This window comes from Burkholderia sp. Ac-20344 (genome assembly GCF_017104975.1).
GTDB lineage: Bacteria > Pseudomonadota > Gammaproteobacteria > Burkholderiales > Burkholderiaceae > Burkholderia.
In genome coordinates, this window is sequence record NZ_JAAGPP010000001.1 from 1 (window position 1) to 57671 (window position 57671).

A 57671-nucleotide genomic window follows, 5' to 3' on the forward strand; every position below is an offset into this window, starting at 1 on the left:
TGCGGCTGCGGCCGGCGGCGCGTCGGCTGCTGCGGTCCCGGCCGCGCTCACGTCGAACGGGCTCGCGTCGATGCTCGTCCGGCAGGGTTCCCGCTGGACCACCGAAATCGGCAGTGCGCTGAAGGAGTCGCTGCACTCGCTGCTCGACGTCGGCTCGGTCGGAAGCTGGTGGCATGACAGGCTGGTGCGCGCCGACGCGCGCGCGGATCTCGCGCACGCGCTCTGGATCATCATCGCCGTGCTCGTGCCCGCGCTCCTCGTCGAGTGGTTCGCGAAGCGGCTGTTGCGACGGGCGCTGGCCGCAGTGGCCGCACGGCGCGCCGACACCTCGCGCCGCACCGCGCCCGGCTCCGTCACGCCCGACGACGACAACGTGCCGCCGGACACCGCCGCCACGCACGGCGCCTCCGATGCTTCCGATGCTTCCGATGCCTCCGATGCTTCCGATGCTTCCGATGCCCCCGACGCCGCGCCCGCAGCGTCGCAAGGCCGCGGCCACGCGCTCCGCCACACCACGCTGCTGCACCGGATGCCGCGCGCGCTCGTCAGCCTCGCGTTGCGTGCCGTGCCGCTGCTCGTGTTCGTCGGCGTCGCGAGCCTGACGATGTCGGTGATCGGCGATACGGGCACCCCGATCGAATCCGCACTCGAAGCGCTGATCGACACCTACGTGATCTGCCGCCTCGTCACGATCGTCAGCCGGCTGCTCTTCCAGCCCGATGCGCGGCAATTGCGGTTGCTGCATATCAGCGACGCGTGGGCCGACTTCGCGCAACGCTCGATCGCGCGGATCGTGATCGTGGTCGGCGCGTGCACGGCTGCTGTCGAGATCGCCGCGAACTTCGGTCTCAGCGACGCCGGTCACGTCGCGCTGCTGAAAGCCGTCGCGCTCGTCGGGCACCTGATGGTCGCGGCACTGATCCTGCAGTGCCGTCAACCGGTCGCCGCACGGATCCGCGCGGCCGGCGACGGCCGTCCAGCCGTCGCGATGATCGCCAACGCGCTCGCGGACGCATGGGCGCCCGTGTCGGTATTCATCGTGATGGCGCTGTGGTTCGTGTGGGCGCTCGACGTCCACAACGGCTATCGCGTGCTGATCACGCTCGGCGGCCGCTCGATCGCCGTGATGATCGGCATGCGGATCGTGTCGATCGTCGTGTTCGGCGCGCTCGCGCGGGTGTTCCAGGGCCGCGACGAAGACCGCACGCTCGTCCATCTGCACGCGTACCGCTACTACCCGCTGCTGCGCCAGATCGTGTCGGGCGCAATCGGCATCGTGACCGCCGTGCTGCTGCTGCAGGTCTGGGGCGTGCCGATTTTCCGCGCGTTCGAAACCGGCACGATCGGCCACCGGCTCGCGTCGGCGCTGGTGACGATCGCGATCGCTGCCATCGTCGCGCTCATCGTGTGGGAAGCCGCGAACATCGCGATCGAGCGCCGGCTGCAGCGATGGACGCGTGAAGGCGATCTCGTGCGCGCGGCGCGGCTACGCACACTGCTGCCGATGCTGCGCTCGCTGCTGTTCGTGATGATCGCGCTCGTCGTCGTGCTGACGGGGCTCAGCCAGCTCGGCGTGAACGTCGGCCCGCTGCTTGCCGGCGCCAGCATCTTCGGTGTCGCGCTCGGCTTCGGCTCGCAGAAGCTCGTACAGGATTTCATCACCGGGATCTTCCTGCTGATGGAAAACGCAATGCAGGTCGGCGACTGGGTCACGCTCGCCGGCGTGTCGGGCACGGTCGAGTACCTGTCGATCCGCACCGTGCGGCTGCGTGGCGGCGACGGGTCGCTGTACACGATCCCGTTCAGCTCGGTGACGACCGTCAACAACACGAATCGCGGGCTCGGCAACGCGGCCGTCAAGATCGGCATTGCCTACGGCGAGGATATCGATCGCGCGATCGCGACGCTGAAGGAGATCGGCGCGGCGTTGCGCGACGATCCGAAGTACCGCGACGGCATCCTGTCGGACTTCAGCTACTGGGGTATCGATCAGGTCGACGGCGCGACGCTCGCGCTGGCCGGACAGATGCAATGCACGGATTCGACGCGTTGGAACGTGCAGCGTGAATTCAACCGGCGGATCGCGGAGACGTTCCGCGAACGCGGCATCCGGATCGCCAATCCGCAGCGCAGCGTCGTCGCGTACGCGGACGGATCGCAGCCTGTCGTCAATGGCGAAAACGGCAGCAACGGCAGCAACGGCGACAACGGCGCAAACGGCCATGCCGCCGAAGCGACGGCCCGGCCGCCGTCGCCTGCCGAACCGGCGCGCAAGCCGGGTTGACCGGCCGGAGCTGACGGCGCGCCGCGCTCAACGCGCGGCGGGCTTGTTCACGCGTCGAGTGCTTTTTGCGGCGGGCGTCGACGCCCGCGCCTTCGCCGTGCGCTTCGCCGCCGCCCCCTGCCCCCGCTTCGAGCCGGCTTCCGGACCGGCAGCCAATTCGTCGCGCTGCGCGTACCACTGCGCGAGCAGCACGCGCGTCTGTTCGGCGATCGTGTCGATCAGCAGTGCCGCGCGCTCGCCTTCGAATGCGTCCCATTCGAGCAACTGCAGCGCCGAACGCTGTGCGATGTGGAACACCGTGACCTGCCCGAACAGGCTCAGCGCACGCAATCGCGTGACGGGATCGTCGGCCGGCCGCCCCGAGATGCGGCCGATCAGCTCGGCGCTGACGTCGTTGAGCGGCTTGCGCATGCGCTTCATCAGGATTTCGCTCGCGCTCGCCGGCTCCTGGCCGCCTTGCTCGCGCGCGAAGAACATCCGCTGGTTCATCGTCTTCGGCGCCGTGAACATCCGGTCCGACAGCGCGCGCAGCAGCCCGACGAACGCGTCGATCAGCACGTCGACGTCCGCGTCCGCATCGAGCATCGCCCACGCATGGCCGACCGCCGGTGCGAATACCTCCCAGCCGTGCTCCGCGATCGTCTCCACGCATGCGCGGTACACGCCCGCCTTGTTCTCGAAGTAGTACTGGAGCGCCGGTGCGTTCACGCCGGCCATCGCGGCGATCTCGCGCGTCGATGCCCCCGCGAACCCGCGCTCGCCGAACAGTTCGATCGCCGCCTCGATGATCCGCTGGCGCGTTTCGTCGCCGCGGGCGTAGCCGCCCGCCGACGTGCGGCGCAGCTTCTTCGCTTCGTTCATGCCTTCCTCGTCATTCGATCGATCGACATTCTACTTGACACAATTTTATCAACTGGAATAATTCTTCCACCTGGAATAAATTGGATGTCAGCATGTCGACGCTGCAAGACCCGCCACAGAAAGTAAATCGTCAGGAAACCGCAACAACACCGCGCAACGGAAGCGTCGGACCGAAGCAACGCATCCTGCTCGTCGTCGCCGTGCTCGCGGCCATCGGCGGCGCCGTCTGGCTCGGCCGCTGGTGGACGATCGGCCGCTTCATCGAAAGCACCAACGACGCATACCTGCAGGCGGACAGCATGACCGCCGCGCCGAAGGTCGCCGGCTACGTGACCGACGTCTACGTGCGCGACAACCAGGCCGTAAAGGCCGGCGATCCGCTCGTGCGGCTCGACGTCCGCCAGTACCAGGTCGCGCTCGCGCAGTCGCTCGCGACCGTCGACGCGCGCCGCGCCGATATCGCACGCGCCGAGGCCGACATCAGCCAGCAGCATGCGAATCTCGAACAGGCCGACGCGCAGGCGAAGGTGTCGCGGATCAATGCGCAGCACACCCGCGACGAATACACGCGCTATGCGCCGCTCGCCGCGACCGGCGCGGAAACGCACGAACGCGTGGCCGACCTGAAGAGCACGCGCGATCAGGCAGCCGCGACGCTCGCCGCGAACACTGCGTCGATCGCTGCCGCGCGCACGCAGATCGCATCGTTCACCGCGCAGCTCCAGCAGGCGCGCGCGCAGCTCGAAGCCGCACAGGCCAGCGCCGCACAGGCGCAGCTCGACCTCGACAACACGATCGTGCGCAGCACCCTCGCCGGCCGCGTCGGCGATCGCACCGTGCGCGTCGGTCAATACGTGCAGCCCGGCACGCGCCTGCTGACCGTCGTGCCCGTCGACTCGATCTACCTCGTCGCGAACTTCAAGGAAACGCAGATCACCAACATGCGCATCGGCCAGCCCGTCGAACTGCACGTCGACGCGCTGCCGGACGGCGCGCTGTCCGGTGTCGTCGACAGCTTTGCGCCCGGCACCGGCGCACAGTTCGCGCTGCTGCCGCCCGAGAATGCGACCGGCAACTTCACGAAGATCGTCCAGCGCGTGCCGGTGCGCATCCGCCTCGCCGCGAACGCACGCGCGCAGCGCATGCTGGTGCCAGGGCTCTCGGTGACGGTCGACGTCGATACGCGTTCGGCCCGCGACGAGCAGCATCATGGCTGATACGCCCGCCACGATGCCCGCGCCGCCGCACGAAGGCCGCGCGAGCGTGACCGACTGGATCGCGGTCGCGGCCGGCGCGCTCGGCGCGCTGATGGCGACGCTCGACATCTCGATCACGAACTCCGCGCTGCCGCAGATCCAGGGCGAAATCGGCGCAACCGGCACCGAAGGCACGTGGATCTCGACCGGCTACCTGATGTCGGAGATCGTGATGATCCCGCTCGCCGCGTGGCTGACGCGCGTGTTCGGGCTGCGCAATTTCCTGCTGACGAACTCCGCACTGTTCATCGCGTTCTCGATGATGTGCGGCTGGTCGCATTCGCTGCCGATGATGATCGCCGGCCGGATCGGCCAGGGCTTCACCGGCGGCGCCCTGATCCCGACCGCGCAGACCATCATCCGCACGCGGCTGCCGCTGTCGCAGTTGCCGGTCGGGATGACGCTGTTCGGCCTGATCGTGCTGCTCGGGCCGCTGTTCGGCCCCGTGCTCGGCGGCTGGCTTGCGGAAAACGTAAGCTGGAGCTGGTGCTTTTTCCTGAACCTGCCGGTCTGCCTGCTGCTGATGGCGCTGCTGGTGTTCGGGCTGCCGTCGGATCGCCCGCAATGGAGTTCGTTCCTCAACGCCGACTGGCTCGGGATCTTCGGCCTCGCGATCGGGCTGAGCTCGCTCACCGTCTTGCTCGAGGAAGGTCAGCGCGAACGCTGGTTCGAGTCGCAGATGATCGTCACGCTGAGCGTCGTGTCGCTCGCCGGGATGATCCTGATCGCGTTGTCGCAGATCTTTGCGAAGCGGCCGATCATGCGGCTGTCGCTGATGCGCAACCCGCGCTACGCGAGCGTGATCGTGATCGTGTCCGCGGTCGGCGCCGGGCTGTACGGCGTGTCCTACCTGTTGCCGCAGTTCCTCGCGATCGTCGCCGGCTACAACGCGGAACAGGCGGGCGCGATCATGCTGCTGTCTGGGCTGCCCGCCTTTCTCGTGATGCCGATCCTGCCGCGCCTGCTCGGCAAGGTCGATTTCCGCATCCTCGTGATCTCGGGGCTGCTGTTGTTCTGCCTGAGCTGCATGCTCGACATCAGCCTGACCGCGCAGAGCGTCGGCCACGACTTCGTCTGGTCGCAACTGATTCGCGGCGTCGCGCAGATGCTCGCGATGATGCCGCTCAACCAGGCATCGATGGCGGCCGTCGCACGCGAAGACTCGGGCGATGCAGCCGGGCTCTACAACATGGCGCGCAATCTCGGCGGCTCGATCGGGCTCGCGATCATCGGCACCGTGATCGACCGGCGTACGACCTTCCATACGGCCGCGCTCCGCGAATCGGTGACGGCGAATTCGCTGATCGGGCAGGACCGGCTGTCGGCCTATGCGGCCAACTGGTTCGCGCACACCGGCGACCTCGCGTATTCGAACATGCGTGCGCTCGGACAGCTGGCGCAGCAGATCCAGATCCAGGCCGTCGTGATGACCTATTCCGAAACCTTCTATCTGCTGGGCCTGGCGCTGCTCGCCTGCGTGCCGCTCGCGCTGCTGCTGAGAACGCCGCGCGGGCCGCAGCCGATGTCGTCCGGCCACTGAGCCGTCTTACACGATGAAACCCTTCTCCCTGCCCCGTCGCCCTGCGCTCACGCTGTGCGCCGCCGCGTGCCTGCTCGCCGGCTGCACGGTCGGCCCCGACTACCGCGGCGCGCCCGCCGCACCGGATACGCCGACCTTCGTGCGCGCGCCGGCCTCCGGCGTCGACACCGCTGCGCCCGCGCCAAGCGCATGGTGGCACGCGCTCAACGATCGCCAGCTCGACGACCTGATCGCCGCCGCACTCGTGTACAGCCCCGATCTGCACGCTGCGCAGGCACGCTTGCGCGCATCGCGCGCGCAGCTCTCGCAGCAGCGCGCGGCCCAGTTGCCGAAATCGTCGGCCACCGTCGCCGCGATCCGCATGCGCGAGCCGGACGTCAGCGCACTCGGTTCGCTGCTGCCGTCGAACGGCTCGAACCCGTCGGGCGGGGCATCGCCGTCGCTGGGCGGCTCGGGGCCGCTGCAGCTCTATTCGGCAGGCTTCGACGCAACCTGGGAAATCGACCTGTTCGGCGGCACGCGCCGCGCGGTCGAAGCGGCATCCGCGCAGGCGGAGGCGGTCGACGCCGATCTCGCCGATACGCAGGTGTCGATCGCCGCCGAAGTCGCGAATGCGTACATCGACCTGCGCGACCAGCAGCAACGGCTTGCGCTGTCGCAGCGCACCGCCGAGCTGCAGCAACAGATGCTCGAACTCACGCAGCAGCGCCGCGCGCGCGGCATCTCGGCCGACGTGGATATCGAACGCCTGACCACGCAGGTCGAAACCACGCGCGCGTCGCTGATCCCGCTCGATGCGCAGGTGACGGAGTCGCTCGACCGGCTCGCGATCCTGACGGGCCGCCCGCCGGGTGCGCTCGACGCGGCGCTGTCGACACCGGACGCGCCGCTGCCGACGCTGCCCGGCAGCGTCGCGGTCGGCGATCCGGCCGCGCTGCTGAAGCAGCGCCCCGATATTCGCGCGGCCGAGCGCCGGCTTGCGTCGAGCAATGCGCAGATCGGCGAGCATGTCGCCGACTATTTTCCGAAGGTGACGCTGCTCGGCGATCTCGGCTTCAGCGCGTCGGATCCCGGCCATCTGCTCCGCAAGCAGAACTTCACGTGGGTCGGCGCGCCGTATCTGCAATGGAACATCCTCGACTTCGGGCGCACGCGCGGCGCGGTGCGTGCTGCCGAAGCATCGCGCGACGAAGCGGAAGCGAACTACCAGAAAGCGGTGCTCGCTGCGTTGCAGGATGCCAACACGGCCTTGCAGCGTTACGGGCACCAGCGCGAGCACGTCGTTGCACTCACCAAGGTGCAGACGTCGGCCGTGCATTCCCGATCGCTGATGGACGAGCGCTATCGCGCGGGCGTCGCATCGATGATCGACCTGCTCGATACGCAACGCGAAGCGCTGTCCGCGCAGCAGAACGTGATCGCCGGGCGGGCCGAACTGATCAAGGACTACGTGTCGCTGCAGAAGAGCCTAGGACTCGGATGGCAGACCGGTGCGGGTTGACGTCGCGTCGATCGGTGCCGCACGGCCGGATTCGTCGAGGCTGCTGCGGCACCGGTGCGCGAATTGCGGACGGCCAAAACCGCGCCAGGCATCGCACGTTCAAACGTCGGTGTTCGACGCTCGCGGATCGCCTCTCGATGCGTGACGCAACAGCTCATTGCGCGCACAACAATATTCACCACCCGTGCCGACAACATCCGGGCTCGCACCGCATCGATGCCGCCCCTATCGGAAACATATCCAATATCAATTGGCCAATCGTCTGACGATCTCTTCTAATTCAGTCGGCTTCCCCACCACCGATCGGATTCAAGGAGTTCCATCGTCATGTCCTCATCTTCCCGTCGCGTGCTGACACACGCAGTCGCCGCACTCTGCGTGGCACTTTCCGCATCCCCCCATGCCGCCGAACTCACTCGGGACACGGGCGCCCCCGTCGGCGACAACGAGAATTCGCAGACGGCCGGCCCTGCCGGCCCCGTGCTCCTGCAAGACTCCGCACTCATCGAGAAACTGCAGCGCTTCGATCGCGAGCGCATTCCGGAACGCGTCGTGCATGCACGCGGCACCGGCGCATTCGGCGAGTTCGTGCCGACCGCCGACATCTCGAACCTGACGAAAGCGAAGGTCTTCACGCCGGGCACCCGCACGCCGGTGTTCGTGCGCTTCTCAACCGTGATGGGCTATCGCGGCTCGCCCGAACAGGCGCGCGATCCGCGCGGCTTCGCGGTGAAGTTCTATACGCAACAGGGCAACTGGGACATGGTCGGCATCAACTGGCCCGTGTTCTTCATTCGCGACGGCATCAAGTTCCCCGACTTCGTTCACGCGAACAAGCCGAGTGCCGTGACCGGCGTGCAGGATCCGAACCTCGCCTTCGACTTCTTCGCGAACACGCCCGAAGCGACGAACATGCTGACGATGCTGTACACGAATGCGGGCATGCCCGATTCGTATCGTCACATGGACGGCTTCGCGGTGCATGCGTTCAAGTTCGTCAATGCGCACGGCGACGTGCACTACGTGAAGTTCCACTGGAAAAGCCAGCAAGGCGTGCACGGCCTGCGTCCGCAAGACATCAACGCGTCGATCGGGCGCGACTGGAACATGATGACGAACGACCTGTACGGCGCGCTGAAGCAAGGCGACTTCCCGAAATGGGATCTGTACGTGCAGGTGCTCACGCCGCAGGACCTGAACCGGTTCGACTTCGATGCGCTGGACGATACGAAGGTGTGGACCGGCGTCCCCGAGCGCAAGATCGGCACGATGACGCTGAACCGCGTGCCCGACAACTACTTCCAGTCGACCGAGGAATCGGCGTTCGCGCCGTCGCGACTCGTGCCGGGCATCGAGCCGTCCGAAGACCGGATGCTGCAGGATCGCCTATTCGCGTACGCCGACACGCAGATGTACCGGCTCGGCGCGAACTACATGGACCTGCCGATCAACCGGCCCGTCGTGCCGGTGGTCAACAACAACCAGGACGGCAAGATGAACGCCGGCGACCGCAAGGGCGAGGTGAACTACGAACCGTCGACGCTGCATGAACTCGCGCCGGATCCGCAGTACAAGTCCGTACGCATGACGCTCGGCGGGACGACGCAGCAGGAAGCGATCCACAAGAAGCTGCGCTTCCGCCAGGCGGGCGAGTACTACCGCAGCCTGTCGCAGCAGGACAGGGACGACCTGATCACCGCGCTGTCCGGCGATCTCGGCAAGGTGACGAACGCGCACAACCAGTATGCGATGCTGTCGTACTTCTACAAGGCCGATGCCGACTACGGCACGCGTCTCGCGCAAGCCGTTCACGCCGACGTCGGGCAAGTGCAATCGCTCGCGGCGAAGCTGAGCGAAAACTGATCCCGCGGCTCCGGTCGCTGTCGACGTGCGGGGTTGCGCCGCGCACGTCGACCCTACCCAACCATCAGGACATCCTCATGCAATCCGAACGCCTGACGCGCGCGATCCGCTCGACCGCAACCGCCCTGGCGCTGACCGCGCTCGCCGTGCTCGCCGGTTGCGCGCACCTGCCCGACCGGCCGGCCTATTCGCAGGCCGATCCTGCCGCGCTGCGCCGCTACGACGGCGACTGGTTCGACGCCGCCCGCGTCGGACGCGTCGACATCCTGCGTGCCTTGCATGACGCCGGCTATCCCGTCGACGCCACCGACAATCACGGCTTTACGGCCGTGATACTCGCGTCCTACGACGGCCAGCCAGCCGCGCTCGACTACCTGCTGTCGGCCGGCGCAAACGCATGCGCCGGCGACCGTCACGGCAACACGGCGCTGATGGGGGCGCTCTTCAGGAACGAACCCGACATCGCGCGGCGCCTGATCGACACGCAATGCCCGATCGACCAGACGAACGGCGCCGGGGAAACCGCGCTGGGATTCGCCACGCTGTTCAATCGATTCGAGCTGATTCCGCTCCTCGTCGCGCACGGTGCGAATCCGAATCATGTCGATCGGCGCGGCCAGTCGCTGCTGCAGCTCGCGCAGTCGCACGACAACGCGGAAGCTGTGGATGCGCTGCGGCATGCAGGTGCGGGACGGTAGAAAAGCAGGATTCCTTCTTATTTACGATACCACGGGAACAAGCAGGCAATCTCTTGCACGGCCCGCGAAACCTCGCGCGCGGATTCAGAAAAACTCGTCGAGCAGCCGATAGAAAGCGATCCGGCCCGGATCGGGCTGCTCGATTCCATACCGGGCGAAGAACGGCGCGACCCATTCGTCGCCGAGCGCCGCTTCGATATCGCGCGCCGCCAGCGCCAGATCCTGATAGCGATCGGCCACGCCAAGGCGCCCGCAATCGATGAAGCCCGAAAAACGACCGTCTTCGACCATGAAGTTGGGCGGGCACGCGTCGCCATGCGCGACGACCCTGTCCTCGATCAACGGCCGGCTCGCCTGAATCCTGGCGAACAGTTCGTCGAGCGGTAAACCCCTATTCGCGTCATCGAGGTTGTCCTCGTCGACGAGCCCCGCACGCATCCGGGCGCAAGCGCGATCGATGCGAGATGGAGCACCGTGATCGAACGGGCAGGTTGCCGGATCGAGCCGATGCAGCGCACGCAGCGCGTCGGCAATGATCACCACCTTCGCGGCCGGCCCGAGCCGCGCGACTTCGAGATTTTCGCCGCGAACGGCACTCAGCAGCATCCACTCGCGCCCCGCCGCCGATGCCACATCGAGCACCTGCGCACCCGGCAAGCCCGCCGTCGTCAGCCAGCGCAGTCGCGCCGCCTCGTCGCGCAGTTCGGCCAGCGGTCCGGCCGGCTCGGTCTTGACGAACCGGCGCGTTCCGTCGCGCGCATCGAGCCGGAACACTGCGGCACCCGACTGCCCTTCCGTCTGCCGCGTCCATCGGCAATCTGCCAGCACGGCCTTCCAGGTTGCAGGCACTTCGATGCAAAGCTTGTCGTTATCGATCACGTCAGGTTCGATCCTCGTTGAGCGTGCCGGCATGCGGAACGCCGGACACCTCGCGACTTCATGCCCCGCTTCCCGCTGCCCGCGGACTCGGCTTTCTCCGGCGCACCCCGGCGATTCGAGTCACGCCTCGAACACGATCGGCCCATTGCGCCGATTACACGTCGAACCAGAAACGATCGGCAAATCGAATTCGGCATTACTTTCTTTGTTGGCTCGAATATTACAAAACACTGCCAATATTTTCAAAAATATTGCGCCTATCCGCTTTAATTTAGTTTCATATAATCAAAAAAAGTTTGACACCTCGCTTTTGTTCTTGATACCGTCCGATGCAAGCAATCTGACGAATTGCTCACCGCGCAATCGCTTCCGCTCTACGTTTTTTCGCTTCCGCTGCACCGCAGTGCTCGCCGCCGGCTGTATCGTTCGCGCGCCGGCGCATGCAACATCCCGATACATCTCACTGGACGACTGCCATCCGGCAGCGGGCCGAAGGATCGAATCAAATGAGCAGGACAACGAAACTGTTGCTCTAGCAATCCCGCCCGCGCCATGTCCGGCGCGGTTGCGTCGCATCGCGGCGCAGCCTTCCCGTTACCGCGCTTTCCGTATTTCGCCCCCGGAGAAAAAACGCCTTTCCGGATCGGGCGAAAGGCCCTGTCGCGTCCGTGCCATCCGCACGCATGCGACAGAAATCGGCGGTGCATGACCCGCACCGCTGTCGACCGTTGTTGTTCGTGCCGTTCGATGTTCAACCGGAGGGGTAATTCAAATGAATCAGGTTGCAGACAAGAATCAAAAGCACATTCGCTTCGTCAAGCTCGTATTCGCCGCCGCCGCCGCATCGTTCGGCATGGCGACCGTCTACGCCGCGCCCGCAGCCGGCTGGACCGAAACGCGCACCAAGGGCTTCCTGCCCCTCGTGCAGCAGAGCGAAGCCGGTACGGCCGGCGCGCCTGCCGCGAGCACGGCCGCCGCTGCGGCGGCAGCCGTCGAGATGGCGCCGGGCGAATCGGTGGACATCGTGCTCGGATTGAACCTGCGCAATGAAACGCAACTCGACCAATACCTGCACGACCTGCATACGCCTGGTTCACCGCACTACCGGCAGTTCCTCACGCCGGCGCAGTTCGCGGCACAATATGCGCCGACCGACCAGCAGGTCGCCTCGGTCGTTGCGCATCTGCGCAAGGAAGGCTTCGTGAACATCGTGGTCGCGCCGAACCGCCTGCTGGTATCCGCGTCCGGCACCGCGGCAACCATCAAGTCCGCGTTCCGCACGACGCTCAAGCGCTTCACACGCAACGGTCGAAGCGTCTATGCGAATACCGACGCCGCGCAAGTACCGAACGCGATCGGCAGCGTCGTGGGCGCGGTGCTGGGCCTGCAGAACGTCGAGCTGATGCACACGGGCGCGGGCAGCCAGCCGCAAGGCAACACCAGCAACCTGACGATTCCGGCCGGCGCATCGGCAGTGCCGCACAACCCGACCGAATTTTCGTCGATCTACGGCGGCGACGGCACGCCGACCGCCTCGCAAACCACCGTCGGCATCATCTCCGAAGGCGACCTGTCGCAGACGGTGAGCGACCTCAATACGTTCGCCGCAAACAACGGCCTCGGCACGATCAGCAGCAGCATCGTGAAGACGGGCCCGTCCGGCAGCTCGTACACCGACACCGACGGCACCGTCGAATGGAACCTCGACAGCCAGTCGATCGTCGGCACGGCCGGCGGCAGCGTGAAGCAGGTCGTGTTCTACGTCGCGCCGTCGATGACGCTCACGGCCATCACCGCCGCGTACAACAAGGCCGTGACCGACAACGTCGCGAAGGTGATCAACGTGTCGCTCGGCGTGTGCGAATCGTCCTCGAACAGCACCGGCTCGCAGGCAACCGACGACACCATCTTCAAGCAGGCGATCGCGCAAGGGCAGACCTTCTCGGTATCCGCCGGCGACCATGGCGCGTACGAATGCGCGAGCGGCACGCCGTCGCGCTCGACCTACACGGTGAGCGAGCCGGCAACGTCGCCGTACGTGATCGCGGTGGGCGGCACGACGCTGTTCACCAATACGTCGACCAACGCGTACAACAGCGAGATCGTCTGGAACGATCCGAGCTGGCAGCCGGGCACCGTGTGGTCGACGGGCGGCGGGTACAGCAAGTACGAAACCGCGCCATCGTGGCAATCGTCGAGCCTCACCGGATCGACCAAGCGCGCCCTGCCTGACGTCGGCTTCGATGCCGACCTGCGCACCGGCGCGATTCTCGTCGTGAACGGCCAGACGTCCGACACGCTGTGGGGCTCGGGCTACCTGAACAACGAAGGCGGCACGAGCCTCGCCGCGCCGATCTTCACGGGCATCTGGGCGCGGCTGCAGTCCGCGAACAACAATGCACTCGGGTTCCCTGCGTCGAGCATCTACAAGTACTTCCCGAACAACGCGGCCCTGCTGCACGACGTCACGTCCGGCAACAACGGCAGCGGCACCTATGGCTACAAGGCAAAGGCCGGCTGGGACGCGACGACGGGCTTCGGCAGCGTGAACATCTCCAAGCTCAATACGTTCATCCAGAGCACGCCGGATTTCGCACGCTGATGGATCGATGACCGACCCGGTTCCGCGTGCGCACCGTCGCGCACACGTGGAACCGGATGCGATCGTTTGAACAACCCGCGAAGGCTACCAAGCCGTCGCGGGACAATCACCATGCAAACACGGCCGTGCCCGCGCCACTCACTCGGCCCAGTTCCGGACGTAGTCCGGCACCGGCACGTTGCCGTCCGCATGAACCGGCGCGCCGCGCGTCGTCTTCAGCGGCAGGATCCCCGTCCAGACAGCGAGCGCGAGATCTTCGTCCTTGTCGGACGGCATTGAATCGCTGACTTTCACGGCCGCTTCCGCAAGGGCAATCCGCAGCACGCTGGTCGCATTCAGTTCCTTCTCGTTGCCGGGCCGCGCGTCATGCTTTCGACCGGGTGCGATCTTGTCCATCAATGCATCCAGCGCCACCAGCTTGTCCGCACGCCCCTCCACCATCTCGAACCGCCCGTAGATCACTGCGGATCGATAATTCATCGAATGGTTGAAGGCCGACCTGGCCAACACGAGACCGTCCAGCAACGTAATCGCGACGGACGCCTGTACGCCCGCCGACAGCGCCTTGATCATCCGGCTGCCGTTGGACCCGTGGATATAGAGGTCATCGCCCCGTCTCCATTGGGCGGTCGGGATGCAGTGCGTGTCCTCGCCTGTACCGAACGCGATGTGACAGACGTAGGCGTCGTCCACGATGCGATGAAGCATCGCGCGATCGCGATTCGCCAGTTCCGGCAGGCGGCGAATGGTGGTGCGGGATGTGGGAGAGATGACGGCCTGGTCTTTCATGTTTCGTTTTCCTGTTCGCGCGCCCTGGCGCGCATCGTGCGGCCTGCGTTCCGGCAAGACGCAGGCATTCACGCGATATATATTTGCACTGCGAAGTTAATTCAATCGGATACGTGCGGCTTCCATGCCTGATCGACCGGTCGATCGGTCCATCGACAGTCGCTTGCCAAATCGATCAAAATACGCGCGTGCCGCTATCCGTGACGACACCGGAAAGACCCGCGCACCGGCCGGCACCGCGAGAACGTGAACGATACGATACGCGCCGAATCTTCAAAAGAACCAGCTCAACGGAAATTTCTGGAACCAGCCCATGGATCTCGCGCTGCTCATCTCATCGCTTTCCGGACAGGACGGCACGACACGCCACAGCCAGCAGGAAGCCCTCTACCGGAGCCTGCGCAACATGCTGCTGGACGGACACATCCCGCCCGGTACGCGGCTCGTGTCGACGCGCGTGCTGGCGGCGGAGCTGGGCATCGCGCGCAATTCGGCGGTCTATGCGTACGAGCGCCTTGCCGAGGAAGGCTTCGTGGCGGCCACGCGCAACGGTACCGTCACGCTATGGGACGGACGCAGCCGTTCGAGCACCGGGCTCGAAAGCAGACCGGCCCCGGTTCGATTGTCCGAGCGCGTGCATGGACTGGAGAACGCCGATCCGGAACCCGAGCGCATGCTGCCGTTCGTTCCCGGCCTCCCTTCGCTCGACGAATTCCCCATTGCCCAATGGCGCCGTTGCGTCGAGCGCGCATGGAAAGTCATCAAGCCCGCGCAGCTCGCATACGGCCCGGTCGAAGGGCTGCCCGAATTGCGGCGTGCCGTGGCCGCGTACATCCGGGTCTCGCGAGGCGTGCGCTGCGAAACAGGCCAGGTATTCATCACCGACGGCACGCAAAGCAGCCTCGAACTGTGCGCGCGCATGCTGGCGAATCCCGGTGAATCCGGCTGGCTCGAGAACCCCTGCTACAACGGCGCCCGAACCGCATTCCGGTCGACCGGCCTGGATATCGTGCCGATCGAGGTCGATCACGAAGGGATGGCGCCATCCGACGAACAGTGGCGCACCCGGCCGCCCCGGCTGATCTATACGACGCCGTCGCATCAATACCCGCTCGGCGCGCTGATGAGCCCCCGGCGGCGCGCGGCACTCGTCGAACGCGCACGTGCGTGCGGCGCGTGGATCATCGAAGACGACTACGACAGCGAATTCCGCCACGGCGGCCAGCCGTTGCCCGCGATCCAGGGCTTGCAGGCCGACGCGCCGGTCTGCTATCTCGGCACCTTCAGCAAGACGATGTTTCCCGCGCTGCGGCTCGGCTTCATGGTGGTTCCGCCGGTCCTCGTCGAACGCTTCACCAGAACGCTGCGCGAACTCGTCCATCGTGGCCACTCGGCCGATCAACTGGCGATGGCCGAATTCATCGACACCGGCCTCTTCGCACGGCACCTGCGCAAGATGAGGACGCTGTACGCCGAGCGGCGGCGCAGCCTCGAAGCAGCACTCGCCCGCCACCTCGGCACCGCGCTGAGCGTTCGGGACAGCCCGGGCGGCATGCATCTGTCGGCGGATCTCGCGATGCCGCTGCACGATATCGACGTCGCCCGCGCCGCGGCCGCGCATGGCCTGCTGCTTCAGCCGCTGAGCAGCTATCGGGTCGGCGCCGGCCGGCCGTACAACGGTTTCGTGCTCGGATACGCCGGGCTGAACGACGCGACGATCGAGGCCGCGACGATGCAGCTCGCGGCCGTCATCGAGCACCGCGGCCGCCTGCGCTGCTGAGCATCGCGCGCGGCGGTGTCGCTCACAGTTGCGATTCGATCGGAAACAGCCCGAGAAACCAGACTTCCATCCGCCGCGCGGCCGACACTTCCGGTTCGTGATCGAGCTCGGTGACCTTCCCGTCCGAATCGGTCTGAATCCACTTGAGCCGCCCCTTCCCTGGCGGATCGGTCCTGAGCTCGACCCGCCACGCGATCCGGTCGAGCCGCGCTTCCAGATCGTTGGCTACCTGCGACGCAATCGCCGGACTCTCGCAGTAAACGCCGATCTCGGTATTGAGGTTCAGCGAGCGCGGATCGAGATTCATCGACCCGATGAAAATGCTCTTGTGATCGAACACGTAAGTCTTCGCATGCAGCGACGCACGCGACGACCCGATGATGACCTGCTTCGAAATGCTCTTGTCGCCCGATGGCCGACGTTCGTACAGCCGCACGCCGGCGGCCACGAGATCGCTTCGGTAGTGCCGGTAGCCCGCATGCACGGCCGCCACGTCGGTGGACGCGAGCGAGTTGGTCAGCACCGTCACGCGCACGCCGCGCGCCGTGAGCGCGCGCAGCCGCTCGACGACCTCCTTGCCCGGCACGAAATACGGCGACACGATCAGCAGGTCATGTTCGGGCTGCAACGCGAGCGCCCGCAACTGCGGCATCAGGTGCCCGTCGCTGTCCTTCGGCGCGTGCGCGATCTTCGACGGATCGTCGTACAGCACCGTCGCGTGCCCCCAAGACAGTTCCGTGCCCTGCCCATGAACGATCCGGTTGAGCCGCTGCCTGGCCTCGAGCACGTACGGATTGTCCTCCATGGCCCTCAGGTAGTCGCGCAACCGTTCGCGCTCGCGGTCCAGCCCGCCCGGTGCCGCGTCGTGCCCGACCAGCGCACTGATCGGATACGCGTACGGGGAATTCCAGAACGTATCGAATTCGGTCGAGATGTGCTTCACGACCGGGCCATGAACGACGACATCGAGATCGCCGAACTCCAGCATCGACGATGCGCCGAAGTACTCGTCGCCGATATTGCGGCCGCCGACGATCGCCGCCTGGTTGTCCGCGATCATCGCCTTGTTGTGCATGCGCCGGTTGACGCGCGAGAACTCGAACACCGTGCCGATCTTCTTGAACCGGCGCGTGGCGACCGGATTGAACAGCCGGATCTCGATGTTCGGATGCGAACTGATCTCGAGCAGCTTGCGGTCGTCCGAATTCGTGCCGAGGTCGTCGAGCAACGCGCGAACGCGCACGCCGCGATCGGCCGCGCGAATGACCGCATCGGCCAGTTCGTGCCCGGTCAGGTCGTCGTGCCAGATGTAGTACTGAAGATCGAGCGACCTGTCCGCGCGGTCGGCGAGCAACACGCGCGCATCCAGCGCGTCGACCGGATCGGTCAGCAGATGAAACGCGTCCTGCCCCGGATGCGTACTGGCCTGCTGCTGGAACGCGACGCCCAGCCGTGTGTTGTCCGTATCGGCGTACGCGTGTGTCGGCGCGCGATCGGCCTGCGGCGGCAGGCTCGCGCATGCAACGAGCGCCAGCAACGAAAGAATCGCACCCCACGAACGCAGCATGGTCATGATTGCCGCCCCACTCTCGGCCGAAGTCTGTTTGTTCTCGCCGCCGAATGGATCGCGGCGCTGTTTGGCTTGCCTTCGGCCGCAACGGATGTCGCATGTGAAACGGCCGCGCTACAGCATACTTCGATTGACCGCCGCGCGGCACTTTCTCGGTACTTTCCCGATCCTGATTTTACGACGGCAAAGGAGCATGAATCCGGTAGCCGGAAATCTCCACTACCGACCGGGACTCATTCTGGCTCGGGGTCATATTTCCCGGAGATGCGCTGCCACCCGGCAGAAACGTGAGCCACTCTCCCGGCACGGCAATGCACGGTTGCGGCTGGCTTTCCGGATGGCAGGTATGGCTGCCGTATGCATGAAGGAGACCTTCGACACAGTGGCTCGGATCATCGACAATGGACAGATAATGGTTGCGCGCCCGCTACCAGGTTGCTCACCCTTCTCGACGAAGTCGACTTAAATACTGAAGAATCCTGAAAGCATCATATGGCGATCAAGTTGTCATTTGAAGTCCTTGAAGTATTGGATGCCATCGAGCGGACCGGCACGTTCGCCGAGGCGGCCGAACTGTTGCATCGAGTTCCGTCGTCGATCACTTACCTCGTCCAGAAGGTCGAAAGCGACATGAATGTCGAACTGTTCGACCGGAGCCGCAGACGGGCGACGCTCACGCAAGCCATCGGTCTGTGCCGCAAGCTCGTTTTCGACAGCGAACTGCCTTACGTCGCCGCGCTGCTTCACGACACGGGTTTGACCGAGCGCAACCGGCATTCGTACAAGCGCTTCAAGGTGGACGGCGCGAATGCCGTCCATGCGTTTCTCGACGAACGCGGCGCCTCGCCCCGAACGACAGCCGCACGAATGCCTGCGGCCTTGTGCTCGGCTCGAGCTGAAACGACTGAAGCGTGCCGGCTCGCGCTCACTCCCGTACGAAAGCCAACAGATCGTCGTTCAACCGATCGGCATGCGTCAGATATAAAGCGTGCGGCCCGCCTTCATATACCTTGAGCGTCGCGTTCCGCACCCGCTTCGCCGCGGCGGCACCAGTCAGCGCGAGCGGTGCGGTCTGGTCGTCGTCACCGTGGATCACGAGCGTCGGTACGTCGAACCGGTCGAGGTCTGCCCGGAAATCCGTCTCCGAAAACGCATGCACGCAGTCGAACATCCCCTTCAATCCGGCCTGGGACGCCATGATCGTCGTCCACTCGAGCGCTGCCTGCGAGATCGTCGTGCCGGGACGGTTCGAGCCCGTCAACAACGGCCAGAATCCCTCGCAGAATGCCGCGCGATCGGCCGAGATACCCGCCCGAATACCGTCGAATACAGCGACATCGACGCCTTCAGGATGATCGTCGCGTCGCACGATCAAAGGCGTGACGGAACCCAGCAGCACCGCCTTTGCGACACGCTTCGTGCCGTGCCGGCCGATGTAGCGCGCCACCTCGCCGCCGCCCATCGAAAAGCCGACGAGCGTCACATCGTGCAGATCAAGCGCCGCGATCAGGTCCGCCAGATCATCGGCGAGCGTGTCGTAGTCGTAGCCCGTCCACGGCTGATCGGAGCGACCGAAACCGCGGCGATCGTATGCAACGCATCGAAAGCCCTGCAGCGCCAGGTGATGCATCTGCACATCCCACATATCGGCATTCAGCGGCCAACCATGAATGAAGACGACCGGGCGGCCGGCACCCCAATCTTTGTAATATAGCGAAATACCGTCGCGAGTCTTGAACGTGCTCATGATTGCTTCCTGCAAAGAACAAGTGAAAAAGAGCGATCGACTGCGTGCACACCACTCGCAGTTTGAGAATGACGATAGCGCCAGCCCACTGAAGAGTCTTGACGCTGCGCTTAAATTTCCTTGCCCGGCGAATGGCACACGTGCAACCCGGCATGGTTCAAGACAATTCAGCCCGATTTCGGTACGCGCCACCTGGCCGGACGGCAGGTTGCCATCCGTGTTCGCCGACATCACGCGTCATCCATGCATCGCGGCGGGAGATGCCGGCGCGACGAAGCCCGTCACTGCCTCTTCTGCCCATCACGGAGCCACTGCGATGAACACGATCACCATGAAAGACGGCACGCAGATCTCCGGCAAGGACTGCGGCACCGGCCGCCCGGCCGGGCTTTCCCACGGCTGGCCGCCGTGCGGCGATGCATGGGATCCCCAGATGCGCTTTCTCGTGGGGCACGGCTACCGCGTGAAGAAGGCGTAAGCAGTCGGATCGAGCATCGCCCCCCCCCCGGCCTGGCACGCGATCCGGCGCACGCAGGTGTCGCCTCTCGTCGCACGCGCCGACGCCGCTTCCGGAAATTTCAGGAAAATTCAGGTCGCCCCGTTTCCATTTCAAGCGCCAGTCACTAACATCGGCGGTGCGATTCGCGCCACGCTGCCGCGTCGGCACTCATGCCGGACGCGGCGGGCGAAGCACCAACCCGATCAGCGCGCCCGCGATCGCGCACGCCGTGGCCAGCACGAAATTGTCCGCGAGCGCGAGCGTCGTCGCCTGCACGCGTACTGCCCGGTCGAGCAGCACATAGGTGCCGGCATCGCCGGTCGCGAACGTCGCACCATGCACGACCAGCGACGCCGCGCCAGCCCGCAATCGCTCGAGCGTGGCCGGATCGGACATCGAAACATGCAGACCGACGAGATTCGAATGGATTGCCTCCATGACACGCTGGACTACTGCGATCGACGTGGTACCGAGTTGCCCGCTGAGCAGTCGGGTCGTTTGCACGACCGCACCGAACGTCAGCGCGTACTCAGCCGTCACGTGCTTTCCGAAAAAGAACACGACCGACGTCAGCGCCATGGTCTGTCCGAGCGCCTGGATCAGCTGGGACGGAATGAAATCGGACTCGGCCCAGACGGACGTCAGGCGCGAGCCCAATGCGAACGCAATCGCGATCATCACGAACCCGATCACGATCAGCCGCCGCGGATCGAATCTCTGCAGCAACAGCGCGACGCACGGTGCGAACAGCAACTGCGGCATCGCAATCCAGCGCAGTGTGTCGCCGATCTGCAACGGCCGCAACCCGTAGACGTTGGCGAGAAAGAACGACGGGATGAAGCTCGTGTTGAGCACGGTGAAGCGCACGAGGCCGACGAGCAGGATCAACAGCGCCACATTCGGGCGCAGCAGGTAGCCGAGATCGAGGCCGGCCCGCTTCGACACGAGTTCATGGATCAGGAAGGCCGCGATCATCAGGATGCCCGCGCACGACAACGCGACGATCAGCGGCGATTGAAGCCAGAACAACCGTTCGCCCTGATCGAGCGCAACGCACAGGCACGTGAACCCGCCCGCGCCGAGCAGCATGCCGCGATAGTCGGCCCCGGACGCGAAGCGTTTGATCGGTTCGTCAGACAACGACATCAGCAGGCAGATGATGAACGGAAGGGTCAACAGTGCGTTCTGCCAGAACAGCCAACGCCAGCTCAAATGTTCGCTGTACCAGCCTTCGAGCGTTGCCGACAGGTTCAGCGACATCTCGAGATTCATCGCGTACGCTGCAATTCCGAATGGAATGAGGCGCGGCGGCAACGTACGAACGACGAACCCGACCGTCAATGGAACGAACACGCCGGACGAGAGTCCCGCAATGCACTGGAAAATCATGAACGCGCCAAAGCCCCGGCAAAGCGGCAGCGCGCTCTCGGCGGCAAGAAACACCACGGCGCCTGCCAGCAGCACCCGGCGCGTTCCGAACACGAACGCGGCCGCGATCGCGAGCGGGCCGACGAACATCTGCGACGCGATAAAGACGGTGTTGATCCACGCTCCGTCGTCGAAACCGATGCCGAGCGCCCCGCGCACGTCGGCCAATCCGAGCGACGTGATGCGCGACGTGAGCGTCGCGATCATCGCGCCGAGCAACACGGCGACAATCGCGGCGATGGCGCGGAACGGCGGCACGTCCGCGGCTGGCGCCGCTCCGCCCGGAACGAGCATCGTATTCATTATCGACCGGCTCCCGCGCATGAAAGTCGCGCAAGCATAACGCGATGTTCCAAAACCCGTCTGTTCGATGGAGTGCCACGATCGTGACCCCGACGTCCCCGAATCAACCCTCACCGGCCGCGCCCAGGCGCTGGTTGCCGATCGTGCTGATCGCCGTGTTCGCAATCACGCTCGTGACCGTACTGATCTACGAGTTCCGGGTACGCGATCTCAGCACGGATGACGCATATGTCACCAGCCATCTGCACGTGATCTCTCCGCGCGTGACCGGCACGGTCGAACGCGTACTGGTGAACGACAACCAGTTCGTGCACGCGGGGGATCCGCTCGTACTGCTCGACACGCGCGACTTCGACGTGCGCGTTGCGCTGCAGCGCGCGCGTGTCGCGCAAGCCGAGTCCGATTCGAGCCGGGCCCAGGCGCTACTCGAACAGGCCGGTGCAGCGCTGGTTTCCGCACATGCCGACGCCGAGCGTGCTGAACTCGACTACGCACGCGCCCGCGAGCTGACCCGGGAAACGCCGAGGGGATTGTCGAAACAGGAATTCGATGCGGCCGACGCTGCGCGCAAGTCTGCACGGGCCCGCGTCGTCGCCGCGCAGGCCCAGCAACGCAGCGCACTGGCCGCATGCAAGGCAGCCGATGCCGTGTCGCGGCAAAACAACACCGAACTGCGCGATGCGCTGCTGCAGCTCGATTACACGACGGTCGTCGCGCCGTCGGACGGCCGAGTCGGCAAAAAGACCGTCGAGACCGGCGAACATGTCGCACCGGGCCAGGCGCTGCTCACCGTCGTCGAACCGCATCCGTGGGTCGTGGCGAACTTTCGCGAAACCCAACTCAAACACGTTCGCGTCGGCGACAAGGTGCAACTGCATTTCGATGCGCTGCCGGATGGGGTCTACCAAGGGCACGTCGACAGCCTGTCGCCTGCCACCGGTTCCCAGTTCGCGCTGCTGCCGCCGGATAATGCGACCGGCAATTTCACGAAAGTCACGCAGCGGGTGCCGGTAAAGATCCTGTTGGACAATACGGCTGCCACCGAGCCGCGTATCCGGCCCGGGCTGTCGGTCGTCGTCACGCTGCAACGCACGCCGTCATGAAGTGCGCCCCGTTCCTGATCGCGCTCTGCGGATTGACCGCATGCACCATCGCTCCACAGCCGATCGCGCCGGTACCGGTCGGGCAGGATGCCTTTCGTCACGCGAACACGCTTGCGACTCGGCCCTCCCCGTCAGCCGAATGGCCGTCGCTGTTCGGTGATCCAGGGCTCGAAGCGCTGGTGGATGCGGCACTTGCGCACAACCACGAAATACGCGCCGCCGTCGCTCGCATCGACGAGGCGCAGGCGCTACTTGGCGTGCGCGAGGCCGCGCTGCTGCCCACGGCCGGTGTCGATCCGTCGTTCAGCCGCGCCCGTGTGTCGGGCACCGTCGATAACGCGCTGCCGAAGCGCACGATGCATAACTGGTCGATGCCGGTGAATGCCAGTTATGAAATCGACCTGTGGGGGCGCCTGCGCGGCGACACGGCGATCGGGAAACAAAGCGTGCTGCAGGCATTCGCCGAGCGCGACGCGGTTCGGCTGCGCGTCGCGACGGAAGTCGCGAGCGACTATCTGACACTGCATTACGTCGACGAGGACCTTGCCGCACTGGCAAGCGCGATCGACCTGCGACGCACTGCGCTCGACGTGATTGCCTCGCGTGTTCGAGCCGGAGCGGCGAGCGATCTCGACGCATTACGCGCAGCCGCCGATCTCGATACTGCCCGAGCCGATTACGCGGACAGCGTGCGACTGCGCGAGAATCTCGTCGACGCGATTGCCGTGCTAACCGGCTCGTCTCCGACGACGATCAGCATCGCTCCCGCATCCGCCGCCCTTCGCGTGCCGGAAATACCAGCCGGCCTGCCCTCGACGCTGCTCAACCATCGCCCCGACGTCTTTGCCGCGGAACGCCGGGTCGACATCGCTTCGCTGCAACTCGGCATCGCACGTACGGCATGGCTGCCGACACTGACGCTCACTGCGCAAGGCGGATTCGCCAGCCGCGATCTGCGCTCGTTCCTCGATCGCAACAGTTCGCTGTGGAGTCTCGGGCTCAGCGTCGCCGAAACCGTTTTCGACGGCGGCAAACGCGAATCCGCAGTCGCTGCGGCGCGAGCCGGTGTCGTTGCCGCGGATGCGAACTATCGCGAGGTAGCCCTCGGTGCATTGCGCGACGTGCAGGACGCACTCAATGACATCGTTGCGCAGAAAGAGCGGATCGTGCGCTTCGACAGCGCGACCCGTGCCACCGATGCCGCAGCACGGTTATCGCTGAGCCGATATGCGCACGGCTACGTGAGTTATCTCGAGGTGATCGACGCCGATCGCGATGCGCTCAATACGCGGCGTCAGCTGATTCACAGCCGCCAGGCGTATGCGATCGCGACCGTCAGCCTTGTCCGCGCACTGGGCGGCGGCTGGACTGCAGCGGCCCCGTCGCTCGATGCAGGCAGAGGGAACAAATAACCATTCTGGAATACGATGGCCAAACAGGTCGCGGCTCCCGCCCTGCCCGCGTTTCTTGAAGCCGATCCCGACTGCTCACAAGTTCCCGCGCTGCAGGGCAAGCGCTGTTGAACTGCCGAAGCGGCGCGACCAGCCATCGCTCGATTGCGACCCGACCGCACCGCTGATGTGCCACTTAGTGATGCGAGTAGGCCGACCGCGCGGCAGGCAAGGAGTGTCGCATCAATGCACCGGCGTCGCGTCGTAATTGACCGGTACCCAGTCGTACCGCGCACCATCCTGGCGCAAGTGGCCAAGCCCCGGAAACGCGATGTGCGCCGCACCGACCAGATAGCGCCGGCTCGCCACGCGCTTCAGCATGTCGCGACGCGTCTGTTGCGCGATAGCCGGATCGCTGTCGTATTCGACGGACACGTCCGGATGCGTCAACTGGAGCGCGGCGACGTGCACGATATCGCCCCATACGAGCAGCGTCGCGCCATTGCTCTCGATCAGATAGGACGTATGCCCGGGCGTATGGCCGGGTGTCGGCACAGCGCGCATGCCGGGAGCGAGCGTCGCGTCTGCGGCGAACGTCTTGAAGCGGCCCGCCGCGATGTACGGGGCGACCGACGCGGCAGCCGCATCGAAGAACGAACCGAGAAACGCGGGCGCGCGCGACTTGTTGTCCGGCTCGAGCCAGTAGCGGGCTTCCGCCTCATTCACCCTGACGACGGCATTCGGGAACGTCATCTTCCCGTGCGAAACGATTCCGCCGACATGATCCTTGTGCAGGTGCGTGAGCCACACTTCATCGATATTCTCGGGTGCATAGCCGGCCGCGATCAGGTTGTCGACCAGCTTGCCGCAGCAGTCGCCGTACAGCACGCCGGCCCCCGCGTCGATCAGGATTCGCTTCGCTCCGGTATCGACCAGAAATGCGTTGATCGACCCTTGTACCGGCGGCTCGAGGAACGCGCGATCGAGGTTGCGCTTGATCTCGTCCGTCGAGATGCCGCGGATCACGGTATCGATCGGAAACGGGTGCGTCCCGTCGGACAGCGCCATCACCTTGAGGGCGCCAACCTTCTCGCGATAGAAGCCCGGCGCTTGCGCGCCGTCGCCAGGACCGGCGGCACATGCACCGATCGGCGTGACGCCCATGGCCCATGCGACAAGCGCGACGCTGCACGCACGCATCGCGATGATGCGCCAATTCGGGTTTGGCATGTCATGTTTCCTTTGAAGATGGGATCCGGTACGCGTCGCCACTTCGGTGCAGTCGCACGCTACCGTCGACGAAGCGGCTCGCCCTTGCTCAGCGACGCTTCAGCACGGCAACGAGCGTAGCGTGCGGGCAACCCGAATGTCCTGATCCGGACATGAATCGTTCTGAATGCCCGGATCTCCCACGACATCGCCGATCACGCAACCCGGTCGAATCCGTGCGCGGCGGCAAGCGCTACCGCGCTGCTGCACGAACCACACGAGCCGATGCGCGAGCCGCGTGTTCGGCGTGCGCGCACGCTTCGCATGACTGAATGTCAGGCTGCCTTCGCGATCGGATTGCGCAGCACGCCAAGCCCTTCGATCTCGACTTCGCAGACATCGCCCGGCTTCATCCAGAGTTGAGGCTCGCGCGCCATGCCGACGCCGGCCGGCGTGCCCGTGACGATCACGTCGCCTGCCTGCAGCGTCATCACCTCGCTCAGCAGCACGATCAGCGTCTCGACGTCGAAGATCATGTCCGAAGTCGACGCCTCCTGTACGACCTTGCCGTTCAGGCGCGTCTGGATGCACCGCCCTTTGCAGCCTCGGGGCAACGCGTCGGCCGTCACGAACCACGGCCCAAATGCGCCGGTTCCGTCGAAATTCTTGCCCATCGTCCATTGCGGCGTACGGAACTGGTAGTCGCGCAGCGTCGCGTCGTTGAACAGCGCGTAGCCCGCCACGTGATCGAGCGCGCGCTCGCGCGGGATATTCCGGCCGCCCGCGCCGATCACCGCGGCCAGCTCGCCTTCGTAATCGAGTTGCGACGATTGCGGCGGCATCACGATCGCTTCGCCATGACCGATCAGGCTCGACGCAAAGCGCGCGAATACGGTCGGATAGGTCTGCTTCTCGAAGCCGGTTTCGGCCGAATGGTCCAGATAGTTCAACCCGACGCAGACGATCTTGTTCGGTCGCCCGAACGGCGGCAACAGGCGGACGGTGTCGAGATCGACCGCGCTGCCGCGCGCGAGGCCGTCGGCCACCTCGGCCAAGGAAGCGCCCCTCGCGAGCAACGCGTCCAGATCACCCGGATAGCCGGCATCGGAAGCCGTCAATCCGTGCCAGCTTCCGTTCCGTTCGACCGCCAGGCCGCGGCATCCATCGATTTCATAGGCTGCAAAACGCATAGCACGCTCCTTGTCTGACGTCCGCGCGGACGTCGGTTTCTTCGTCAACGTCCTCGCCGAGCCGAACGGCTTCCGGTCGGCCGGTCGTCACCCTTCGTTACTCGTCGTGCGCGGTAACCACCGTCGCGTCGACCGCGTTGTGCAGCGGCCGAATCGCGGCGCTATCGCGCAACGCCTCCGGTAGCGGGCCTCCGGTCGCCCAGTCGAGCAGTTGCACCGTATGCACGAACGGAATCGCGATGGCGTCCGCAAGCTGGGTCATGCAGCCGATGTTGCCGCTCGCGGCGACCTCCGCATGGGTGGAGCGGATCGCCGCGACCTTGCGCTGCTTCAACTCGCCCGCGATCGCCGGCTGCAACAGGTTATAGACGCCGGCCGACCCGCAGCACATAAAGCTGTCGGGAGGTTCGACGACCTCGAAACCCGCGGCACGCAACAGATCGAGGGGCGGCCGTACGATGCGCTGACCGTGCTGCATCGAGCACGCGGCGTGATAGACGACCCGTAGCGCCGTCGGCACGACGGGCGCCTGCAGGCCGAGTGCCGCCATGAACTCGGAAATGTCCTTCGCCAGCGCACTGACCCGAGCGGCCTTGTCCCGCCAGTCCGGGTCGAGCCGCAGTGCATGACCGTAAGCCTTGAGCGACGTGCCGCAGCCCGACGTATTGACGATGATCGCGTCGAGGCCGCCAGGCCCGTCGGCCTCGCGGAGCCACGCATCGATATTCGCCTTCACGAGCGGCAGCGCGCGATCTTCGAGCCCCATGTGCTCGGCCGGCGCGCCACAACACCCCGCGCCAGCGGCAACGACGACCTCCACGCCGTGCCGCTGCAGCAGCCGGATCGTTGCCTCGTTGATCGCAGGGTCCAGCACGGTCTGCACACAGCCGTTCAACAGGCTGACTCGCGCTCGGCGCACGCCGCGGGCGGGGAACACCTGTGCCCTGTCGACCGCGCTCGCAGGCGGCAACGGCCCAGCGGGCGTCATCTCGAGCATCGCGCGCAACGTCCCGCCGAATGCCGATCGCAACGGGCGAAACACCTTTCCCGCCGCCAGTGCCGCACGGAACAGGCGGCGGCTCGGAATCAGCAGACTCAACGCATGGCGGATCACGCGCTGCACCAGTGGGCGGCGATAGCGGGATTCGACATATTCGCGGCCGTGCGCAATCAGCTTCGAGTACTGCACATCGGACGGGCAGATCGCTTCGCACGCGAGGCAGGTCAGGCAGCGGTCGAGGTGCGCAACCGTCTTCGCATCCGGTGCGCCGCCCGTCTCGTACATGTTGCGTATCAGCACGATGCGACCACGCGGGCTATCGTTCTCGTCGTGCCGGACCTGATAAGTCGGACAGTGCGACAGACAGGTACCGCAATGCACGCAATTGCGGATGATGTCGTTCGACAGCGCAATGTCCGGATCCGCCAGTGCCACGTCGCCGATGCGAGTTCTCATATCACGCGCCTCCGGTTTCAAGTCGTTCGAGCCTGCCCGGGTTGAGCACGCGATTGGGATCGAATGCCCGGCGAACGCGTTCGCCGAGCGCTCGCTGCGCAGCGGCGCGCGGCTGGAACGCACCGACCGCGCGCCGCAATGCTTCGGGCGCCCGCAGCAGGCACGCCTGCCCCCCAACAGTCGCGACCGCCTGCCTCAGTGACGCAGCGTGCGCGACGACACCCGACGGGTCCGTACGAACGAACACGAGGCTGCCGCCCCAGTCGTAGATCGCATCGCCGCCCAGCGACGCCACGATGCGCGCCGCGTGCGTGCCCGGCAGCATCAGGCGCCACAAGCACGCATCGCGATCGTCAACGAACGGATGCAGGTCGCGCAGCGTGCGCCAGAACGCACCGCTTTCCTCGCCTTCGATCGTCCGAAACTGCACCGACCGCCCAAGGCGCCGGACGAGTTCCACTTCGCGTCCCTTCACGGACTGACCGAAGCCTTCCAGACGCAACGCGGTCATCGAGGCGCCCTTGCGAACGCCGCCCATGTGAGCCGCAGCGCTGACCTCGAATGGCAACCGCAGCACATCGCCCAGAAGCCGAATTGCGGCGGCGTCGCCCAACCCCTCGGCCAGCAGCGTGATTTCATCCGGCCATGCCGGCTGGATCTTCAACGTGACCGATGCCAGTACCGCCAGCGTGCCGAAGGATCCCGTCATCAGGCGCGGCATGTCGTATCCGGTTACGTTCTTCACGGTCCTCCCGCCGCCCTTGAATGCCTCGCCGCGACCATTCACCGCTTCGACACCCAGCACCGCATCACGCGCGGCACCGGACAGGACGCGCCGCGGGCCGGTCAGGTTGCAGGCGATGATGCCGCCGATCGTGTCCTGTTCGGGCTTGCCGCCAAACAGCGCGCCGTAATCGGGCGGCTCGAATGCGAGCTGCTGGCGATGTTCAGCCAGCGCGGCACGCACGATCGAGACCGGCGTGCCAGCTCGAACCTTGATCACGAGCTCCTCGGGCTCGTAGAACTCGATGCCGGCCATGCCGGACAGGTCGAGCAACGCATCCGCGCGAAACGGTTCGCCGAACGCGCGCTTGGTCCCTCCGCCGACAAGCTCAAACGAGCGGCCGTGCGCGTTCGCGTCCGCAACGACAGCAGCAAGCTCCGCGGTATCGTGCGGGCAGATTCTCGCCAGGCCCGGTGCGGCTTCATTGACGACCATGCCGGCCTCCTAGAACCGCGGGACATCCGCAAAGCGCAGATTGCCGTTTCGCATGCGCACGCCCCCGAGTTCCACGCAGCGACAGGGCGTCGGAAACACCTTCCCCGGATTGAGCAGTTCGCATGGATCGAACGCGCACTTGAGTCGCTGCTGTTGCGCGAGATCGTTCGGCGCGAACTGATAGGTCATCAGGTCGCGCTTCTCGACGCCGATGCCGTGTTCGCCGCTCAGCACACCACCAAGGTCGACGCAGGCACGCAGGATGTCCGCACCGAACGCCTCGGCCTTCTCCAGATCGCCTGGCTTCGCGGAATCAAACAGCACCATTGGGTGAAGATTTCCGTCGCCGGCGTGGAAACAGTTCGCGTAAGCGAGCCCGTGCAGCCTCGACAATGCGTCGATCCGCTTCAGGATCTCGCCAAGGCGGCCGCGCGGGATCGTGCCGTCGGTCACGTAAACATCCCGCGCAATCTTGCCCATCGCACCAAACGCGAGCTTGCGGCCACGCCACAACCGTTCGCGCTCGGCCTCGGTACGACTGATCCGTACGTCCACGACGCCGATCTCGTGCGCGATTTGCTCGACTTCGGCAGCAAGCGCTTCCACTTCGACGTTCGTGCCGTCGAGTTCGCACAGCAGTAGCGCCTCGACGCCCTGCGGCGGCACCTCACCGAGCAACGACGCGACTGCGTCGATGACCTTGCGGTCGACAAATTCGAGTCCGGCCGGAACGATGCCGCGGCCGATGATCGCGCCGACACAATGACTGGCGGCTTCCACATCGGCAAAACCGAGCGATAGCACACGTGCGACGGGCGGCTCGGGTGTCAGGCGTACGGTGATCTCGGTCACGACCGCGAGCAGGCCTTCCGAGCCGATCAGCGCACCACACAGATCGAACTCGCCGTCTGCGCCGCCCATGAATGCACCACCCAGGCGGATCATGTCACCGGTCATCAGAACGATCTCCATGCCCGTGACGTGGTTCGACGTCACACCGTATTTCAGGCAATGAACACCGCCCGAGTTTTCCGCCACGTTGCCGCCGATCGTCGAAATGGCCTGACTCGACGGATCCGGCATGTAACACAGTCCGAGCGAGCGAACGGCCTCGGTCACGCGCACGTTCTGCACGCCTGGCTGCACACGCGCCACGCGATTCTCGGCATCGACCTCGACGACGCGGTTCATCCGGGCCGTGACGAGAAGAATGCCATCTTCGAGCGGCAGTGCGCCTCCCGACAGCGACGTGCCCGATCCGCGCGGTACGACCTTGATACCCGCCGCGTGGCAGTAACGGAGCACGCGACTCACCTCGTCCGTCGTATCGGGCAGTACGACCAGCAATGGCAACGCGCTGTACGCGGTAAGCCCGTCGCATTCGTACGGGCGCCGCTCCGTTTCGCTGTCGAGCACCCATTCGTCGCCGACAATCGCGCGCAGTTCGCGGGCGATCGCCTCGCGGCGCCTCATGATCGACGAATCGACATCCGGCATCTTCACGCTTCGGCTCTCCTTTGTCGCTCCGGCCGTGCCACACGGCATCCGTCATTGACGCCGCTCGCCGCACTGCTCACATCGGGCATTAGAGGTCGCCGCCCTCCCACGAACAACTTAATCGTTATGAAACGGCCCGCGCCTGCCGGAACGCCTCTACCCGGAAGACGATTCAGAACAATTCATGCGACTGTCCATGTTGCTTCGCCTATGCTCGAACAGCACTCGCGCGCACTTCGCTCCGATGGCGCGTCGTCCGAACCGAAACGGGAACCGACACATGTCCACCACTACGCCTTCGATCGTTCACCACACCGTCACTGCGAACGGCATTCGACAACATTTCATCGACGCGGGTAGCGGGCCTGTCGTGGTCCTGCTGCACGGTTTCCCGGAAACCAGCTTCGCATGGCGCTTCCAGATTCCCGTCCTGGCACAACGCTACCGCGTCATCGTGCCCGACCTGCGCGGCTACGGCGAAACCGACAAGCCGGCCGCCGGCTACGACAAACGCAACATGGCGCGCGATCTCGTCGCGTTGCTCGACACGCTTGGCATCGGCCGAATCGCACTGGTCGGGCACGATCGCGGCGCACGCGTCGCGACACGCTTCGCGAAGGACTTCCCCGAGCGCCTCGAGCGCCTTGTCGTGATGGACAACGTGCCGACCCGCATCGTCGCGCAGAACATGACCGCCCAGACGGCACGCGCGTACTGGTTCTTCCTGTTTCATCAGGTACCGGACCTGCCCGAAGCACTGATCGCCGGCAAGGAAGCCGAGTGGCTGAGCCACTTCTTCTCCGACTGGTGCTACAACCCGCACGCCATTTCCGGCGAAGCGTTCGACACGTATGTCCGGGCCTATCGTCGTCCCGGCGCCGTGCGTGGCGCACTCGCCGACTACCGCGCGAATGCGGAAGACGTCAAACAGGATCTCGCCGACGCCGATGTGAAGATCGCATGCCCGACCATGGCGATCTGGGGTGAGGACTTCTACGCGGTCGGCAAGATGTTCGACATGAAATCCGTCTGGGAAAGCATGGCGACCCATCTTCGAGCCGAGCCCGTCGCGCAATGCGGCCACCTTCCGCAGGAAGAACAGCCGGAACGCGTCAACGCGCTGCTGCTCGATTTCCTGACGAGCTGGGAAGGTTGAATCCGCAGCGCACCGGCATCGAGGCAGCAGGAAATCGGACGCACGGCACGCGCAATCCACTGGCCAACAGGAGCACTTCATGAATGACGTATCGAGGCCGCGGGCACTCGTGATCGGCGGATCGGTAGGCGGACTCTTCACGGCAACTGCGCTGCGTGCGGCAGGATGGCGCGTCAGCGTGTTCGAGCAGTCGCCAAGCGAGCTCGATAGCCGCGGCGGAGGCATCGTCCTGCAGCGGCCGATCGTCCGCGCGTTCGCCTTCGGCGGGGTAACGATGCCGAGCGATACCGGCGTGGATTCGGCCGACCGGATCTATCTTGACGAAGGTGACCGGATCGTGCAGCAAATGCGCATGCCGCAAACCCAGACTGCGTGGAATGTGATCTACACCGCGCTGAAGCGCGCACTGCCGGCGGGCGTCGTCCATGCAGGCGAGACGTTCGAGCGACTCGATTCCAATGGCGCGTGCGTCACCGCGCATTTCGCGAGCGGCCGGGTAGAACACGCGGATCTGCTCGTCGGCGCCGATGGCGGGCGCTCTGCCGTGCGCGCGCAACTGCTGCCCGATACGCAACCCACCTATGCGGGTTACGTTGCATGGCGCGGGCTCGTCGACGAGCATGACCTGCCCGATCGGGTACTGCGCGTGCTGCGCGACCGCTTTACGTTTCAGCAGGGTGACGCACATCTATTCCTGACCTACCTGGTACCCGGCCGCGACGGCACCGTCGAGCCCGGCAAACGGCGCGTGAACTGGGTGTGGTACCGGCGTCTCTCGCACGACAAGCTGCCTGAACTGTTTCTTTCCCGGGACGGCACACAGCGAGACGGATCGCTGCCGCCCGGTGCGATGCGCGACGACAATCGGTCGGAACTCGTCGATGCGAGCCGCAACCTGCTCGCACCGACGCTCGCCGCGCTCGTCGACGCAACGCACGCGCCGTTCGCACAGGCCATTCAGGACCTTGTCGTCGAGCGAATGGTGTTCGGCCGCGCGGTCCTGCTTGGCGACGCAGCTTGCCTTGTTCGCCCACATACCGCCGCCGGCGTAGCAAAGGCGGCGGACAACGCGGTTGGACTCGCCGAAGCGATGCAGGCTTTCGCGGGAGGCACGGCGTTCGACGCCGCACTGTCGCGTTGGGAGCGCGATCAGCAGAAGATCAACGCGTCGCTATCGGCGCTCGGTATTTCACTGGGTACGCGCATCATGGGATCTACGTGACCACCTTGGCAATGCCTTGCACATGGCGCGCTGCGCACCTGCGCCGCGCGCACGATCATGCCTCAACTACCGCCTTCGGAAAGCGTCAGCTGGTTATTGACCGATGTCACCCCGGGGACAGTGCTCGCACGTTTTTCCGCGAGCGCGATTTGCGGCTCGTCGGCTACCTCGCCGGTCAGCGTCACGGCACCGCCCTTGGCAAATACCACGACGCGCGCCTGATCCAGCGCGTGGTCCTTTGCAATACTCTTCCGTACACGCTTTGCAAGAGCACGATCCGCCGCTCGCGCCTGCTTGCGCGCGGTGGAAACGGCAGGATCACCATGCTTTCTGGCAACTGCGGGGGAGTTCGGTTTGGCGGGAGAATATGCCTCCGATGCGAGCGCAACGGTCGGTGCCCCGATCATGATGGCAGCAAATATGGGTAGAAGTCGCGACTTCATATGGCCTCCTCGAATCTACGGTGAACTTTACAAGGCAAGCTGGTTGATACGCACTGATCGTATCGTGCTCGACGTCAACCGTACTTAAAAGCAGGCCTGAAATGATCTTAATTTTTGGGACCCGGCCGACACGGCGTGAACGTCGGTCTGAAGATGACGTCGGCTCCACCGAGCGCTTCGCACGCTTCGATGCGCCGCTCGGTGCGAAAGAGGCGAAGATCCCTGTCCCAGATTTGAAAATTCCTGAATGCGCGGATAGAAAATATTCAAACGACTCGGGTACTGGCATCTCGTCGCGAATCCCAGCCGCCCATCAGGCAACGTTCGCGGAATCCGCCCCGCCCTACGGGCGTGCCGCACCACGCGCGGGCATGTCGACAGCCGATTGCATGAACCGTTGATCGACCGTCGCGGAGATCCGCTGGGCCGTTTCATGCAACGCCGCGCCGATCTGCCTGACCGACCGTGCACCGGCTTCGCCCGACTGCGCCAGGTACGGGCAAGCGAGGATCGCGATGGCCGAACCCGACTTGTCGACGATCGGCGTCGCGATATCGGTGACGCCGGGAATGCGTTCGTTGGGGCGACAGAGATAGCCGTCGACCAGATGGGTGGGCAACGCTTCGTCGCCGTGCGGCAGATTCCTCGATTCGACATCGTGCCCGTCGGCCCGCGACAGCCGGGTCCGCACGTCTTCGTCCTGAAAGGCCCGGTACATCTCGCCCGCGGCGCTGCCGTGCAACGACACGCGCGTCCCGACGCGGACCGCGATGTTCCATTCCGTTTCCGCACCGGCCGTTGCTATGACGATCATCGTGTCGCCGTCGAATACCGTCAGGTAACACGACTGGACCGTCTGAAATGCGAACTGTTGCAGCAGCGGCGTGACGAGCGCGCCCAGCGATCGCGTCGGCGCGTGATGCTGCCCGAGAAAGTAGAGCTTCATGGTCAATGCGTACCGGTCGTAGCGATCCACCCGGTAGATGTAACCGCGGTCCTCGAGCACCTGCATCATCCGGTACAGCTCGCTTCGGCTGCGCTTCAACGCGCGGCAGATGTCCGCCTGCGCCATGCCGTACTGGCGATCGATGAGCAGCTCGAGGATATCGAGCCCCTTTTCGAGTGCCGGCGCACGATATCTTGCCTTTTTTTCAGGTCCCGTATCGACGAGATCCACGGCGTCACTGTCTGGATTCTGCATGTGCTGAAATTCCGGTCGTCAGGCAACGCCAGGCTCACCGAGTCCGCGGTTCGGCGGGATGACGAGCTGGCATGCCTGTCGCGTCATGAATCGACGAGTAGGTTCGTGACGAGTCTCTGGCGAGACAATGCGCGTCGACGTGCGACGCGCTCATCTCGAGTTCGCGCGATCAGCTCAACAAGCCTGCTTTTCCGGCCACCATGGCTGCGGTGTTTCCCGAATCAGATAGTCATCCAGGTTCTTGTCGACGAGCCACTTGGGACGTGCACCTTTTCCCGACCATGATCGGCCGGTGTCCGGATCGTAGTATTTTGCCGATGCCTTGTGTCGATTGGCCTTGACGAAACCCGCCGCCCGCAGCAACTCGATTTCCGTGATGTCGAACTGCTTGACGTGCTCGGCAATCTCCTCGAGCTTGACCTTCTTCTCCTTCTGCCTGGCTTCTTCGACAATCAGATTCAAGTGACCGAGCTGCTTTTGAAGCTCGCGAATCGTAGGACTCTTCATTTGATGCATTCCGGGATTAAGTCAATTTGCGGCCTTTCCGCGCGCGTAAGCGATGCTGCATTTCCGTGACTGCATGACCCATCTCGTGGCACCCGATCCCAAAGACGGGGCGCTAGGTCCCGATACGTACGCGTCATACGGGACACGCCACCGACGTGAGTCTCGCACTCGCCCCGCCCGCCGTCGCACCGGGATCCCGAGCGACGCCTGCGATTCACGACGCGGCTGAATTTACATCATCCATTTACGTGGCACATAGCACTCAACGCATGATTCGTGCCATCGCCCCATGCTCGGTTGCAATGCCGCATAAAAACGTCGACAAACCATGGCTTTTGTCTGTCGCTCGAAATATCTGAATAAAACCGGTTCCCGCGGCAAAACGTTTGCGTTCCGTCCGCGGCGCAGTCCGTTACGTAACGACACGTCGTAACACACACGTGACGAACGGAACATCGCCCCCCTCTCTCGTGAATATTCGTTCGAATGAGCGATTAGGAATACGGATCATATTTCGAAAGGCGCGTCCTGGAAACGTTTTAACCCGTCGGTAGCCGGAATGCCAACACTGCCGCATTGCCTGCTGCATGTCTTCGACGGCCATTTGATCGATTTTTCACGCCGACAGGCGTTGCGGTCTTGTGCGCAATCGCGCATCATCCCACCCTGACGCTGGCCGAACACAGCACGGCGAATCCGCTTCGGGCCACCCACCTCATCCATTGCCCAGACACCCTATCACATGGCCTCACCGATCCTTCCCGCCATCGTCGCCCTCCTGGCCGCGACGACGGTTGCACCGGCCAACGGCGCCGAATCCGCTCCGCTCGATCTTTGCGGGTTCGCGCCGGTATTCAACGAGAATTTCAACGCGTTCCGCGTCTCGCCTCGCACCCTCGGCGACGCACAATGGATCGCGCACACGCCGTGGAATGGTGACTTCGGTGATGCCGCGTTCTCCGATCCGGGGCCTCAAGGGCCGTTCAGCGTGGTCAACGGCGAATTGCACATCACGGCGAGCCGCACGCCGCAGGGTCGCTGGCATTCCGGCCTGATCGCCGCGGCCGATGCGTCCGGCAATGGCCGCGGCGTGCGCTACGGATATTTCGAAGCCCGCATGAAGATGCCGCCCGGCCCCGGCACATGGCCGGCGTTCTGGTTGATGAGCCTCAAGCCCGTCGCCGACCCGGCGCCGCGCGTGGAAATCGATGTCGTCGAATACTACGGGCACGCAACCGATCGGTATTCCTCATCGCTTCACGTGTGGTACCGCGGCGCGAACCAGAATCAGTCGCGCCATGTCACGCATCGCAGTCCCGTTCCGGCCGGCTCGCTCGTCAACGGGTACCACGACTACGGGGTCCGCGTGCTGCCGGACAAGATCACGTACTACCTCGATCGCCGCCCCGTCTGGGAACAGGCGACACCAGCGGAACTCGACACACCGCTCTATCCGCTCGTCAATCTTGCGCTGGGCTCGGGCTATCCGATCGACCAGACGCCCGACCCGTCGACGCTCGCCGTCAAATGGGTGCGGCTCTACGCGCTCGACGAAGCGGGCCGATCGAGCCGTTGTGCGCGGCCGAAAGAGCACTGATCGCGACCCGGCCCCGGGGCCGCCGCGCGCTCCGCCGGCTGGCCGCGAACTAGGCCGGTTGCAGTTCCAGCGCCGTGCATGCCGCGAAGACCTCGAGCAGACGCTCGACCCATGCATCCGGTGACAGCCCCATGTGGCGGGTCGCCGAGTGCGCGGCGATGCTCATCCTGCGTGTTGCATCGTCATCGCGTGCAATGCGGGCAATCGCACCGGCGAATGCCGCCTCGTCGACGGGATCGCACGCGTCGCCGGCTCCACACGCAACAATATCGCCCGCCAGCAGTGCGGACTGCGCGACAACGACCGGCAACCCGCTCCACATCGCTTCCGCGGCCACGAGGCCGTACGGCTCCGGATAGCGCGACGGCATCAGCAGCGCGCGTGCGGATTGCACCCGTTGCGCCACCTCGCCCGGTGCGAGATGGCCGCAGAACGTCACCTCCGGATACGCGGCGCGCAACGCGGGCATCATCGGCCCGTCGCCGATGATGACGAGCCGCGCGCCTGCACGTCGTGCCGCGCGCGCGGCCAGGTCCGGCCCCTTCTCCGATGCCAGCCGGCCGACGAACACGAACGTGTCGTTGCGTTCCGCGGCGATGCGCGCGATGCTCCATGGCGTCACGGGGTTCGGCACAGTCTGCAGGCAATCGACCGGAATGCCGCCGCGCTCGAGCGGTTCGCGCATCGAGTGATGAATCATCAGGACGCGAGGCCCGGCGGAATCGAAGTGAAGCGTGTGCGATTGAACGGCCTGCCTGACCGTGCGCCACACTTTGTGCGCGTAGTGTCGCTTGTCGCAATCGCGCGTCACGCATGCCGCGCCGAGCGGCACACGCGTACAGACGGTACCGGCACGGTAGTCGGCAAATGCCCCGTTCGGGCACACGAGGAAGAAATCGTGCGCCGTAATCACGGTCCGGCCGCGTACGCGGCGCAGCGCCGCGAACAAGGACGGCGACAGGATCTGGCTCCAGCCGTGCACGTGATAAACCGTGCCCGGCGTGTCGTGACGCGCGATCCACGCATTGAGCGTTCTGACCGTGTCCGGGTTGTACACGCCACGCCCCAACGCGGCGGCCCCGGCCTGCAGCAACCGGATGCCGCGCAGGCAGACGACCTCGATACCGAGCGCGTCGAATTCCGGATTGGCGCCGTCATCGCCCGTGACGTACGTCACCTCGACACCACGCGCCCGCATCAGGCGCAGTTCGAGTAACGCCAGCGCCGTCGCGCCGCCATTGGCGACCGACACGTCGTTGATGATCACCAGCCGTTCCGGCAGAACCGTATTCATACGAGCGACTCTCCCGGCACCCGCGCGCGACCGGCCGGCTGCCGCGATCCGGCCACCGCGCCCCTCAGCGCAGCGGCAAGATCGGCCACGTGCGCGCACGCGTCGTCGAGCACGGTGCGATGCACGTGCGCGTCGATGCCCTCACCGAGTTGCCGCGCGGCGAGCCCGACGACGGCGTCGACCGAATCGACGCCGACCGTACACAGGCAATGCCCGCGCCCGACGCCCGACAGAAACGACTCGAGCTTGACGTCCCACGCGAACCCGATCTGCGGGATCGCATACGAGAATGCGGCGATGTTCGCGTGAAGCCGGTGAGCCATCAGCAAGTCGAACGATGAAATCAGTCGCGCAAGATCGGCCGGCGTCGCAGCACGCGGCGCAAAAGTGATCCGGCCAGGCCCGGCCGCCTCCGCGAGCATCGGCCGCAGTTCGCCGATGTAGGCCTCGTCTTCGGGACTGCCATTGGCGAACACGACGAAACGCCACCCGTACGCGCTGCCGGCACGGACGAGTGCGCGATACCATTCGGCTTGCTCGGCCGCCGATACGCGAATGCTGCCGCCGTGGTACTTGAGCGCGATCGGATGGGTCATACCCAGTCCTATCGTGGTGACTGCGCGATCCGGCGCCCGGGATCGCGCGACATGCCGCGACACCAGGTGGCCGGGATCGTGCACGACCTGCGCGGCGCGGATTCCGGCACCGCACAGGCGCGCCCGCCAGATCTCGGCCGAGCGTCGCTCGCGTACCGACGCATGAAACAGCGCAACCCCGCCGAGCGCGCGCCGGAACAGCAGTTCGCCGCGCGACGTCCAGTCGCCGGACACGCCTACGCCGAAGACGGCGGCCGGCAAACCGAGATCACGGACCTCCGCCATCGCCGCATCGAGCTTCATCGGGAAGTTCAGATCCGCATCGCTCAACAGATTGCCGCCGCCGACAATCACGGCGTCGACGCCGCACAACGCCGAACGCCAGCGCGGGCGCAGCTCCGTATGCAACTTGTACCCGAGCACCGAATGCACGATCGCGTGACGCACGACACGCGGGCTGTGATGCATCAGCGTCAATACCGATTTTCGGGAGGTGGCGCCGCATGCGTAGTCGGTTCGGCCCGCGAGATCGATCACGTGAATCTCGATGCCCGGCAACGCCGCCGCGAGTTCCGCCTCGAGACATTCGGACAGCATGCCGTCGCCGAGATTCGGACTGTACTTCACGTTGACGAGCGCGACGCGCGGCGCATGCGGCATTTCGTCGGCGCCGGACGCCCCGTGGCGAGCGTGGTTCTGCATGATGGGATGATCGGGCAGCATTGTTGTGTTGCAGGACGTGTTCCAGGCTCGCTGGACGTTACCGCGTGGAAATGCGCGGCACGATGACGGAAAGGCATGCGAGCGGCAACTTCGCGCTGCACATTCACGGATGCGAACCCGACGTTTGCATCGGATCCCTGCCGTCGCGTTCAGGTGACGATACGCTTTCACTATACCTTCCACATCCATTATGATTCGCATACCGTAACAAATATTAAAGGTTTGCCACGCTGAATCAGTGATGCCGATGCCCACGCGCGCGTGCCGGTGTCCGATACCGTTCTGCCGCTCATAGCTGTGCCGCACGTTCCGGTGTCCGGCGTCCGCGCAACACGTCGATGAACGCAATCAGGTTTCCAGCCAGCCGGCCGCGCCGATCGACATAGGCTTCCGGCGCGATCGACTTCACCATGTTGGCCGCGAAGTTGCGCACGATATGGCGGCACGCATCGTTACGCGACAGCGTCCCCTTGGTCATCATGTAGACCGGATTCATGACTTGCGAGTAACCGAGCCGGCGTCCGGACACGCGGCCGCGCTTCACGCCAAGATGCACACCCACTGCACTGCCGAGTTTCACGAGCCGGCCGTGGCGCTGGGCGACCCGGGCACCAAAATCGAGATCCTCCAGCCAGCCGTACAGCACGAGCCGTTCATCGAAACGCAACGCGGCAACCGCCGACGCACGGAACGCCATGTTGCAGCCGTAAGGACTGTAGCCATCCATGGTCCACCTCTGCGTGTCGCCCCGTACGGCGGCCAGCGCCCGCTTCGCATCGTCAATCGTGAGTCCGGGGCCGAGAATGCCGTCCGCAACGACGTGCCCCGTCACGCAGGCGAGCATCGGATCGCGCTCGAATGCGTCCGCAACCACGCACAGCCAGTCCGTTTTCGGAACGAAATCGTCGTCGAAGAACGCGACATAGTCCGTACCGGGCGGCATCCTGTCGAGGATCGCATTGCGTTGACGCGTCAAGCCAGGCTCGACGAACACGACGGACAGATCATCGGCTTCGGCAAGTGCACCGATATCGTCCGGCCCCGTACACGCGACGATGATCGACGCCGGCCGAAGCGTTTGCGCACGCAGGCAGGCAACGATGTTCGCCAGCTCGGCGGGTCGGCCCCGCGTCGCGATACCGGCACACACGCGCGATTCGCGCGATGTCGCGCGGTCATGCACGTTCACGGATCCGCTCTCGCGAACTTCCCATTCATGTGTCATCACGTACCCTCGTTACTGGCGAATTCGGTTGTCGCCGACAGTCGTGGCCGGAACGCCGTCGATACCGAAGATTTCCGTCAGCAGCTTCGCGCGCCACAGGCCGGCTGCCAGCACGCCCAGCATCGTCAACTCTCCGACCAGGCGCGCGCCTGCCATCCCGAGCGCCCCCCATTGGCTCGCCAGCGGAATCGCGCATGCAAGGCTCACGACCGCGCCCAGCACGCCGGCCTGCGCAAGCAGCCGTTCGAGCTTGCGCGGAATCAGGAAATAGGCGCCGAGCACCTGCGTGCATACGCTGACGGGAAGCACGAACACCATGAGATTCAACACCGGCACACAGCGCTCGAAGCCGGCACCGAGCGCGAGCGGAATCAGCCGTTCCGACAGCAGGACAGTCGCGACAGCTGCAAGCGCCGCACCGGAAAAGAACCACACGAACACCCGCCGCATCAGACGATTCGCGCGCGCCGGATCGCTGCCGACCAGGCCGGTCAGTTTCGGCACCAGGATCTGCGCGGCCGGCGACATCACGCTCAATCCCGCCGCGACGAGCCGCTCGGCGACACCGAACGCGCTGACCTCGGACGCATGCGCCATGGTCGACAACAGATACGTCGACGCGCCTGCCAGCAACACCGAGGTGCCGCCATAGACGAAGATGACCGTCGACCTGCGGATCAGGTCCACGGCACGCTTCAGGTTCGAGACGGCGCCGGCGAACTCTCGCCGGATCAGCCAGTACGCAAGCCCGAGCTGGACGACGCTCGACGTCAGCAGCAGCGGAAATACACGCTCGACGTCGGACGGGTGATGCACGAAGCCGACGATCAGCGACAACGAAATCGCGAAGCCGATGACCTCGATCCGGACGCTCGCGATCGCGCGGCCGGTGCTGACGAGATACCATCCGACGTTGAATGCCGAGACCAGCCCCATGGCGATGACGACCGGTCCGCTCGACACGTGCTGGCGAAACGCCAGCGACGCGCCGATCGCGATCGTTCCGGCGACGATGGCCGGCACGCACAGCAGCTGCCGGGCGATCACGTGGGTGCGCAGGATCTCGGCGCGCTCGGCGCTGCCTGCAGCATGCACGGTATCGCGCGCACCGACCGTCGGAAAGCCGTAGCTCACGAACAGCCAGAGCGAATTCGACAGCGAGGCGCCCGCCAGCACCAGGCCATAACCGCTCGGGCCGAGCGCACGTCCGTAATACGGGAGCATGAACAACGGATACAGATAGCGGAACATGTAGGCCACGTACACCGCCAGCAATTCCGTACGAGACGAGGTCGTGTTCATGACGCCCTCGGCTCCCGATTCGATGCACGCCTGACGTTCAGTGCCCCGAACGCCGCCGCCGCAAACAGATAGACGCATGGACCGAGGTCGAACACCGTCCCGGAGAGCGTCGCGCCGATCAGCGCCGCGGCCAGCGCTTGAACCGCGGCGAAACTGACGATCCGATCCGATGCCCACGTCGCGGGCCGCACGCGTACGCGCACGGTGCGGTAAAGGAACAGACCGAACAACGTCGCGCCCAGCAGCCCGAGATTGCCGAGCGTCACCGCGACGAAGCTCGATGCCCTCGCGCTGCCCAGGCCGGCGCCGAGCCCGAACGTATCGACGAAGTTGATCAGCGACTGCATGTTCCACGCGCTGCGCTCGATGCCCGAATCGCTGCTCATCTTGCTCGTCAACGTCCGGTTGATCACCTCGGATACCGCCGTGACGACCGGCGAATCGATTGCGATGAGTACGCACGCGATCAGTGCGGCCGCCACGCAGGCCACCGCCAGCATCCGGAACTTCCTTGCCTGGCTGGTACGGACGATCGCGCCGGAGCGGCTGGCCATGAAGACGGCGAGATAGATCAAGAGCCCCACGTATCCGGTGCTCGAAGTCGACAGCAGCACGAAACCGGCCGTCAGCAGCGCAAGCAATCCCGACAGGCGCCGCCGATAGCCGAGCAGCCAAAGATTGGCCGTGAACGCAAACAGCGGCAACGAGAACCCGGCAAACGCCGATGCCTCGGAGAAGGTTCCGCTGATGCGCCGCATGCCGCCGACCTCCGCGCCGTCCAGGATCGAGTACTGCGCGGTCTTGAGCGGATCCAGCAGACTGACGCCCGCAGCGCTGCCGAACAGGTCGGCCGCCGCGGCGATCGCGTTCAACGCGGTCAGGCACAGGAAGGCATCCGCCACCACCCGGCTGGCGTCGCGCCGCCGCATCACCATCGAGGCGGCCAGATACAGCAGGCATTCGCCGATCAGGTATGCGGACTGGCTCAGGTTGCCGGACACCGGGCCGAGCGGCTGCAGCATGAGTTGCGCCGTGCCGATGTTGGAACGATCGATGGAATAGACCGACGTGGTGTCGGCCAGCATGCGCGGAAACACGACGGCCGTCATGCAGGCGTAGCCGGTCAGCACCAGCAGCCAGAACCCGGGCGAGCCGACGCGCAGGCTGCTGCGGATCGCGCGCGAATCCTCAAGGAACAGCGCACGTGCGACGAAGAGCGGCATCATCAGGCTAGCCGGCAACACGCCCAGCCCGCCGAATGCGACCGCCTCGGTCGCCCCGAACAGCGTGCTGGCCACCATCACGTAGACCGCCCACCGATAAGGCAGCACGAACGTCAGGATGCCGAGCGCGACGACGACCACGCCGAACAGGCTCAACTCCACGATGGTTCGCCCCTTCCCGTGCTGCCGGCCGTGTCGCGCGCCCCGGCGGCAGATGCCCGGTTGCGCAACGTTCTCGCCATCACCTCCAGCAGGCCGTCGCGAAAGCGCTCGACCGTGAATCGCTGCGCGTTGGCGCGGCACACGAGTGGATCGAACACGCCTGCCGCCTCGAAGCGCATCACGGCGTCCACGATGTCCGCGTTTTCCTGCCGCGCGAAGAACAGCCCCGTGCGTGTGCTCGCGTCCCCGGATGCGATCACCGTCTCGAGCGCCCCGCCGCGCCCGTAGGCGATGACCGGCGTTCCGCACGCTTGCGCCTCGACCGGCGCGATGCCGAAATCTTCTTCGGCAGCGAAGACGAACGCCTTCGCACGCTGCATGTAGTCGATGAGTACCGCATCCGGCTGATAGCCCAGCAGCGTGACGTTCGGCGTGGCCGCGGCCTTGACGCGCTCGAAATCCGGCCCGTCGCCAATGACGACGAGACGCCGTTCCGGCATGCGGGCGAACGCCTCGACGATGAGCGGCACGCATTTGTACGGCACCATGCGCGACGCCGTCAGATAGAAATCCTCCTTCTGCGTGCCCAGCGAAAAACGCCCGATATCGACGGGCGGATAGACGACTGCCGCATCGTAGCCGTACACCTTGCGGATGCGTCTTGCGATGAAGGCGGAGTTCGCCACGAATGCATCGACGCCGTGCGCAGTACGCTGATCCCAGATGCGAATGTAGTGGAGCATCGCGCGCGCGATCCAGCCTTTCAGCCCCTTCGACAAGCCCGACTCGTTCAGGTAACGATGCTGCAGATCCCACGCATAGCGAATCGGCGAGTGCACGTAGCTCATGTGCAGTTGATCCGGCCCGGTAATGACCCCCTTCGCGACCGCATGGCTCGATGAAATCACCAGGTCGTAACCGGAAAGGTCGAGCTGTTCGATCGCGAACGGCATCAATGGCAAGTACGCACGATAGGCCGATCGTGCGCGCGGCAGCCGCTGGATGAACGACGTGGTGGCGACCTTGCCGAGCAGTTTCTCGCGCTCGCTGTCCGGCAGGAAATCGACCACCGTGAACAGGTCCGCCTGCGGCCAGATGTTGAGGATCTCGGCGAGGACCTTCTCGGAGCCCGCATAGGTCGTCAGCCAGTCGTGCACGACGGCGACGCGACTGAAATGCCGCCCCGCGTCGTTTTCGGTATGCCGCGCGTCAGCCTGCGAACGCGTCATGGCGTCACGCATTGAAGTTGTACCGTCCATGCAGATCCCCGCCCGAAAGTTGCCCCTGGCCGCCCGTCACGTCGGCCGGCCGCCTTTTCCATACCGGCATCCGTCATGCCTTGCCGTAATACGCGTGGCTGTCGCGATTGTGGCGATACCGCCCATAGCCGTACGCGTAGCGCCCCGGCCGCACGCTGAGCCCGTTGAAGATCAGGCCGTGCGGAGACACGCCCACGTGACGCAGCCGTCGGATCGATTCCTTGATCTCGCCGTGTTTCGTCACGCCCTGGCGCACCACCAGGAACGTCACGCCTGCGTGGCCGGCCAGTTGCACGGCGTCGGGAACCGCAAGGATCGGCGGCCCGTCGCACACGATCACGTCGTACGTCGCGCCCAGTTCGGACAGAATCGCGCGCAGGTCCGAATCGAACAGCGCGTCGCTCGCATTGATCTGCACGCTGCCCGTTGCGATGAAATCGACGCCCTTCAGGATCTCGCGGTGCACGACGTCTTCGGCGCGATGCGTGCCCTGCAACAGTTCGACGAGCCCGGCTCCCGGGCCGACGGGAACCGTCCGCTGGAGTCCGCTTCGACGCAGGTCGGCATCGACCAGAAGCACGCGCTTTCCGGCCGAGCCCAGCACGGCAGCGAGGTTCAGCGAGATGAAGGACTTCCCGATGGAAGGTGTCGGACCGGTGATGAACACCATCCGGTTCGGCACGTCGGTCATCGCGAACTCCAGCGCGGTCCGGAAGCTGCGCAGGCTCTCGAGTGCCGGGTCCATCATCGCGTTGTGCGCGAGAATCAGTTCGCGGGACGGCGTATTCGCGACCCGGCGCAAACGCGTCAGCGACGCTTCCTGCCGGCTGTACGGCACCGTCGCATACACGGGTACGCCGCAGACGTGCTCCACCTCGATCGGGTCGTCGATCGAGTCGAACATGCGGCGACGGCTGAACGCAACTGTCGCGCCGATCAGCAACCCGAAGACCGCCGACCCGACGATCACGAGCAGGCGCTTCGGCCGGACCGGCTCCTCGGGAACGGCCGCCGTGTCGACCAGTCGTACGTTGCCGACCTTCCCTGCCTTGACGAGACGCAGTTGCTCCTGCGTGTTGAGCAAGTTCGTGTACAGCTCGGTTCCGACCTGCACGTCACGTTGCAATCGCAACACGTCCTGCTCGACGGGCGGTAACGCACGAGTACGCTGATCGATACCCGAGATCTCCGCCTGGGCCGTATCGAGCTGCGCATCGAGCGCACGGATGGCCGGGTGTTCCGGCGTGAAGCGCGCCATCAGTTCGTCGCGTTTCTGCTTCAGCGTCGTCAGGCGTGACTGCGCATCGACCGAGCGCTGCAACAATGCCGTTGCTTCCTCATCGAGATTCAGCGTGCCGTGCTTTGCGCGATATTCGTTGAAACGATTCTCGGAGAGCTCCAGCTGGGCCCTCAGCTCCGGCAACTGTGCACTGAGGAAGCTGATCGATCGCTCGGCTTCCTCGGATTTGCGCCGCTCGTTCTGGTGGACATATTCGTTACCCAGCGTATTGAGGATCATCGCCGTCTTCACCGGGTCGGCCCCGTCGAGCGTGACGCCGATCACGTCCGATTGCTTGCCTTTCTCCGCGATGTTCAGGCTCTGCCGGAGATCCTCGATCGTCGACAATGTCGAATACCGGCGCAGCACGAACGTGGCGCCCGGCTTGCCGCGGACCGACGTGACCAGCAGTACGAGCGGGCCGTCCGGTGTGACCACCTTCAGCGGCACGCCGATCGTGCCGCCCGCGTCGACATCCGGGCCCGACAGGCGGTACGTGTCGCCGGGCCGCAGCGTCATGACGAACGTTTCACCATAGAGCTTGTCGGGCACGTCGAACTGGGCAACCGAGATGCGTTCGGTGCCGGTCACGTAGCCGAGCGGCAGCGGATCCGACACACGTGTCGCGTGCCGGGACAACAATGATCCGATCAGCGGCAAGTAGCGCGGATGCGCATCGATCGCCAGCGACAAGGTGTCGACCACCTTGCTTGCCACCAGGCGCGACCTCAGCACCTCGATTTCCGACGATGCCTGGGTCTTGACATCGAACATCGACGAAATGTCGCCGAGCATGCTCTTGGCCGAATTCGTGTTTTCCTCGACCTGCACCAGGATATCGGCCCGATACACCGGTACCCCGAGGAACGCATAGGTCGTACCGATCAACAGCATCAATCCCGTGACGAGCGCGATCAGCCGCCGGTTGTCGTAAAGCGCGTCGAGATAACTCGCGATATTCCCGGGCGGCCCGTCGTCCGGTTCCGCGTAACGCACTGGCGCATCAAGATGGTTCATGGGTCGTTTCCTGCAATGTTTGGGTATGACGGGTGACATCGGCCAGCAGACCGGACCAGTGCCTGACGCCCGTCTTCAGCCGGTCGACCGTCGCCGCGTATGCCGCACTGTCGAGCCGGTAGGGATCCGCCACATCCCCGTCCGGCAGAAGGCGGCAGACGCGTCCGGAGACGGACGGGTACCGGTGTACGATGACCTGGCGCTGACGCTCGCTCATCGTCAGCACGAGCGCGGACGACTCGATCATCCAGCGCGCCAGCAGTTGCGAACGATGCTGGCCGAGGTCGATGCCGATACGCCGCATGATGGCGATCGCAGCCGGATCGGCGCCCATGCCGGGCATCGCGTCGACGCCTGCCGACATCACATGCACCCCCTCCAGCACGCGTCGAAACAGCGCCTCTGCCATCGGGCTTCGGCACACGTTCGCGGTACACACCAGGAGCAGACGGTCCATGTCAGTACGCGATGTTGCGGCCGGTCGCGAGCGTCTGCGCGCTAGGCAGGAACATGCCCACCACACGGCTCCAGCGCACCAGGGATGACGCATCGACGAACACCACGTCGTCGGGCATCAGGTCGAAATCGTTCGCGAGCGCCATTGCGGCCGGCGATGTCGCATTCAGGTGAAAGACCGTCGGCACGCCGCCGCGCCGGCTGCGCACGACATAGACCTGGCTCGCATCGCCCGAATACGGACTGACGCCGCCCGCATAGCCGAGCGCGTCGTTCAACGTCAGGCGGCCGTTGTTGAACGTCGCCGTCATCGTGTGCCCGACTTCGCCGAGCACGAACACCTTGCTGTCGCTGAGCGGATACACGCGCACCAAATCGCCGCTTTGCAGCAGGATCCGGTCGGGGTTGAGCCCCTGCTCGATCATGCGCGGCAGGTTCACCGTCACGGTCGCATCGCCGCGCGTGACCGCAACGCGTGCGCGATCGCCATTCGACGTGAATCCACCTGCGCGATTGATCGCTTCGGGCAGCGTCATCGGCAGGTCGTTCATCACCTGAAGGCCGGGAATGCGGACTTCGCCGTCGAGATAGATGCGCCGGCTGCGATACGCCTGAATTCGCAAGGTCACCTGCGGATCCCGGATGTAACGCGCCAGGTGGCGCGCAAGCAGTTCGCGCGCCTGCAATTCCGTGAGCCCGCCGACCTTGACGGGGCCGACGTACGCGAATTGCACCACCCCGTTCGTGTCGACCGTATAGCCGGAAACGATCGCGTTCGAACCCGTCGTATCGATGCCGCTCGATGTCGCGACGACGGGCATGTTGAGTTCCGGGTGATCCCATACGACGATGCTGAGGACATCGCCGGGCCCGAGCGTGTACGGTCGCGCCTGCTGGAACAGCGAGAGCACGTCCTTCGGGATCGACGGGCCGGCCTTCGCTCGCGTCTGGTCGATCAGCGCGGCATCGATCTCGACGAGCGCGCCGGTGGGCGGTGCATCTTCGGTTGCCGTGCCGCCCGTCGTGGCCGCAAGCGACGCCGCATGCGTCGCCCGGCCGCAGGCCCCCGACGGATCCGCGTAAACGTCGGCCGGGCACCCGCCGCGAAACGTCATGCCCGGTGCAAACGCGCAGCCGCCGAGCCACGTCAGCGCGAGCGCGACCGACAGGATTCCGCCGCATCGTGCAACCCGGTAACGTACGTTCCGCGCTTCCTTCGATACGACGGACAGTGCTATCGTTCGAATACCGATCAGATGGTCAATCATATTTTTTGGCCTATGTGTCGGGTGGCTGCTCGAATCGATCCTCCACCGTCTTCTGTCAATCACGCGCATCGCCAAGCAACCGCACGCCCTGGCATATCAGCACTCCCCCGAAACGATCCCGCTTCTTGCCATTTCATGAAAATCCCACACCTGCTTGCTGTTGCAACGAGCATTTCGCTCAGCGTCACCGCCCTCGCACAGTTCCCTGTATCCACTGCTTCCGCCAAACGCGTGCCCCACGCCACCCGCACGACGCAGACCGGAGCGATGCTTCCGGTTCCGGCCAGCGCGGCGAGCGACGCCGCATCGGCGGCGAGACCCGATGCACCGAAGCTGTCGGGCGTGACGGGCAAGCATCACGCACCGCTGACGCGTCGCCAGCACCTTGCCCGCTACCGCGACCGGAACAGCGGCGCCGCAAGCGGCGCGGCCGGCGACCCGTACCAATACGACGGCTGGTCGGCATCCTCGGCTTACGCCAACCCGGCCCCCACTTCCCCGTGATGCCACCGCGTCGCGGGCCGGCCTCGCGACGTCGACCACGCACCGCATGCAGGCGTCAGTACGCCCCCTCCCGTCGCATCACGACCTTGACGGTTCTCAGCAAGATGCCGAAGTCGAGCAGCGGCGACCATTGCTTCACGTACGACACATCGAGCGAGACGCGCTGCGCGTAGTCGACATTGCTGCGTCCGCTCACTTGCCATAGCCCGGTAATCCCGGGCGTGCTCATCAGGTAGTAGTGCGCATCGCTGCCATAGCGGGCGAGCTCCTGGTCGACGATCGGGCGCGGGCCCACGAGGCTCATTTCACCGCGCAGCACATTCCACAATTGAGGCAATTCGTCGAGGCTGGTACGGCGCAGGAAATGCCCGACCGGCGTGATGCGTACGTCGTTCTTCAGCTTGAAGTCCCGCATCCATTCCGCGCGCGCCTCCGGATCGCGGGCAAGCGTTTCGCGCAACACTTCGTCGGAATTGACGACCATCGTGCGGAATTTCAGGCACCGGAAACGCGTTCCGTCACGGCCGACACGGACGTGCCCGAAGATGGCCGGACCACCGTCTCGCTTCACGACAATAATTAGTATTACGAATAATGGTGCCAGAATAAAAAGAAGCGGAATCGAAAGCACGAGATCGAAAACGCGCTTGAACACGAGCCGCATCATTCGCGAGGCCACTACCGGCCCTTGTGCCGCCACACTGCGCGCCCGCCGGCCGAAGCGCACGAACAGCTTGAGCACCGCGAGCGCGAGCGTGCGTGCCAGCAGCATCCCGAGCCCGCTCGTGATCGTCCAGTAGACGAACCATAGTCCGCGCACCAGATGCAGCCGATGCAATACGAAGAGCAATGCGTATCCGCCGGCCTGCACGATAAGCCACGCGACAATCGCTCGACTCATCAGGTTGACCGCCGAGCGTTCGCGAGTGCCGCGATACAGTCCGCACGCCGGAAACACGGACAACGCGAGCGCAACCGCGAAAGCCACAAGCAAGCCATCGAATCCGGCGTGCGACAGGCCATCGGCCGGAAACCCGAAATGCAATGCGCCAAAGGCGCCGACCACGATCAACGCACCGTCGATCACGCGCAAGAAGAACCCGTCCATCATTGACCCCGACATATACGAAATATCGATTGATTATTTATTTCGCAATACTAATTTCGTGACTTGACTGGATTATTCGAATCGATTAATGGCTACGCGTACGCCTGCTTGCCGGCGGATCGGCTCTGCTGGAACCTGCCAGCCCGTTCCGTTGCGACGAGAATGACAGCGCTCCCGAACAGGCCCGAATCGATTGGCCTGCCGGAGCGATCAATGGTGTGAATGCCCGGATTCGACCGCTTCGCCCCCGCGTCGCGTCCGGATTTCGAAGTGTGGTTTCGATTCATGATTGGTCTATCGTTCTGGTATTCGTTACTGCGGCACGCATCGTGTAACGCACAATCCGTGCCACCGGTACAAATCTTCTTGCTGCATCGCAAAAAAATACCAATGAAACAATGACCTATGAATTTTTGTTCAAAACGTCTGATTAAATGAGCTTCCGTACGCAAAACGTTTGCGAATCGGGGATCGTGTCGCCCGTTACGTAACGACACCCCGTAACGCACACACGATGGAAATAACGCCAGCAATTCGATTCCATGTATCAAACGCGGGTAAATATGGGGATATTTCGATGTCACCGGAAATCTTCCGGTTATTTTCCTGCATCGGATCTGGACGGGCGGTTCACTGGCGAACAAAAGGAAACGACTGTGCATTTCCGATTTCCGCCAGAAACCAAATGGCCGATAAATGACGACAGTCGCGAAGACTTGCGCTGGCGCGCATCTGCACCTCGCTTCGGTGTCAGCGAAATGAAATCGATCGTCACGGCCACATGAACGTGCGCATCAGGTCGGCTTGCGCTGGCGAACCGGCTCGCCCTCGAGCAGCACCGCCCCTTGTCGGCACTCGCTTAACGCATCGCCCGGGTTCCTCAGCGGGCAATCCTTCATCCACCGGCACCGGCAACCGATGCACCCGCCCATCTGGTCGCGCAACTGCGTGAGCTTCCAGATCCGCTCGACGTGTTGAACTGAGTCAATAATCAACTGCTGGCGCTGAGCGGGTTGACGCTGCTGAGCGCACATTCAAAAAGCACCTCGCCACCCTTGTCGAAACAGCGATTGATCCCGCGCAGCGGAAGCGATTTGCTGCCACCCTTTCTCTTCTGCGCGGCTTGCTCGAACAGGAGGATATCGACATGCCAACGGACTGAACGCTTGCGGAGCATTTTTCATAGCCGGTGATTCACACAAGAAATGTGCGAATTTGGGCAACGAGAGCCGCGGGTTGTTCAAGGGGAATAAGGTGAGCGCAGTCTGCAATGACCGACTCGGTCAAGTTCGTCGAGACGCCACGCAACTGTCCCGCCAAGGCGGCACCGACAACGCCCCCAGCGATGGCAAGAATGGGCAATGCGAGTGCCCCGCTGGCGACCATATCATTGACCTGATGCGCATCAACGTCGGTGGAATCAAACAAGTTGTTCATGGCCGCATCCCCGGATGTGATGAACGTTGATTCAGAGGGAGAAATTCACGACGGCTTCGATGCGGGACTGCAACCGTCCGCCCGCCACGTCGTTGGCAATCGCCTGCAGCCGCGTGGCATCCGGTGTATTCATGTACCAGAGGCCGCGGCGCCCCGCCGGGATACTCGACAGAATGTCCGCTGATGCAGTGCCGACGATGACGCCATCGTCGGCAAGCACGGACCATGAGCGGTTCAGCACCTCGCCGCCAACATAGTCGAGCACGAGGTCGATGTTACTTATCGACGCTTCGAACTGCTCTTTGTCATAGGCGATGACGTGATTCGCACCCAAGCTGCGAACATAGTCGACGTGGCTGCCTCTGGTGGTGGCAAACACCAAAGCACCGGCCTGATGTGCGTACTGCACTGCGAATCCGCCCAAGCCGCCGGCGGCGCCATGGATCAGAATGCGCTGGCCGGCTTGTACCGGACCGGCAAGATTGAGGCTCTGCCACGCCGACACGGAAGCCATGGGCACCGCCGCCGCGGCCACAAAGCTCAGCGCGTCAGGCATCACGATGAGATTGTTCGCGTTCACTGCCACCAGATCGGCATAGGCACCCAGTCCGCCAAGCGGCCCCATGACACGATCACCTTTACGCAGCCCAGTGACGCCCGGGCCCCACGGGATCATTTGTCGTTAATGGCCAAAGACGCACTTCAATCCAACCGGCAGGCGATTACTCCGGAAACCGCAGGCCCTCGCTGCCGTCCCGTCTTCCAAGACACGTCGCCACCGCGCACTATGGCGGTGCCTGGCGGCGGATTCAACCGGTCGATGAAACAGCTTGATGGAATCGTTCAGCCGGTATATCGAAGTTTAGTGTCTTGCGTGGACGTTCGTTGAGCCGGCAGGCATGACCCAAGGCATGAGTGCATGGGTAGTCGTCAACGGTCGTGACGAGCGGCAACTTCGCAAACAGCCAGACGCGATAGTGGTACGGATCGACGCCGTTCGCTTTGCAGGTCTCGACGAGGGCGTACAGGTTGGCGCTGGCCTGCGCGCCGGCATAGCACTTCTGCGCATGTTGGGCGCCACGCCCAGCGAGTACGAGAACACGAGCCGTTGACCTGCGCCCGGACGCAACGCTTCGCCTGCCGCCTTCGTCCCGGTTCCATCAGCACCTGGAACGTTGTCTCGTCGCCGTAGATCAAGTCCGATTCGCGCATCGCGTTGATCACGGGCTGCGTGGCCAGTCCCACCCGCAACACGCTCGCTGCCAGCGTGTTCGACGAGATGTCACCGCCGAAGCGACGCAGCAATATGGCCTTGATCGATGGACTAAACGATCGTGTCGCTCAAGCTAGCAGCCGAGCGATGAGTTCCGATGTCGTGCGTACTTCGTACTTTCTCAGCAAGCTCGAGCGGTGGATATCGACCGTTCGGGGACTGATGCTCAATTCCTTGCCAATCTCCTTGCTCGTCAAGCCGTGCACGAGAAGTGCGGCGATGTCGCGCTCGCGTTCTGTCAACGCTCTCGCGACGTCCGTCTGCTTTGTATTATTGGACCGATCAGTAAAAGTCCAAAGCGCCAATTCGAAAGGACGCTTCGGGTTATAGCCAAAACCGCACACCGTGACCCAAAAGTGAGTGCCGTCGATGCGACGCATGATGCGGTCGTCGCTGAACACAGCCTGTATTGCGATGAGTGGCGCGAGGCGTCGGCCGGTTGTCGCGAAATCCTTCTGCTTCGGATAAAGCTTGGAAAACGACTGACCGACGATGTCACGACGTTCAGCGCCAAATAATTCCAGTGCTCTGATATTGCAGTCGACCATGATTCGATCTCTGGCCACAATGACCGCAACGGGCAAGCATCGGAAGATATCCTCGTAGTCAAGATTACACGTCGCATCGGTCATATTCATCATGTGATCCATCATCGACGGCCCACGTTTTGGTATCCAGACGATCGGGTAAGCGACGTGTGCCCAGGTCAGATTCAGAACGTGCGTTTGATCGATGCGGCTGCACCTCGGCCATCGGCTGTAGTGCCGGCTTCGTCGAGCGCGGTTTTTGACGTTTCGTGTAACGAAAGGCCACCGATCATCGCGAAGATCGACACTGCGATTAAATAGTATGCGGGGGACAGATTCGTACCGGTGGATGAGATCAACCACGTCGCGACCAGCGGTGCTGTACCGCCGAAGATTGTGTAAGCGAGGTTGTACGTGATCGCGGACGCGGTATATCGGGTTTTCGTTGCGAACACTTCCGACATGAGCGGTGCAGTCACTACGCCCGATAGCACTGCGCCGACGGCCAGAAGCGCAACACCGATCAGCGATTGCGACAACACGCCCGAACCGCCCAGCGAGAAGGCCGGATACACCGACATGATAATGAAGATGCAGGCAGTGGCGATCGTGGCGCGGCGGCCAACGAGGTCGGAGAAGAAGCCGGCGACCGGACACAACGCTGCTGCAAAGAGGAGCGCGAGGACAGTCACAAGGAGGGAGGTGCCGCGAGACAGGTGCCCGGCCACTTGCAGGTACGTCGCGAAATACGTCGTAAACGTATAGAACGACAGTGCGGTCACGGACACGAAGGCACCGAGCTTCAGGATATTCGCCGATTGCGAGCGCAGGGTCTCGGTAAGCGGGGCATGCGCAACGTCGTGCTTGCCTTCGAGTGCCCGAAACGCGGGCGTCTCGTTCAGATTGACGCGCAAATAGACGCCGATGAGGCCGACCGGTGCCGCGATCAGGAACGGCACGCGCCAGCCCCAGTCGATCATTGCCTGCGACGACAAAGACGACTCGAGCAAATAGGCAACCACCGCCGCACAAGCGAACGACGAGAAGGTCGACACTGGAACGAAGCTGCCAAAAAATGCGCGGCGGCTACGCGGTGCATGCTCCATCACGTAGGCGCATGCGCCAGCGTATTCACCGCCTGCGGAAAAACCTTGGACGCAGCGAATGATCGTGAGAAGCAGTGGCGCCCAGTACCCAATGCTCGCGTAGGTTGGGAGAAGGCCGATCAACGTGGTTGCACTGGCCATTAGCAGGATCGTAAACGCGAGCGTTCGCTTGCGGCCGATTCGGTCACCGACCACACCAAAGAAAACACCTCCCAGCGGACGGAACGCGAATGCGACAGCAAAGACCGCAAATGTTTTAAGGAGTCCGACCGTGGGGTTTCCACTGGGAAAGAACTCACGGGTCAGAATGGTTGCCAGGAATCCGTATGCAGCGAAATCGAACCATTCGACAAAATTGCCAATGGAAGCTGCGGCGATGACGCGTCGCAACGTCTTGATATCGACTTTCTCGGTGTGCTGATCCGGCATTGCTTCTATCCTCTTAAGATTCGGTCTATTTCTCTGTTGAAATGAGCATAAAAGCCCAAATTACGTAGGTCCATACGTGTCAATTACCTAGGTAATCAGGTCCGGTGAACGTGATATCGCCATCATGGCCTGGGATCGGCAAGATTTTCCCTGTGAAGCCGGTGAACGGCTTTTCACCGGCGTGGTGCGCGTGTCGTATCGAGCGCTTCCATGTCGTGGTCCGGACCCTGTATGGCTGGCAAAACTGTGTAGCGTGATAGGTCAGTCAGCTCGTCGACACACGATCGCGGTCAGCACCGAGCCGTTGCGCACGATAAAGGCGGGGACAAAAATGTTCCGGTTGGCGCATTCTCATTCAACAAGTCCAATCACGACCTGGTACAAGATGTGAATAAGCGACTTGTCGAGTATCTCGACAGCCCGATGCACGTACGGCGCGTCATCCGCTCATGCAAAAGTCAGGCCATCACCGCACAACGCTTGCCCGACAACCACCAGCCGGCAATCGCGTCGAACCGCACTCCTCATCCCGGTGCATGATTCGGCGCCGCCCAGCCGGTGTTGCCCGTTCGACGCGCGACCCATGCACCAACTGAACCGGCCCGAACGATCAGGCAAATCGGCAGGCAGGCTGTCTGCGATCGGGCGGGCAGGTCTTCGCCCATCGATCGACAATCGCCCTCCAACGGTGCCGACCTTCGGCGCACCGCAGCTTGTGACAATGCGACTCGACGTGCGTGGAATGTGAGGGGCGGAGATCACGCCAAAGTCGAAGCGCACGTTGCCTCGCTCAGTGGATTGTCCCGGTTCGGCGGCAAGCAATCCCAATACGTTCGATCAACGTATACAATACATATACCGAAAAATCATCCACGAGACACATGACGGCCCCCGCTCCCACCCATTCCGAAAAACTTGGCGAACTCGCTTACCAGGCGCTGCATCGCATGATCCTCGACAAGGCACTGAGAAGCGGTGGTCCTGTCGTCGAAGGACGTCTTGCCGAAGAGCTGAACATCTCGCGCACGCCGATGCGCGAGGCACTCCTGCGCCTCGAGGGCGAAGGTCTCCTGGTTCGCTCTGGCGCACGTTCGTACTCGGTGCGCCTTGTCAGCGCTCAGGAATACTTTCAGGCAATGAAAGTGAGAGAACTCCTGGAATCCGAGGCAGTCGCGCTTGCGATCGGCAAGATCGACAAGAAGCAGGTTCATCAACTCATCAAGAAGATCAAATCGCTCAGCAGCGGCCAACAGGAACACGCGCACTGGGAAGTCGACGACCAGGTGCATACGATGATGGCCCGCGCGAGCGGCAACGACGTACTGGCGCGAACGATCGAACTCGTTCGAACCAACAGCCGCCTGTTTGAGCTGGTCACGCCGTTCAACCGTATCGAGGACGATCGCGCCGAGCACCTGGCGATTCTCGAAGCCTACCTGGCGGATGACGCACCGGCAGCGCGCGCCGCCGTGCGTACCCATCTTCAGAACCTGCGCCGGTACGTGCTCGAGCGTTTGGCCGAAGGCACCTACGGCTGACCCATCCCGATCATCGGCTCGCGAGCAGGTCGTACAGCGCCAGCGCCACCGTCTTCGTTGCGATGCGCAAGTCCTCGATTGCCACACGCTCGTCCGCGCGGTGCCCGTTTGCCTCGAGCAGCGTTCGCGGGCCCGCGCCGTAAATGACGGTCGGAACACCTGCTTCGCAATACAGGCGCGCGTCCGTATAGAGCGGCACTCCTTCCGTGGGGATATCCTGACCGAACACCGCTTTGGCCGCCCGCTGGAGTGCGGACGACAAACGTTCGGCTCCGTCGATGGCACGCAGCGGCGACGTCACGAGCACCTCGCGAATATCCACACCGATGCCGGGCCGCCCTGTGACCGCGTCCCCGATCAGCGCCTTCAGGCCGGCCACCACCTCGGACGGCGACTCTTCCGGCACGACGCGCCGGTCGAGCCGTAGCGTCACCTTGTCCGGCACGACGTTCGTATTGATGCCCCCCTCGATCAGGCCAACGACGAGCGTCGGATGCGAGATACCCGGTGTCGCCGAGCGGACCGCGCGCAGCGCGTCCCGATGGGCGTAAAGCGCGCCGAGCACCGCCGTGGCAGCCTCGAGCGCGTCATGCCCGGTGTCGGGTCGCGCCGCGTGCGCCGACTTGCCGCGCACCGTGACTTCAAGGTGCACCGCACCGTTGTGCGCGGTCGTGATCGAATACGAAAAACCCGCGCAGATCGCATAGTCCGGCTTCACGATACCCTGCTTCAACAGCCACGCAGGACCGACGAGGCCGCCGGTTTCCTCGTCGTATGTCAAATGGAGTTCGATCGTACCGGCCAGCGGCGCGCCGCTATCGATCAAGGCCCTGAGCGCGAACGCATACGTCGCGAAATCCGATTTCGACACGGCCGCGCCGCGGCCGATCATCCAGCCGTCCCGGATCTCGGCGCCGTACGGATCCGCACTCCATCCGTCGCCGGGGGGAACGACATCGCCATGAGCGTTCAGCGCGATGACCGGACCATCGCCGAAGCGATGCCGGACCACGAGATTGGTCGCGCTGATCATGCCGGCGGCGGTCACGTCGGCCACGGGCACCGGATGCCGCTCCACGGTGAAACCGAGCGTCTCGAGCCAGCCGGCCGCCATCTCCGCATGCGCCGCGCAGTCCCCTGGCGGGTTGTCGGAC

Annotated in this window: 45 protein-coding genes and 4 pseudogenes (1 of these 49 running past the window's edge); 18 read left to right on the plus strand and 31 right to left on the minus strand. The window is 64.3% G+C overall.

Annotated elements, in window-relative coordinates:
- Positions 1 to 2284, plus strand: a 2284-nt coding sequence (locus G3N64_RS00005; protein WP_205781752.1) for a mechanosensitive ion channel domain-containing protein, incomplete at its 5' end; no start/stop codon positions are given.
- 27 nt (positions 2285 to 2311) lie between these two features.
- On the opposite strand, the gene G3N64_RS00010 is transcribed toward G3N64_RS00005, so the two are convergent.
- Positions 2312 to 3145, minus strand: coding sequence for a CerR family C-terminal domain-containing protein (locus G3N64_RS00010; protein ID WP_205781753.1), 834 nt, complete (start codon positions 3143 to 3145; stop codon positions 2312 to 2314).
- Positions 3146 to 3237: 92 nt separating this feature from the next.
- Here G3N64_RS00010 and G3N64_RS00015 point away from each other — a divergent pair, with 92 nt between their 5' ends.
- From G3N64_RS00015 to G3N64_RS00035, 5 genes are all read left to right on the plus strand, one after another.
- The gene (locus G3N64_RS00015) at positions 3238 to 4362 is read left to right on the plus strand and encodes an HlyD family secretion protein (protein ID WP_205781754.1); all 1125 of its coding nucleotides are present in this window, start codon (positions 3238 to 3240) and stop codon (positions 4360 to 4362) included.
- On the plus strand, positions 4355 to 5941 hold the full coding sequence (locus G3N64_RS00020; RefSeq protein ID WP_205781755.1) for an MDR family MFS transporter: 1587 nt from the start codon (positions 4355 to 4357) through the stop codon (positions 5939 to 5941). Before G3N64_RS00015 ends, G3N64_RS00020 begins: the two co-directional genes overlap by 8 nt.
- Positions 5942 to 5954: 13 nt before the next feature.
- Entirely contained in the window at positions 5955 to 7442 is a 1488-nt protein-coding gene (locus G3N64_RS00025) for an efflux transporter outer membrane subunit (protein ID WP_205781756.1), read from the plus strand.
- Between the two features lie 327 nt (positions 7443 to 7769).
- A complete protein-coding gene (locus G3N64_RS00030; protein WP_205781757.1) occupies positions 7770 to 9305 on the plus strand; it encodes a catalase in 1536 nt (511 codons plus the stop codon).
- A 77-nt stretch (positions 9306 to 9382) separates the two neighbouring features.
- Complete coding sequence (locus G3N64_RS00035; protein WP_205781758.1) at positions 9383 to 10003, plus strand: ankyrin repeat domain-containing protein; 621 nt, start codon at positions 9383 to 9385, stop codon at positions 10001 to 10003.
- Between the two features lie 84 nt (positions 10004 to 10087).
- On the opposite strand, the gene G3N64_RS00040 is transcribed toward G3N64_RS00035, so the two are convergent.
- On the minus strand, positions 10088 to 10858 hold the full coding sequence (locus tag G3N64_RS00040; RefSeq protein WP_346778787.1) for an APH(3')-II family aminoglycoside O-phosphotransferase: 771 nt from the start codon (positions 10856 to 10858) through the stop codon (positions 10088 to 10090).
- A gap of 169 nt (positions 10859 to 11027) precedes the next feature.
- Here G3N64_RS00040 and G3N64_RS00045 point away from each other — a divergent pair, with 169 nt between their 5' ends.
- Both G3N64_RS00045 and G3N64_RS00050 read left to right on the plus strand, forming a co-directional pair.
- Positions 11028 to 11591, plus strand: coding sequence for a hypothetical protein (locus G3N64_RS00045; protein ID WP_205781760.1), 564 nt, complete (start codon positions 11028 to 11030; stop codon positions 11589 to 11591).
- Between the two features lie 63 nt (positions 11592 to 11654).
- Positions 11655 to 13484 (plus strand): S53 family peptidase, encoded by a 1830-nt coding sequence (locus G3N64_RS00050; RefSeq protein ID WP_205781761.1) that lies wholly within the window; start codon positions 11655 to 11657, stop codon positions 13482 to 13484.
- 138 nt (positions 13485 to 13622) lie between these two features.
- Here the strand turns inward: G3N64_RS00050 and G3N64_RS00055 are convergent, their stop codons facing one another.
- Positions 13623 to 14273: a pyridoxamine 5'-phosphate oxidase family protein gene (locus tag G3N64_RS00055; protein ID WP_205781762.1), complete on the minus strand. Its 651-nt coding sequence runs from the start codon at positions 14271 to 14273 to the stop codon at positions 13623 to 13625.
- Between the two features lie 313 nt (positions 14274 to 14586).
- On the opposite strand from G3N64_RS00055, the gene G3N64_RS00060 reads away from it, so the two are divergent.
- Positions 14587 to 16053 carry a PLP-dependent aminotransferase family protein gene (locus G3N64_RS00060; protein ID WP_205781763.1) on the plus strand — a complete coding sequence of 489 codons (1467 nt, stop codon included), beginning with the start codon at positions 14587 to 14589 and terminating at the stop codon, positions 16051 to 16053.
- Positions 16054 to 16075: 22 nt separating this feature from the next.
- On the opposite strand, the gene G3N64_RS00065 is transcribed toward G3N64_RS00060, so the two are convergent.
- Positions 16076 to 17626 (minus strand): phospholipase D family protein, encoded by a 1551-nt coding sequence (locus G3N64_RS00065; protein ID WP_205781764.1) that lies wholly within the window; start codon positions 17624 to 17626, stop codon positions 16076 to 16078.
- 489 nt (positions 17627 to 18115) lie between these two features.
- Here G3N64_RS00065 and G3N64_RS00070 point away from each other — a divergent pair.
- Positions 18116 to 18307: pseudogene (locus G3N64_RS00070) on the plus strand (LysR family transcriptional regulator); the annotation flags it as partial.
- A gap of 241 nt (positions 18308 to 18548) precedes the next feature.
- On the opposite strand, the gene G3N64_RS00075 reads toward G3N64_RS00070, so the two are convergent.
- Complete coding sequence (locus G3N64_RS00075; protein ID WP_205781765.1) at positions 18549 to 19370, minus strand: alpha/beta hydrolase; 822 nt, start codon at positions 19368 to 19370, stop codon at positions 18549 to 18551.
- Positions 19371 to 19653: 283 nt separating this feature from the next.
- Between G3N64_RS00075 and G3N64_RS00080 the strand changes: the two are divergent.
- Positions 19654 to 19836: pseudogene (locus tag G3N64_RS00080) on the plus strand (alpha/beta hydrolase); the annotation flags it as partial.
- Between the two features lie 201 nt (positions 19837 to 20037).
- Here G3N64_RS00080 and G3N64_RS00085 read toward each other — a convergent pair.
- A complete protein-coding gene (locus G3N64_RS00085) occupies positions 20038 to 21600 on the minus strand; it encodes an MFS transporter (RefSeq protein ID WP_205781766.1) in 1563 nt (520 codons plus the stop codon).
- Positions 21601 to 21683: 83 nt separating this feature from the next.
- Here G3N64_RS00085 and G3N64_RS00090 point away from each other — a divergent pair, with 83 nt between their 5' ends.
- Positions 21684 to 22703 carry an HlyD family secretion protein gene (locus tag G3N64_RS00090; protein ID WP_346778783.1) on the plus strand — a complete coding sequence of 340 codons (1020 nt, stop codon included), beginning with the start codon at positions 21684 to 21686 and terminating at the stop codon, positions 22701 to 22703.
- Positions 22700 to 24115, plus strand: a complete 1416-nt coding sequence (locus G3N64_RS00095; RefSeq protein ID WP_205781768.1) for an efflux transporter outer membrane subunit — start codon at positions 22700 to 22702, stop codon at positions 24113 to 24115. Before G3N64_RS00090 ends, G3N64_RS00095 begins: the two co-directional genes overlap by 4 nt.
- Positions 24116 to 24337: 222 nt before the next feature.
- Here G3N64_RS00095 and G3N64_RS00100 read toward each other — a convergent pair whose 3' ends face one another.
- From G3N64_RS00100 to G3N64_RS00120, 5 genes are all read right to left on the minus strand, one after another.
- Complete coding sequence (locus tag G3N64_RS00100; protein WP_241020697.1) at positions 24338 to 25258, minus strand: MBL fold metallo-hydrolase; 921 nt, start codon at positions 25256 to 25258, stop codon at positions 24338 to 24340.
- 380 nt (positions 25259 to 25638) lie between these two features.
- A complete protein-coding gene (locus G3N64_RS00105; RefSeq protein WP_205781770.1) occupies positions 25639 to 26493 on the minus strand; it encodes a fumarylacetoacetate hydrolase family protein in 855 nt (284 codons plus the stop codon).
- 97 nt (positions 26494 to 26590) lie between these two features.
- Complete coding sequence (gene glcF / locus G3N64_RS00110) at positions 26591 to 27949, minus strand: glycolate oxidase subunit GlcF (RefSeq protein ID WP_205781771.1); 1359 nt, start codon at positions 27947 to 27949, stop codon at positions 26591 to 26593.
- 1 nt (position 27950) lies between these two features.
- Positions 27951 to 29168, minus strand: a complete 1218-nt coding sequence (gene glcE, locus G3N64_RS00115) for a glycolate oxidase subunit GlcE (RefSeq protein ID WP_205781772.1) — start codon at positions 29166 to 29168, stop codon at positions 27951 to 27953.
- Positions 29169 to 29177: 9 nt separating this feature from the next.
- Positions 29178 to 30665 carry an FAD-linked oxidase C-terminal domain-containing protein gene (locus G3N64_RS00120; RefSeq protein ID WP_241020698.1) on the minus strand — a complete coding sequence of 496 codons (1488 nt, stop codon included), beginning with the start codon at positions 30663 to 30665 and terminating at the stop codon, positions 29178 to 29180.
- A gap of 280 nt (positions 30666 to 30945) precedes the next feature.
- Here G3N64_RS00120 and G3N64_RS00125 point away from each other — a divergent pair, with 280 nt between their 5' ends.
- Together G3N64_RS00125 and G3N64_RS00130 are read left to right on the plus strand one after the other, a co-directional pair.
- Entirely contained in the window at positions 30946 to 31821 is an 876-nt protein-coding gene (locus G3N64_RS00125; protein WP_205781774.1) for an alpha/beta hydrolase, read from the plus strand.
- Positions 31822 to 31900: 79 nt separating this feature from the next.
- Positions 31901 to 33043, plus strand: a complete 1143-nt coding sequence (locus G3N64_RS00130; protein WP_205781775.1) for an FAD binding domain-containing protein — start codon at positions 31901 to 31903, stop codon at positions 33041 to 33043.
- A gap of 62 nt (positions 33044 to 33105) precedes the next feature.
- Here G3N64_RS00130 and G3N64_RS00135 read toward each other — a convergent pair whose 3' ends face one another.
- The 3 genes from G3N64_RS00135 to G3N64_RS00145 all read right to left on the minus strand — a co-directional run bounded on the left by G3N64_RS00135 (position 33106) and on the right by G3N64_RS00145 (position 35194).
- On the minus strand, positions 33106 to 33486 hold the full coding sequence (locus G3N64_RS00135) for a BON domain-containing protein (RefSeq protein WP_205781776.1): 381 nt from the start codon (positions 33484 to 33486) through the stop codon (positions 33106 to 33108).
- A 343-nt stretch (positions 33487 to 33829) separates the two neighbouring features.
- Entirely contained in the window at positions 33830 to 34687 is an 858-nt protein-coding gene (locus G3N64_RS00140; RefSeq protein ID WP_205781777.1) for an IclR family transcriptional regulator, read from the minus strand.
- A gap of 174 nt (positions 34688 to 34861) precedes the next feature.
- Positions 34862 to 35194, minus strand: coding sequence for an H-NS histone family protein (locus G3N64_RS00145; RefSeq protein WP_205781778.1), 333 nt, complete (start codon positions 35192 to 35194; stop codon positions 34862 to 34864).
- Between the two features lie 742 nt (positions 35195 to 35936).
- On the opposite strand from G3N64_RS00145, the gene G3N64_RS00150 reads away from it, so the two are divergent.
- On the plus strand, positions 35937 to 36791 hold the full coding sequence (locus G3N64_RS00150) for a glycoside hydrolase family 16 protein (RefSeq protein ID WP_205781779.1): 855 nt from the start codon (positions 35937 to 35939) through the stop codon (positions 36789 to 36791).
- A 49-nt stretch (positions 36792 to 36840) separates the two neighbouring features.
- Here G3N64_RS00150 and G3N64_RS00155 read toward each other — a convergent pair whose 3' ends face one another.
- The 9 genes from G3N64_RS00155 to G3N64_RS00195 all read right to left on the minus strand — a co-directional run bounded on the left by G3N64_RS00155 (position 36841) and on the right by G3N64_RS00195 (position 48442).
- Complete coding sequence (locus G3N64_RS00155; RefSeq protein ID WP_205781780.1) at positions 36841 to 38085, minus strand: glycosyltransferase family 4 protein; 1245 nt, start codon at positions 38083 to 38085, stop codon at positions 36841 to 36843.
- Positions 38082 to 39710: a polysaccharide pyruvyl transferase family protein gene (locus G3N64_RS00160; RefSeq protein ID WP_346778784.1), complete on the minus strand. Its 1629-nt coding sequence runs from the start codon at positions 39708 to 39710 to the stop codon at positions 38082 to 38084. Before G3N64_RS00160 ends, G3N64_RS00155 begins: the two co-directional genes overlap by 4 nt.
- Positions 39694 to 40593, minus strand: a complete 900-nt coding sequence (locus G3N64_RS00165; RefSeq protein ID WP_346778785.1) for a glycosyltransferase — start codon at positions 40591 to 40593, stop codon at positions 39694 to 39696. The genes G3N64_RS00160 and G3N64_RS00165 overlap by 17 nt, the downstream gene beginning before the upstream one ends.
- Positions 40594 to 40641: 48 nt before the next feature.
- A complete protein-coding gene (locus tag G3N64_RS00170) occupies positions 40642 to 41931 on the minus strand; it encodes an oligosaccharide flippase family protein (RefSeq protein ID WP_205781782.1) in 1290 nt (429 codons plus the stop codon).
- Positions 41928 to 43316, minus strand: a complete 1389-nt coding sequence (locus G3N64_RS00175) for a hypothetical protein (protein ID WP_205781783.1) — start codon at positions 43314 to 43316, stop codon at positions 41928 to 41930. The genes G3N64_RS00170 and G3N64_RS00175 overlap by 4 nt, the downstream gene beginning before the upstream one ends.
- The gene (locus G3N64_RS00180) at positions 43307 to 44545 is read right to left on the minus strand and encodes a glycosyltransferase family 4 protein (RefSeq protein WP_241020685.1); all 1239 of its coding nucleotides are present in this window, start codon (positions 44543 to 44545) and stop codon (positions 43307 to 43309) included. Before G3N64_RS00180 ends, G3N64_RS00175 begins: the two co-directional genes overlap by 10 nt.
- A 103-nt stretch (positions 44546 to 44648) precedes the next feature.
- Positions 44649 to 46871: a GNVR domain-containing protein gene (locus G3N64_RS00185; protein WP_205781784.1), complete on the minus strand. Its 2223-nt coding sequence runs from the start codon at positions 46869 to 46871 to the stop codon at positions 44649 to 44651.
- Positions 46858 to 47328 (minus strand): protein-tyrosine-phosphatase, encoded by a 471-nt coding sequence (locus G3N64_RS00190; protein ID WP_205781785.1) that lies wholly within the window; start codon positions 47326 to 47328, stop codon positions 46858 to 46860. Before G3N64_RS00190 ends, G3N64_RS00185 begins: the two co-directional genes overlap by 14 nt.
- A 1-nt stretch (position 47329) precedes the next feature.
- Positions 47330 to 48442 (minus strand): polysaccharide biosynthesis/export family protein, encoded by a 1113-nt coding sequence (locus tag G3N64_RS00195; RefSeq protein ID WP_205781881.1) that lies wholly within the window; start codon positions 48440 to 48442, stop codon positions 47330 to 47332.
- Between the two features lie 420 nt (positions 48443 to 48862).
- On the opposite strand from G3N64_RS00195, the gene G3N64_RS00200 reads away from it, so the two are divergent.
- A complete protein-coding gene (locus tag G3N64_RS00200) occupies positions 48863 to 49099 on the plus strand; it encodes a hypothetical protein (protein ID WP_205781786.1) in 237 nt (78 codons plus the stop codon).
- A 55-nt stretch (positions 49100 to 49154) separates the two neighbouring features.
- Here G3N64_RS00200 and G3N64_RS00205 read toward each other — a convergent pair whose 3' ends face one another.
- The 7 genes and pseudogenes from G3N64_RS00205 to G3N64_RS00235 form a co-directional block, all read right to left on the minus strand.
- The gene (locus G3N64_RS00205; protein ID WP_205781882.1) at positions 49155 to 50207 is read right to left on the minus strand and encodes a sugar transferase; all 1053 of its coding nucleotides are present in this window, start codon (positions 50205 to 50207) and stop codon (positions 49155 to 49157) included.
- Between the two features lie 991 nt (positions 50208 to 51198).
- Positions 51199 to 51384 carry a hypothetical protein gene (locus G3N64_RS00210; protein WP_205781787.1) on the minus strand — a complete coding sequence of 62 codons (186 nt, stop codon included), beginning with the start codon at positions 51382 to 51384 and terminating at the stop codon, positions 51199 to 51201.
- Between the two features lie 17 nt (positions 51385 to 51401).
- Positions 51402 to 51644, minus strand: coding sequence for a hypothetical protein (locus G3N64_RS00215; RefSeq protein WP_205781788.1), 243 nt, complete (start codon positions 51642 to 51644; stop codon positions 51402 to 51404).
- A 40-nt stretch (positions 51645 to 51684) separates the two neighbouring features.
- Positions 51685 to 52308 (minus strand): annotated as a pseudogene (locus G3N64_RS00220) (zinc-binding dehydrogenase); the annotation flags it as partial.
- 283 nt (positions 52309 to 52591) lie between these two features.
- Positions 52592 to 52958, minus strand: a pseudogene (locus tag G3N64_RS00225) (transposase); the annotation flags it as partial.
- A gap of 27 nt (positions 52959 to 52985) precedes the next feature.
- Positions 52986 to 53558, minus strand: a complete 573-nt coding sequence (locus G3N64_RS00230) for a PAS and helix-turn-helix domain-containing protein (protein WP_205781789.1) — start codon at positions 53556 to 53558, stop codon at positions 52986 to 52988.
- Positions 53559 to 53629: 71 nt separating this feature from the next.
- Complete coding sequence (locus G3N64_RS00235; RefSeq protein WP_205781790.1) at positions 53630 to 54979, minus strand: MFS transporter; 1350 nt, start codon at positions 54977 to 54979, stop codon at positions 53630 to 53632.
- An 881-nt stretch (positions 54980 to 55860) separates the two neighbouring features.
- On the opposite strand from G3N64_RS00235, the gene G3N64_RS00240 reads away from it, so the two are divergent.
- Positions 55861 to 56517, plus strand: coding sequence for a GntR family transcriptional regulator (locus tag G3N64_RS00240; RefSeq protein ID WP_205781791.1), 657 nt, complete (start codon positions 55861 to 55863; stop codon positions 56515 to 56517).
- A 10-nt stretch (positions 56518 to 56527) separates the two neighbouring features.
- Here G3N64_RS00240 and G3N64_RS00245 read toward each other — a convergent pair whose 3' ends face one another.
- Positions 56528 to 57671 carry the 3' portion of a M20/M25/M40 family metallo-hydrolase gene (locus G3N64_RS00245; RefSeq protein ID WP_205781792.1) on the minus strand. The gene runs 95 nt beyond the window's last position, so 1144 of the gene's 1239 nt are visible here — the last part of the coding sequence; its start codon lies off the right edge, out of view — the gene reads right to left on this strand; its stop codon occupies positions 56528 to 56530.

Excerpts from the sequence above, each read along its gene's own strand:
- glcF (WP_205781771.1), bottom strand. The coding sequence starts at position 27,949 with ATGAGAACTCGCATCGGCGACGTGGCACTGGCGGATCCGGACATTGCG.
- G3N64_RS00180 (WP_241020685.1), bottom strand. The coding sequence starts at position 44,545 with ATGACGCGTTCGCAGGCTGACGCGCGGCATACCGAAAACGACGCGGGG.
- G3N64_RS00010 (WP_205781753.1), bottom strand. The coding sequence starts at position 3,145 with ATGAACGAAGCGAAGAAGCTGCGCCGCACGTCGGCGGGCGGCTACGCC.
- G3N64_RS00140 (WP_205781777.1), bottom strand. The coding sequence starts at position 34,687 with ATGCAGAATCCAGACAGTGACGCCGTGGATCTCGTCGATACGGGACCT.
- G3N64_RS00240 (WP_205781791.1), top strand. The coding sequence starts at position 55,861 with ATGACGGCCCCCGCTCCCACCCATTCCGAAAAACTTGGCGAACTCGCT.
- G3N64_RS00215 (WP_205781788.1), bottom strand. The coding sequence starts at position 51,644 with ATGAACAACTTGTTTGATTCCACCGACGTTGATGCGCATCAGGTCAAT.
- G3N64_RS00170 (WP_205781782.1), bottom strand. The coding sequence starts at position 41,931 with ATGAACACGACCTCGTCTCGTACGGAATTGCTGGCGGTGTACGTGGCC.
- G3N64_RS00035 (WP_205781758.1), top strand. The coding sequence starts at position 9,383 with ATGCAATCCGAACGCCTGACGCGCGCGATCCGCTCGACCGCAACCGCC.
- G3N64_RS00095 (WP_205781768.1), top strand. The coding sequence starts at position 22,700 with ATGAAGTGCGCCCCGTTCCTGATCGCGCTCTGCGGATTGACCGCATGC.
- G3N64_RS00155 (WP_205781780.1), bottom strand. The coding sequence starts at position 38,085 with ATGAATACGGTTCTGCCGGAACGGCTGGTGATCATCAACGACGTGTCG.
- G3N64_RS00235 (WP_205781790.1), bottom strand. The coding sequence starts at position 54,979 with ATGCCGGATCAGCACACCGAGAAAGTCGATATCAAGACGTTGCGACGC.
- G3N64_RS00125 (WP_205781774.1), top strand. The coding sequence starts at position 30,946 with ATGTCCACCACTACGCCTTCGATCGTTCACCACACCGTCACTGCGAAC.
- G3N64_RS00105 (WP_205781770.1), bottom strand. The coding sequence starts at position 26,493 with ATGCGTTTTGCAGCCTATGAAATCGATGGATGCCGCGGCCTGGCGGTC.
- glcE (WP_205781772.1), bottom strand. The coding sequence starts at position 29,168 with ATGGTCGTCAATGAAGCCGCACCGGGCCTGGCGAGAATCTGCCCGCAC.
- G3N64_RS00150 (WP_205781779.1), top strand. The coding sequence starts at position 35,937 with ATGGCCTCACCGATCCTTCCCGCCATCGTCGCCCTCCTGGCCGCGACG.
- G3N64_RS00120 (WP_241020698.1), bottom strand. The coding sequence starts at position 30,665 with ATGCCGGATGTCGATTCGTCGATCATGAGGCGCCGCGAGGCGATCGCC.
- G3N64_RS00230 (WP_205781789.1), bottom strand. The coding sequence starts at position 53,558 with ATGATGAATATGACCGATGCGACGTGTAATCTTGACTACGAGGATATC.
- G3N64_RS00085 (WP_205781766.1), bottom strand. The coding sequence starts at position 21,600 with ATGAATACGATGCTCGTTCCGGGCGGAGCGGCGCCAGCCGCGGACGTG.
- G3N64_RS00015 (WP_205781754.1), top strand. The coding sequence starts at position 3,238 with ATGTCGACGCTGCAAGACCCGCCACAGAAAGTAAATCGTCAGGAAACC.
- G3N64_RS00020 (WP_205781755.1), top strand. The coding sequence starts at position 4,355 with ATGGCTGATACGCCCGCCACGATGCCCGCGCCGCCGCACGAAGGCCGC.
- G3N64_RS00130 (WP_205781775.1), top strand. The coding sequence starts at position 31,901 with ATGAATGACGTATCGAGGCCGCGGGCACTCGTGATCGGCGGATCGGTA.
- G3N64_RS00195 (WP_205781881.1), bottom strand. The coding sequence starts at position 48,442 with ATGACGTTTCGCGGCGGGTGCCCGGCCGACGTTTACGCGGATCCGTCG.
- G3N64_RS00055 (WP_205781762.1), bottom strand. The coding sequence starts at position 14,273 with ATGAAAGACCAGGCCGTCATCTCTCCCACATCCCGCACCACCATTCGC.
- G3N64_RS00185 (WP_205781784.1), bottom strand. The coding sequence starts at position 46,871 with ATGAACCATCTTGATGCGCCAGTGCGTTACGCGGAACCGGACGACGGG.
- G3N64_RS00210 (WP_205781787.1), bottom strand. The coding sequence starts at position 51,384 with ATGCTCCGCAAGCGTTCAGTCCGTTGGCATGTCGATATCCTCCTGTTC.
- G3N64_RS00030 (WP_205781757.1), top strand. The coding sequence starts at position 7,770 with ATGTCCTCATCTTCCCGTCGCGTGCTGACACACGCAGTCGCCGCACTC.
- G3N64_RS00135 (WP_205781776.1), bottom strand. The coding sequence starts at position 33,486 with ATGAAGTCGCGACTTCTACCCATATTTGCTGCCATCATGATCGGGGCA.
- G3N64_RS00145 (WP_205781778.1), bottom strand. The coding sequence starts at position 35,194 with ATGAAGAGTCCTACGATTCGCGAGCTTCAAAAGCAGCTCGGTCACTTG.
- G3N64_RS00100 (WP_241020697.1), bottom strand. The coding sequence starts at position 25,258 with ATGGGCGTCACGCCGATCGGTGCATGTGCCGCCGGTCCTGGCGACGGC.
- G3N64_RS00075 (WP_205781765.1), bottom strand. The coding sequence starts at position 19,370 with ATGAGCACGTTCAAGACTCGCGACGGTATTTCGCTATATTACAAAGAT.
- G3N64_RS00200 (WP_205781786.1), top strand. The coding sequence starts at position 48,863 with ATGCTTCCGGTTCCGGCCAGCGCGGCGAGCGACGCCGCATCGGCGGCG.
- G3N64_RS00060 (WP_205781763.1), top strand. The coding sequence starts at position 14,587 with ATGGATCTCGCGCTGCTCATCTCATCGCTTTCCGGACAGGACGGCACG.
- G3N64_RS00205 (WP_205781882.1), bottom strand. The coding sequence starts at position 50,207 with ATGGACGGGTTCTTCTTGCGCGTGATCGACGGTGCGTTGATCGTGGTC.
- G3N64_RS00025 (WP_205781756.1), top strand. The coding sequence starts at position 5,955 with ATGAAACCCTTCTCCCTGCCCCGTCGCCCTGCGCTCACGCTGTGCGCC.
- G3N64_RS00065 (WP_205781764.1), bottom strand. The coding sequence starts at position 17,626 with ATGACCATGCTGCGTTCGTGGGGTGCGATTCTTTCGTTGCTGGCGCTC.
- G3N64_RS00050 (WP_205781761.1), top strand. The coding sequence starts at position 11,655 with ATGAATCAGGTTGCAGACAAGAATCAAAAGCACATTCGCTTCGTCAAG.
- G3N64_RS00190 (WP_205781785.1), bottom strand. The coding sequence starts at position 47,328 with ATGGACCGTCTGCTCCTGGTGTGTACCGCGAACGTGTGCCGAAGCCCG.